We start from the raw sequence: 56,426 nt of genomic DNA on the forward strand, positions 1-56,426 counted from the left end.
GGGGTTTGTGGACGCAGGCGTTACCTGCAGGATGCCGTTTTCGGCGTAGACTTCAGCCGTCGGAATGGAAACCGACGAGTTGAAGTGGCCCACCACGAACTTCACGCCATCGGCGACAAACTTGTTGGCAACCGAGACGCCCTGCTTCGGGTCGGACACGTCATCGCCGAGAACGATCTTGATCTTCTCGCCGTTGATGCCGCCAGCAGCGTTGATGTCTGCCGCAGCCTGTTCAGCACCCTTCTGGATCTGTGCGCCGAAAGCGGCATTGGGACCGGTCAGAGGGGCACCCACGCCGACCATGACGTCGGCCCAGGCGGAGCCGCTCATCGCCACGATGGCAGAAAAAGCAATTCCAGATAGAAGAGGATACTTCATGAGTTTCTCCCAAAATATGCGTTGAATAAAACAGTTGCGGCGCGAGACCTGAGCCTCGCGCCGCAAAATCAATGCGCAACACAACTATGGGTAGAAATCAACCTGTCGTCAAGTCTTGGAACGCCAGGAGAACGGTGAACTTTTTTCATAGAGCCAGTAGTAATTTTGACTCATCTGTTCCGTGCGGCGATGGCGGAACCCGGCAAAGGCAAAAACCAGGAGAATGGCGACATCCAGCAGGTAGAAGCCAAGGCTCAGGAACGGACCCTGGAAGAGTGAGAAGTGCAGGAAGCGCATCATCACGCCCAGAAGGAACGTATAGCCAATCACCAGCGGCGGATTGCCCCATCCATCGGCCACGGCACGACCCGTGCGCCAGGCAGTCCAGAAACCAATGAGCAGAACCACGAAGCGAAGCGCATAGCGGGCGCCGGTATCGCTTTCAAAGAAAAGACCTTGCATTGTCAAACCCTCCTTGCCACGGCGCTCAATGACGTCCGCCTTCGAGATAGGCGGCGCGAACCTCCGGATTGGCGAGCAACTCCTTGCCGGAGCCGCTCATCGTCACCCGACCGTTCACCATAACATAGGCACGATGTGACAGCTTCAGTGCCGCAAACGCATTCTGTTCCACCAGGAAGACGGTCAGACCTTCCTTCTCATTCAGGATCTTGATGGCTTCGAAGATCTGCTTGACGATAAGCGGTGCCAGCCCAAGGGAAGGCTCGTCCAAAAGCAGAAGCTTGGGGCGTGCCATCAGGGCGCGACCGATGGAGAGCATCTGCTGCTCGCCACCGGACAAGGTGCCGCCACGCTGGCTCTGACGCTCCCGCAGGCGCGGAAACAGCGCGAAAATCTTTTCGACGTCCTCATGGAAGTATTTCAGATTGTCGAGCCCCGCGCCCATCTGCAGGTTTTCATGGACGGTCATGCGCGGGAAGATACGGCGGCCTTCCGGCGATTGCGCAATGCGCAGCCGCGCAATCTCATGCGTCGGCATACGGGTGATATCGCGACCGTCGAATTCAACGCTGCCGTGACGTGCCTGCGGACTGCCGCAGATCGTCATCATCAGCGTCGACTTGCCGGCACCGTTGGCACCGATCAGGCTGACGATTTCGCCCTTTTTCACATCGATATCAACACCGGCCAGCGCGCGAATGTTGCCGTAATAGGTCTCGACGCCGGAGACCTTTAGAAGAGGTTCGCCAGACATCACTGCGCACTCCCGTCGAGTTCTTCATGAATGATTTCTTCCACCTCGTCGTCCTCGACGCCGAGATAGGCGGCAATCACCTTCGGATCATTTTTGACGTGATCCGGCGTGCCGTCGCAAATCTTCTGACCATATTCCAGCACCACAACGTGGTCCGAAATTTCCATGACCACCGACATGTCGTGCTCGATGAGCAGGATGGATGTGCCTGTCTCGTCGCGGATTCCGTTGAGAAGCACGTTGAGCGCCAGAGACTCCTTCGGGTTCAAGCCGGCAGCCGGCTCGTCCAGGCAGAGCAGTTCAGGCCCCGTGCACATGGCACGCGCTATTTCCAGACGACGCTGGGCGCCGTAGGAAAGATCGCCCGCCGGATCGTCGGCGCGGTCAATCAAATCTGCCCGCTCAAGCCACTGGCGCGCCGTCTCTATGGCGGCCTCGGCCTCGCGCTTGTAGGAGCCTAGGCCCAGAAGACCCATGACCGTGTAGCCGGAAGCCTTCATCAGCTTGTTATGCTGTGCCACGAGCAGGTTTTCGAGAACAGTCAGACCACCGAAGAGCCGGATGTTCTGGAAGGTACGCGCCACCTTGGCCTGCTTGGTTATATCGAAGTCCGACAACCGCTCGAGCAGGAACTTGTCACCGCCACGCTGGGACATCGTAATCATGCCCATGGTCGGCTTGTAGAAGCCGGTGATGCAGTTGAACACGGTCGTCTTGCCTGCGCCGTTTGGACCAATCAGGGCAGTGATATCGCCCCGCTTTACCTGAAAGGACAGGTCGTTGATCGCCATCAACCCGCCAAAGCGCATCGACAGATGCTCGACATTCAGAATGGTGTCTTGATTCATCGTCTGAGTTCCGGAGGTCATCAGCCGTGTCCCTCCTTGGTGAAGCTTCCGGAAACGGCCTTGCGTTCCTTGAGGAAGGCCGTCGGTTCACGCGAGCCTACAAAACCGCGCGGCTTGAAGAGCATGACCACAACCATGGCCAGACCGAAGATCAGCATGCGATAAAGTTCAGGCGTGAAATCATCGCCGAAAACGTGCTTCAGGAATTCCATTTCACGCAGCAACTCCGTGCCGCCGACCATAACGATCGCCGCAACGGCAATCCCTATCAGCGAGCCCATGCCGCCAAGAACCACGACCGCAAGAATGACCGCCGATTCCAGGAAGACGAAACTTTCCGGCGATACGAAGCCCTGGCGGGCCGCAAAGAACGACCCGGCAAAGCCGCCGAACATCGCCCCGATGGCGAAGGCTGTCAGCTTGGTCTTCACCGTATCGATGCCGAGAGACCGGCAGGCGATTTCATCCTCGCGCAACGCTTCCCACGCACGACCGATGGGCATGCGGCGCAGCTTCATGGTCACATAGGCCGTCAGCATGCAGAGGCCAAGAATGACGTAGAACAGGAAGATCTTGTAATAGGCCGAAGACATTGGCAGGCCGAACGCCTTGGCAAAGTTGTTCGATGCACCGACATCGAACGAATAGATGCCGAATACGGATGCCTTGGCGATACCGGAGATACCAGCCGTACCGCCCGTGACTTCGGTCCAGTTCATCAGCACGAGGCGGATGATTTCACCAAAAGCCAGCGTCACAATAGCAAGGTAATCGCCGCGCAGCCTCAAGACCGGGAAGCCGAGAATTATGCCCCAGAAAGCAGCCAGAATACCGGCCAGCGGCAGAAGGATCCAGAAGGACAGGCCAAACTGGTCTGAAAGCAGGGCGTAGGAATAGGCGCCCACCGCATAGAAGGCCACATAGCCAAGGTCCAATAGACCGGCGAGACCGACGACGACGTTCAGACCCCAGGCCAGCATCACGTAGATAAGGATCTGGATACCGAAGTTGTCGACGAATTTCAGCGAGCCCTGCACGCCATTCAGCATGACAGCCATTGGCGGATAGAGAACGAGGGCCACAAGTGCGATCTTGAGGAAGTGGGTCTGGAAAAAGCTCTTATGATCGGAGACTTCCGGAATACCGGCTTTCGCATTGGCCAGCTTACGCTGATCGATATGAGGCCTGATGAAGCCGACGACAAGAAAGCGACCCACTGCAGAGGCGATCACGAAGATAGCCAGCAGGCCCCAGCGAGTGCGCCAGACAAGCTTGTTGTCGATGTTTTGATAGGTCTCGATCCCCACATAGAGGAGAAACATTCCCAGAGCCAGCAGGCCCGCAAAGAGGCCTTCCTTGATGGCCTTTGCCATCAGGCCGGACGAGTCTTCACTCGTCGTGACAGGAGAGTTTGCCATATTCTTACACCTTCTCCACTTCAGGTCGGCCCAGAATGCCGGTCGGCTTGAAAATCAGCACGAAGGCGAGAATGGCAAAAGTCGCCACGTCCTTGTAGGCAATGGAGAAATAGGCAGACCAGAGGGACTCGATCAAGCCGATCAGAAGACCACCCAGGACTGCACCAGGAAGCGAGCCGATACCGCCCAATACCGCCGCCGTGAATGCCTTCACACCAGGAATGAAGCCATCAGCGAACGAAGCCACACCGTAATACATGAGGTACATCGAGCCTGCGACTGCCGCCAGCGCGGCACCCATGATGAAGGTAATGGAGATCGTCCGATCAACATCCACACCCAGCAGAGCCGCCATCTTTCGATCCTGCTCGGTCGCGCGCTGCGCACGGCCAAGCGGCGTCTTGTTGACGATGTACCAGAATACGAAAAGCAGGACGGATGTAACCAGAACGATCAGGATCTGCTTCAACGAAACCGTTACATCGCCAAAGTGGAATACATCATCCACCAGCGGCGGAATGGGCTTGTTGCGTGGACCCTGCGTGACCTGAATGAAGTTTTGCAGAACGATTGACATGCCAATGGCGGTGATGAGCGGCGCCAGACGGAAGGATCCGCGCAGAGGCCGATAGGCAACACGTTCGATTGTCCAGTTCCACAGGCTCGTCACAAGCATCGCGACGACGAGCATGACCAGAAGCGCCAGCGCGACCGGAACGCCTGCAACGAATGTTGTAAGAATAAGAAAGACGATCAGAGCAGCGAAGCCGCCAAGCATGAAGATATCGCCATGGGCGAAGTTGATCATGCCGATAATACCATAGACCATCGTATAGCCGATTGCGACAAGGCCATAGATCGATCCAAGAGTCAGCCCGTTCAGGAGCTGCTGGATGAAGTACTCCATTAATTTTCCCCCGCGGCGCAACCTGGCGGAGCCGTTGCGCCTCTGTATGTTTGGCCCTTATGGGTTCTTAACATTGGCCCGATTGATAACGTTTTCGTCCGAAATGTGAAGCAAAAAAGACTGCTGCGGCAAATCTTCCAACAACCTCGTCTTGAACTGATGCTAGAAAGAACAAAGGCATCAGGAAATCGGCAGCCGCTGCTGAAATTCTGGCCGTCTGCCAGCGGAGGCACAGGGCATGCTCGCCACACCGGCAAGCAGCACACGCAGGGCCTCCGCCGTAGAGCCGCAGCGAAACTCATGACAAGTCTTCGCTTTTTGCTTTCGCCATGAAGTATAGAGAAGCATGGAAGCTGGGCCGGTATCGGCGCAAAAAGCGCCCGTCCCACCGATCGCTCTGCTTTGCTCTGACGAAGCGGAGCGATCGGCAGGTTTGTCCGTGTGCGCGTTTGCCAAAGGCAAACGGCGCGGCGGGGTTTCCGATTGGCGGATGCCCGATGGCGAACCGGTCTTGCCCGATGCGGGAGCATCGAACTTCACCCGTTTCACCACCGGATCGCACGCGCCAATCGAGAAACAGAACTGACCCTGAGTTTACCGGAAGTGCTCTAGAACGCCACCCTGCTGACCTGCACCTATCATCGTTCCGTTCGGTGACACCCTGCTGCAGGAAGGCTGCATCAGTGTCGCCGATCGTCTTTGACTTCAGGAGATCGATGAAAATGGATAAGAGCCCTCGACTTTCATTACCATATATATTGCCGTCTCAGGCGCAGAAGCACCTGCCCCATAACGAGGCCCTGGACCTGCTGGATTGCCTGGTTCAACTCACCGTCGAGATGGAGGCGCAATCCCCCCCGGCTGAGGCCCGGAATGGGGAGTGCTACGTGGTGATCCCCGGGGCGACGGGTGCGTGGTCCGGCTATCATGGCATGATTGCGACGCTGAGAGATGGGGCCTGGAGCTTCTGGCAGCCATTGCCCGGGTATCGGGCATGGTTTCGCGCCGAAGCCGCCCTCAAGGTTTTCGATGGCGTGAACTGGATAAGGCCAGCGCTGCCGCAGGTGCTGACCCCGCAGAGGCTCGGCATCGGCGCAACTCCGGATGATTATAATAGGCTTCTGGTCTCCTCCCCCGCCACTCTGCTGAACCATGCCGGCAACTCGCACCGGGTTACCATCAACAAGGCAGCCACCGGCGAGACGGCCTCCATCCTGTTCCAGAGCAACTGGTCCGGCCGCGCTGAGATGGGCCTTGCCGGTTCGGACAGCTTTTCGTTCAAGGTGTCTTCCGATGGCGGGAACTGGAACACCGCACTGCACATCCGCCCTGACGGCGCTGTCGATCAGACTATGCGGCCTCTTGGACGGGTGCGCAATGAGGCAGGCTCGACCCTGGTGACCTCCGGATCCATCACCGGTTTTTCGACAGTCAGCCTGGAACAGGGGGGCATTTCGCTTGGCAGCATGCTTGCGGGCGGCGGCAAACCGGTGATCATTCCGATTGAGGGGCTCTACCAACTCCACCTCAAGGTCACGGTTTCTGCGTCCAGCACCTATCATGTGAGCCTGAACAGGGAAACCGGAGAAACTTTGACGACACTTCGCTTCCCCTCGTCCGCTCCCGTCAGCCTGTCCGGCTCGACCGTCGCCTCTCTCGCTGCAGGCGAAAAGCTGGTTCTCGCGCATCAGGGAACAGCGACCGTAACGGAAGGTCCAGCAGAAACAGAGCTGACGCTAATACGCCTCTGATTTCGACACCTTAACAACCTGGATCGGTCTTCGGCTGTCGTAGGTCCACCGGCAGCCGGCTTCATTCAGTAGCTCCAATTATATTAGAATTCATTAATTATAAACGACAGCGCAAGACTCCGCGCAATAAGTTTCGTCAAGGACAGTGATTCGGACAATTTGCGTTTTCGATTTAGTCAATTGTTAAAGCTGCGGCGCTACGGTCGCTCTCGTGGTCTTGTGTAATGTAGAGAGTCCAATGACCGAAATGATCCGTCCACGAGTAAAATATGTCATCGGCCCCGATGGCAGCCCCCTGACGATTGCTGACCTGCCCCCGGCAAATACGCGCCGCTGGGTCATCCGTCGTAAGGCAGAGGTGGTTGCAGCGGTGCGTGGTGGCCTTTTGAGCCTCGAGGAAGCCTGCGCACGCTATACTTTAACTGTCGAAGAATTCCTGTCCTGGCAGTCCTCTATCAACGATCATGGTCTGGCCGGCCTGCGGACGACGCGGATCCAGCAATATCGCCACTAGACAGGCATAACGCGCGCCTGTGCGCCTTAATATCCCCTGGCATTCCAGGGGTTTTCGCATGCGCCTATTCAAGGTGCCCGCCATCTTCCGCGCTCGCTATTCGCATCACGTCAGCCATAGACCACTTCGACAGATGCGTTAGCGCCCGCTCGGAATAAAACCTCCCCCCCTCTTTCAGTTCCGCTGGGTGCAACTGCACTGCATGGCTACTGGGTCTTGATCATTCCATTGCAAAGACACACGTCTCTGCTGAGATGCGCATCAGGCGCGGCACTGGCAATGCGTCCATGAACTGCATGGGCCCAGGCACTGCGTGGTGAGCGATGTGCTGCCTGCCTGAATTGACCAGGCTTCCGCCAATGGAGACGATCATGAATATCACACAGGGCGAAACGGGTTCGGGCGGCTTTTACAAGGCGCAACTGGAAGGCCACTACGGCGAGATGACCTATTCGAGAACATCCCCTCGCCTCATCATCATCGATCACACACAGGTAGACGATGCACTGCGCGGCAAGGGGGTCGGTCAGGCACTGGCCGAGTTCGCAGTCACGCAAGCGCGCACGAATGGCTGGAAGATCATTCCACTCTGCCCCTTCTTCAAGGCGCAGGTGGAAAGACATCCGGACTGGCAGGACATCATTCAGAAATAGATCATCAGCCCGGCACGGGCCCCGCTCCTGATTGTGCGGATAACAAGCAAGAAGCCCACGCCAGGTTTACCCTCGCGTGGCTTTCGTTTGTCGTTGAAACGGCGCGAACGATATCAGGCGCGGGCCCGAACCGTCGCATCCCTTTCTTCAAGTGCCGTTGCTTTTGCATGCTCGGCCTGGGCTTCTTCAAGCGCCAGTTCGGCTGCGTCCTGCTGCACCTTCAGTTCCTTAATGGAAACCTGAAGGTTATCGGCCCGCTGGCGAGCCGCCTTTGCAAAAGTTGGATATGCAAAGTGATTCGGATCGGAAATTCCCGATTTCTTCTCTTCCAGCGAAATCTGGTGCTCCAGTTCCTTCGCCATCCGTTCGAATTCGGCCATCATCATCTGCAACTGTTGCAGCTGTCGGCGTTTCTCATTCACCTGAAATTCCTTCAGGCGTACAAGGCTGTCACGCGTCTTCATACGCAATACTCCCGTGGATAGCGAGACCCCGGCCATTTCACACTCTCAAACCCTGAGTCCACAGTGCAACACTTGGGACATAAAAATTGCCGCGCCGTTAATTATTTTTCCCGCGCGGTAACCTTTCATTTACGGGCATCATTAATGATAGGGACGATCATTTAAGGGTCCGTAAATGCCATGGCCGAATTCGGCCGACGACAATGATGAGTCGTATGAATCACTTAAGGGAATTTCCTCCCAAAAAGATTCAGGTATGGCGCTGGCAGATTCACGAGAGAAATCAGGCGAATACCAAGTTTGTTTAACGAATTCCTATGCCTTGCCAAAGGGAGTCAGAGTTTGTTAACCAATTGGTGTCAGCTTCCAAATCAGGCAACGTCTGGATCCGTTTCGCGTTAGGGGGCAATCCACACCTTCGCGGCGGTTAAGGGGAAAATTATGCGGGTTCTACTCATCGAAGATGACAGCGCGACTGCCCAGAGCATCGAGCTGATGCTTAAGTCCGAGAGCTTCAATGTTTATACGACCGACCTCGGGGAAGAGGGCGTCGACCTTGGCAAGCTGTACGACTACGATATCATTCTTTTGGATCTCAACCTGCCGGACATGTCCGGTTACGAGGTTCTTCGTACGCTTCGTCTTTCCAAGGTAAAGACACCTATCCTCATCCTGTCCGGCATGGCCGGCATCGAGGACAAGGTTCGTGGTCTCGGTTTCGGCGCCGACGACTACATGACCAAGCCATTCCACAAGGATGAGCTGGTCGCACGTATTCACGCCATCGTCCGCCGTTCGAAGGGCCATGCACAATCCATCATCGTGACCGGTGAGCTGATTGTGAACCTCGACGCCAAGACGGTTGAAGTGGGTGGACAGCGCGTCCATCTGACCGGCAAGGAATACCAGATGCTCGAGCTTCTTTCCTTGCGAAAGGGCACGACTCTGACGAAGGAAATGTTCCTGAACCATCTGTATGGCGGTATGGATGAGCCGGAACTGAAGATTATCGACGTCTTCATCTGCAAACTGCGCAAGAAGCTGGCCAATGCCGCCGGTGGGGCGAACTACATCGAAACCGTTTGGGGCCGTGGCTACGTGCTGCGCGAGCCGGACGGCAGCGAATACGCCGAAACCGCCTGATACGGTTGCCATCCCGCAGGTTTCATCAAGAAGCGCCCGTAGCTTACGCTGCGGGCGTTTTGTTGTTTGTTTCAAACATACCCGTTCCAACCCAGGTTCAGGCAGCAGGGCACGGCGCGCGACAGGCAATCCTTAGCGTCAAGGTCGCCGTGCCGCAGTCGCCGCTGTCTCGCGCTTCAATGATCTATCGGTTGGAAAAAAGTGCCGATCAGGCAACCTTGGGCAGGTTGGCAAAGACCGAAGAGAGGATCTTGCGGTCAAAGGGCTTCAGCAGGAAATCATCTGCACCAGCCCGCTTGCCCTGCATCATCTTCTTGAGATCAGCTTCGATTACGCAATAGTAGATGCGAACCGCCTTGCCCTGCGGCAGGCCACGGACACCGGCAATCAGGTCCAGCGCACCATCCAGTGCGGCATCCACAATGAGGATAGAAGGGGTCTCCGCCTGACACCGCATCATTGCCTCGCGGCCGGACGTTGCTTCGACGACCAGAAAATCGAGTTCGGTCAGAATACGCTTGGCAACCGTCCGAACGATGTCTGAACTGTCGGCGATCATCAGGCGCTGCATCGAACCCTCCATTGGACCAAATGGACCAAACCCCGCGTACGTTTTCGCACGCGGGTTGAGGTTATAGAGTTCACGCTAATGAAAGGTTACCACCGTTCAGGCAACTGCACCTTCTGCGATAAAGGTGATGCGGTCTTCGTAGGAAACGTGTTTCAGTTCCATCCCGCACTCCTCGGCCAGAAGCACCGTGTAATAGGGCTGGATGGTGTGACCGTCGACAGCCTCTTCCAGCGTGCCAGAGTTGATTTCCACATACTTGGCAGGAACGCGCAGCATGCGGCCTTTCACGGTGATGGAGAATTTGGGGTCGGTCTCCACATCCTCCAGAACGATGTCCATGGAGCCGCCGCGCGGGATGGCGCTGTAGGCCACGAGGAAGAGGTTAAGCAGAAGCTTCACACGGTTCTTCGGAATGATGGCGCGCGGACCACTCCACGTGACCTCGGTCTTCTTTTCCGCCGCGGCAAAGTCTTTTGCCGCCTTTTCCGCTTCACCCGTATCGATGGAAGCGCCAACGGAACCGGAGGCCCCGAACGCCAGACGGGCAAACTTCAGCCGAACCGAAGCATTGAGGGCGGAGGTGCGGATCAGGTCCAGCGCATCGGCATCGGTGCCTCCTTCGTCCAACAGTTCGAGACCGTTGTTGATGGCGCCGACCGGCGAAATGACATCGTGGCAGACACGGCTGCACAGGAGCGCCGCCAGATCGGGACCGCTCAGAGTGAGGTTCGGATTCTTCGGCATGGATTTCGGTTCCTGTTCCGGTGGCTCTCGCAGGCGCGGCTTCGCGCATCACGAGGGACTGACATTGCAAGATTGCCCGGACCTGTTCTTCTCGACTTGGGTCCAGTGCTTCGCCGCCATAATGACACCATTTTTGGTAAACCGGTTGTTAACAGGATGGCAGCAGAATAGTGCAGCCGTGACCTAGGCATACGATTTTCGAACAAACGGACAGGCCCATGATCATCAGAAGACTTTCCGCTGTTGCCCGGCTCGTAGTCGCCACACTCGGCGCAACGCTGGCTTCAGTCATGTCCACGCCCGCACAGGCCCAATCGGGATCGCAATATTCGGTGCAGGAAATTGTCGATGCCGGACATGGCTTCTTCGGCTCCACCAGCGGCGGGCTGGCCAAGGTGGTGGAGAAAGCCTTCTCTCAATATGGTTTGCCGAACGGTTACATCCTCGGCCAGGAAGGGTCCGGTGCATTCATTGCCGGTCTGACCTATGGCGAAGGCGAGCTTTACACCAAGAATGCAGGTAAGCACCCGGCCTTCTGGCAGGGACCATCTCTGGGCCTGGACTATGGCGGCCAGGGCGCCCGCACCATGATGCTGGTCTATAATCTGCCGGATATCCAGAGCCTGTATGCGCGCTTTGGCGGTGTCAGCGGCTCTGCCTTCGTTGTGGCAGGGGTCGGGATGACGGCCCTTCGCAACGACCAGATTGTCCTCGTTCCAATCCGCACCGGGCTTGGCGCACGCCTTGGCGTCAATGTCGGTTATCTGAAGTTCACGCAGCAGCCGACATGGAATCCCTTCTGATTCCGCCAACCGGCAGCAGTCCATGCTGCCTTGCCGCGCCATCCTGCCTGTCAACGCAGTTGCACATATTGCTGTCCGGCACGCGATCGGTTAGCACTATCGGAAATTGCCAGCCTGCTGTGGATCTTCCGTGATACAATTCGCGCTACTCTTCGGGTTCGGCTTTCTGAGCGCCGTCCTGCTGGTCATGATCCTGGCACCGGCGGTCCATCGCCGCGTCGTCGTCTATACCGAGAACCGTCTCAAGGCCACAATGCCCATCAGCCCCTCGGAAGTGCGGGCGCAGCGGGATATGGCGCGCGCCGTCTACGCCGCCGAAAACGCACGCACCAAGCAGGAACTGCTGCAGGAGCGCGACAAGGCCGTCGGCATGCAGATCCGGTTCGACAAGCTGGCGGCTGAGGCGTCCGAACTGCATTCCAGCAACCACGAACTGCAGATGCAGGTTCAGGACATGAGCGCCGAGGCCGCCGATCTGCGCTCGCGCCTGCGTCGCGAAGAAGGCTTCATCCGGCAGTTGAAGGAATCGCTCCATCTGGTCGAAACCAACGTCTCCGCGCGGAACGAAACGATCGAGGCGCTGGAGCGGCGCATCACCCGGCTGACGGCGGAAATCGATGATCTACGCCTCGACCTGTCTGCGCGTGAGACCGAGATTGAAAGCAGCCGGTTGCGCGCGACGGCACTGCGCGAAGAACGCGATACTCTTCGGATCGACACGAAACTTCTGACGACGCGGGCAAAAGACGCCGAAATGCGTTTTCAGGAAGCAGAGCGCAAACTGGCACGGCTGGAAAAGAAGCTGGCAAGGGAAACCGCAGCGAAGGCGGATCTCGAAACGCGGCTTCAGTGGCGCGAGCAGGAACTGGATCGCATGCGCACCGCCCGCAGTGCCGGAGCGGAGGTGGTCCAGCCGGTCACCGGCAACTACCCCTTGCCGCGCAAGAAGCTCCCCGCCAATGCGAAGAAGGCAGCGGCGGCGGCACTTCTCGAAACCACGGATGATGACGAAGACCACATGTTGCCCGTACAAACGCTCGAAAGCGATCTTCGAAGCCGTTCCTCGGCACTCACGGCTCAATTGACGAAGGCGAAGACGAAGAAGGCCCAGGATGCTGTTCGCGCAGAACTTGCCGCCATCGCCGCCGACATGGTTGCCCTGACGGCTGTGAAGGATGGCAACGCAGAAGAGCTGAAAGCTTCGTTGCTCGCTGCCGCCAGGGAAAAGCCGGAAGACAGCGACCATATGAGCCTCGCCGAACGTGCAGCCATGGCGATCGACCGAGTTTCGCCAACACCGACAGCAGAATAGAAGATCAGCGGAGCAAATCCTGGCCGCGCGCCATCTCATAAAGCGCTATGCCGGTCGCGGTTGCCGCATTGAGGCTGTCCAGCTGTGGCATTTGCGGAATACGGGCCGTCTGGAAGCGTTGCATAATGTGGGCAGGCAATCCCTCGCCTTCCGTCCCCGTCACCAGTGCGACACGGGTTGCCTTCGCAACATCCCGGATATCGATCTCGCCACGTGGCGAAAGCCCGAAGATGGCAAAGCCCGCTCGATCCACGGTTTCCAGCAGCGAAAGCGCCGCGCCACCGCGCGCGAAAGGCACGGATAGAACAGAACCGACCGAGACCCGAAGAGCCTTGCGATAGAGCGGATCACAGGAGGTTTCGTCCAGCAGAAGCGCACTCACCCCAAAGGCCGCAGCGTTGCGGAAGATCGATCCTATATTGTCATGGTTGGAAATGCCACAGCAAACACCGATCAGGGCCTTTTCCGGCAGCGCGTTCAAAAGCGCATCCGCACCCTGCTCCAGCGCGCGGAAACCCAGAGCCAGGACGCCACGGTGAAGGTGAAAGCCCGCGATCTGATCGAGAACCGCAGCGGAGGCGACGTAGACCGGGACTTCGGCGGGAAACGCCGCCACAATGTCTGCTACCCCCTCCACCCGATTTTCCAACAGCAGCAGCTTTTCCGCACGAAACCGCGCCGCCGCCGACGCGTGGGCCGCAGCCAGCATGCGCAGCACGACCGTACCTTCCGCGATAAACTGCCCGTGACGGCCCACCAGATCCCGCTCCCGAATATCGCGAAACTCAGCGATACGTGGATCATGCGGATCGTTTATGCGGATGATCTGGCGGACAGTGTCACGCATGGTCAGTTGGTGACCGTCACATCCGCCACGATCCGGCCGACGGACAGATCGAAGATCAGCACCTTGCGCTCACCCTTCAGGCTGCCCCAGAACAGGATCTGGCTGCCGGAACTGGAGACGGACTGGATCTCGAAACCCTGCGGCAAGGCGGCGCGTGCGGAAAGCGGCTGGTCGGCGGGCACGGCAAACCCCACAGGGGCTGCTACCTTTTCGGCTTCCGGGCGGTTCTTCACCTTATAGACAACCGCGAACAACACGGCCATAAGGCTGACGATTATGATGCCGCTTGAGACGATCTGCAGACGAACCATCTTCCGCCGAACGTTTTCCATTACCGGATCGAGCGGCTCGTCGTCTTGCTGGTGCTCGGTATCATGATTGGCCATCAGTCAGGCGCCCTTGTTGTCAATGTCATCGGATCAGAAGAAATGAACGACCCCTTTAATCAAGGCGAGACGCCAAGGAAAGTGCTGACTGCCGGAGAAGATGCCGAAGGGCGGCTGGATTCATGGCTGACCGGCGTTCTGGAAGGGGAGTTTTCCCGCAATCGCATCAAGTCGCTGATCGAGCAAGGTGCGGTATACATTGATGGCAAACCCTGCCTTGAGGCGAAAAAGAAGGTTCATCCGGGCATGGTCGTCGAAATCGAGGCCCCCGAACCGGAAGATCCGGAGCCGAAGGGTGAGGACATTCCGCTGGAGGTTCTCTACGAAGACGATGACCTGATCGTGATCGCAAAGCCTGCGGGACTGGTGGTGCATCCGGGTGCAGGAAACTGGACCGGCACACTGGTCAACGCACTGATCCACCATTGCGGCGATAGTCTTTCGGGCATCGGCGGCGTCAAGCGACCGGGCATCGTGCATCGCCTCGACAAGGATACAAGCGGCGTCATGGTCGTTGCGAAGAACGATATGGCGCATCGCCATCTGGCGGACCAGTTTGCCGATCACGGCCGCACGGGCGATCTGGAGCGCGCCTATCTTGCCCTCGTCTGGGGGCGTCCGCAGCAACTGCGCGGCACGATCGATGCGCCACTGGGCCGCTCGACGGCAGACCGTACCAAGCGCAGCGTGAAGCGCGAGGAAAGCATGGATGCCCGTGAGGCGATCACCCATTACGAAGTCGTCGAACGCTTTCATGAGCTGCCGGATGCCACGGCCCTCGCCGCTCTCGTCGAATGCCGGCTGGAGACAGGGCGAACCCATCAGATTCGCGTTCACATGGCCCATATCGGTCATCCACTGATTGGCGATCCGGATTATGGCGCTGCGTTCAAAACCAAAGCCAACCGGCTGCCGGATGAGGCAAAGCACGCGGTCAATGGCTTCCACCGTCAGGCTTTGCATGCCTATCTTCTAGCCTTCGAACATCCACGGACTGGCGAGATCATGGAATTCGAGGCGCCCATCCCGGAAGATTTCGAGGAACTTCTCGAAGCACTTCGTGGATAGCCGACGCGAGCTGCAACATTTTACTTCCTTCTGCGTTTTAAGATGTCCGCCGGGTCGATTGTGCGCGTGAGACATTCGTCAGCCCTTCTGCGCGGGTAAATCTGCACTGCTCATCGACATGTCATGATCCAGCCAGATTCCACAGCGTATCTAGCCATGGACAGGCTTGAACGGTGTAAATTCAATACTTATCTGTCACGTGGCTTGGTGCGAGGTCGCCTAGACTCGCGCCGCACAGGCTCGCCAGCGGCAGACGCTTCCAGGGAGCCGGAAACGAAGAAAGGGGTGCTCTATGGCCCGCAACACACTTCCGTCCATCACAGCCGGCGAAGCCGGTCTGAACCGCTATCTGGACGAAATCCGCAAATTCCCGATGCTGGAACCGCAGCAGGAATACATGCTTGCAAAGCGGTATAATGAACATGGGGATCGCGACGCCGCACATCAACTGGTGACTTCGCATTTGAGACTCGTGGCAAAGATTGCCATGGGCTATCGCGGCTACGGCCTGCCGATCGGCGAAGTCGTCTCTGAAGGCAATGTCGGCCTGATGCAGGCGGTCAAGAAATTCGATCCCGAGCGCGGTTTCCGTCTGGCGACTTACGCGATGTGGTGGATCAAGGCCTCCATTCAGGAATACATCCTGCGCTCCTGGTCACTCGTCAAAATGGGTACGACCGCTAATCAAAAGCGTCTGTTCTTCAACCTGCGCCGCCTGAAGGGTCGCATTCAGGCCATCGACGAGGGTGATCTGAAGCCGGAGCAGGTCCGCGAGATTGCGACCAAGCTGAATGTCTCCGAAGAGGAAGTGGTTTCGATGAACCGTCGCCTGACGGGCGACGCCTCGCTGAACGCGCCCATTCGCGCCACAGAAGGTGAATCCGGTCAGTGGCAGGATTGGCTGGTCGACGACCACGACAGCCAGGAAGATGTTCTGATCGAGCAGGACGAGCTGGAAACACGACGCCGCATGCTGGAACGGGCGCTCAGCGTGCTCAATGAGCGCGAACGCCGGATTTTCGAAGCGCGCCGGCTGTCCGAAGACCCGGTAACGCTGGAAGAACTTTCCGCTGAATTCGATATTAGTCGCGAACGCGTGCGGCAGATCGAAGTCCGCGCCTTTGAAAAGGTACAGGAAGCCGTCCAGAAGGAAGCTCTGGCTGCGGCGAAGGCCTTGCGCGTCGTTGACGCGTAAGACGTACCTTGGAATGGCAGCACAACCCGCCGCCGGCGTGCCGCATTTTTCGGTCGAAAGCGCAAGTTTTCGGCATAGGCTATACTTTGTTACCGGGTGGCGAATGCATTGGCATTGCGGTTTCGTTCATGCACAGGTCCAGCTTCCCGTTGATTTAACGATAAAAAATTAGAGAATAATAATCTATTACATTAAACATGAAGAACTTAACCCCTAATTGTTGTGGAGAGACATTAAGCTTTCGGTTACCTCGCAGGCACATATCTGCATGAAACGTCAGGATGTAACTGGCTGCGCGCCCTCTTGAGGGTTGTCGCACGGCCGATCCTGACGGTTGTTCCTGTGGGCATAGATCGGGGTCAAGCATGTTTCCATTCGCATCCGGTACTGACAGCGCAAAATTGACAGCCATCGACATGCTCACCGCAAATGTCATGATTGCGGATGCCAAGCTGAACATTATCTACATGAACGGTGCGGTACGCGAACTCCTGCAGGAAGCGGAAAGCGAGTTGAAGCAGGAGCTTCCCCGTTTCGACATGCGCACGCTTCTCGGCAGCAACATCGACATCTTCCACAAAAACCCGTCCCATCAGCGCAAGATGCTGGCAGGTCTCACCAAGCAGCACAGAGCTACCATTCATGTCGGCAACCGCGCATTTGACCTGATCGTAAACCCGATCAAGCGCGGCAGCACCATCACCGGTTTCGTGGTCGAATGGGCAAATGCCAGGGAGCGCATAGAGAACACGGATTTCCGCAAGCAATTGCAAGCGATCAGCCGCGCGCAGGCCGTGGTCGAGTTTTCACCGACCGGCGAAATCATGAGTGCCAACGAGAACTTCCTGAAGGTTGCGGGATACACCCTGGGTGAGCTCAAGGGCAAAAACCACAGAATTCTTGTTCCAGTTGGAGCAGCAGGCGACGAAGAATACAAATCGCTCTGGGCGGCATTGAACGCAAATGAGCCGTTCGTGGGCGATGTCGTCCGCACCGGTAAAAATGGTAAGCCCATTTTCCTGAATGCCTCCTACAATCCAATTACCGACGAAAACGGCAAGGTTGTGAAAGTGGTCAAGTTTGCCACCGATGTCGGCGGCCGCGTCCACGCCGTCAATACCATCGGGGATTGTCTCGCGAAGCTTGCAGATGGTGATCTTTCCTTCAGATTGGATGAAGCCTTCAACAAGGATTTCGAGAACCTTCGTCAGAACCTGAACGACGCAGTTTCGCGACTTGGCGAAACCCTCTCGGTGGTATCGCGCACGGCGGAAATGATCGATAGTGGCTCGCGTGAGATCAGCGGAAGCGCTCAGGATCTTTCCAAGCGCACGGAACAACAGGCAGCCTCACTGGAAGAGACCGCAGCAGCTCTCGACGAAATCACAGTGAACGTCCGTAACGCGTCGGCCCGCACGGACGAGGCACGCGAAGCCAGCGAGACGGCGGACAAAAGCGCCAACCATTCCGGCAAGATCGTATCGCAGGCCGTTGGAGCCATGGCACGCATCGAACAGTCGTCGCAGCAGATTTCCAACATCATCGGCGTCATCGACGAGATTGCTTTCCAGACCAACCTGTTGGCGCTGAATGCCGGCGTTGAGGCCGCACGCGCTGGCGAGGCAGGCAAGGGCTTTGCCGTGGTGGCGCAGGAAGTGCGTGAACTGGCACAGCGTTCCGCCCAGGCTGCCAAAGAGATCAAGGAGCTCATCCGAAATTCGACAGAAGAGGTCAATAACGGGGTCAAGCTTGTCAGCGAAACCGGCGAAGCTTTGAAAACCATCCAGCAGAACATCGCAGCCGTGAATGAACACATGCAGTCCATTGCAAGTTCCGCGCGTGAACAGTCGACAGGTCTCTCCGAGGTGAACACCGCCGTCAACCAGATGGACCAGATGACCCAGCAGAATGCCGCGATGGTGGAAGAAACCACGGCGGCCAGCGCATCTCTGGCACAGGAGGCCGAACAGCTTCGCAATCTGATCAGCGGCTTCGTGCTACCACAGGCAAAACAGCGTCCGGTTCAGGCCTCCGCCAGCCGACCCCCAGTCCAACGGCCAGCAACCAGCCATCAGGCACCGGCACAACCGCGCGCTCCGGCATCTGCTCCACGTCGCCCCGCCGCTCCGGCAGCAGTCGGCAACACCGCCTTGAAGACAGACGACTGGGAAGAATTCTGAGAACCGACACCACTTGATCGTCTAGATGTCTAGATGTCTAGACATCTATCTCAGGAGCGGCATAACGCTTCAGCCGTTCCTCGAGAGTACCGCTGTGCAATTCGAAGAGATGATTGTCGTCGTCGTAGAAATAGATCGACTGACCCTCTCCTTCGACGCGTGATCTCGGATCTTTCAATTCCAGCCCGAGATCTTCTATTGCCTTGAGGCGCTCATCCATGTCCGACGCCTCGATCCGGAAGGCCACATGGTTGTAGCTGCGGTGAGAAAGCCCCTCGCCTTCCATGATCGCGATCCAGACCGCCGAAGGCTCCTCACCAATCAGGAAAAACCGCTCTCGCGACAGCGAGAAGCTCGTCTCGCCGCTATCATAGACCTTCCGACCTTTGAAAACCTGCCTGACGATCTTTTCCATGCGGTCGAGATCGCGAACGACAAAAGTAATGTGGCTCAGCGCTTGCATCCCTGGCTCCAACTCCGGTTGATGAAACCAGCCTGACCGACGGAAAAGGCAGCATGATGTTGGCTTGAATGAAATAGAAAATCCCGGTCACCTTTGGCAACCGGGATCTCGAAAATCCTACTGAATGCGGAAACTTATTGCCCCTGCGGGGCCGCTGCCTGCCAGACGCGGGTGGCTTCGTCGAAAGCCTTGCGCCCGTCATCGCCCTTCTGCATCGTCAAAAGCGCGCGACGACCATTGCTGTAGATGAGAGGAACATCGATCCAGTCTCTGCTTCTGATCAGGTCGAGGTTACGCGCACGCGCATCCGGAAAGTCGTTCAGGGCGATCATGTGGAAGTCCGGCGTGATCTTGGCTGGTACCGCCACCAGCGGATCGCCGCGATCCTGCTCCGTCTGTTTCATGGAAATCCGCTGGACGCTATCGATCGAGCCTCCCTCGAAGTTCGGCGGCAGCGAGAAGACGAACTCCACAAGATGGCTTGCCGGAAGCGAAGGATCCGTATTGCGCTTGAACGTGACAAGCGCCGTGAGGCCCCGTCCCGGAATGCTGATGCGTCCCTGGACAGCGGGCTCGGTCTTGCCATTCTCGACGGCTTCCTTCTGCAACGACCAGGAGACAGAACCTTCAACCGCGGTCGGTGAAGACTGCCCGACCCGCTCCTCATAAAGGAAGATCTTGTTGCCAGCGACAGCAACCGTATTGGCGGGCGGACTGGATGGCGGAACGCCGGGCGCTGTTGCACCGGCTGCAGCGCCTGGTGTGGACGCACCATTAGCGGGTGCGGCATTGCCAGCGGGCGGCTGGGTTGCAGCGGCTGGCGGCGAAACCTGCGCGACGGACTGATTGCCCGCCGCACCGGCTGGACCGCCAGAACCGGTATCCTTCTCGGTGCCATCCGGCATCAGGCGCTGGGTGAACTTTTGCGGCTCGCCGGGTTTGCCCGAAGCGGGAGATTGCGTCGCCGGCGTCGTGGCCGCCGCTTGTTTCGCAGGCGGTGTCTGGGTCGCAGGTGTCCCCGTCTGTGCGGGCTGGCCCGCCGGCTGCGATGTCTGCTGAACTGCAGGTGTGGCACTGTCAGCACCACCGATCAGACCACTCAGCGCATCTCTATTGAGCCAGATTGCATAGCCACCGCCTGCAAGAATCGCCAGACCAACCACGCCGAGCAAAATGCCGACATAATTGCGCTTGGGCTTTGGCGCGACCCGGTAAGGACGCGCAACCGGTTGAGCCATGAGCTCTTCCAGTTCCTGATTTTCAGCCAGTTGGTCCCTTGGTTTGACATCGGACGTTGTCGCTGCCCGTGCTGCTGCAATGCCCGCAGCACCGGCGGCAACGCCCGTGGCAGCCGCAGCGGCCTTGGTCTTGTCATAGCCGATCAGTTCTTCGAGATCGTTCCAGGGATCAGCCTCGGCAGGTTCAGGCTTTGCCGTTGCCACAGGCTCCGGCTTGGCACTGATGAACTCGGCGAAAGGATCATGCGGCTCGAGTTCCGGCCCTCTGGATTGCGATGGGGCGGGGTCCAGATCCGGAAAATCGGAAACCGGCGGCATACGCGCGTCCGTCGCCACATGGGTCGGCTCTTCGAAATGGGCAGAGAAAAGCTCGGCGGCAGCGGCGTCGTCAAAGGTTTTGGCAGACGGCTCGGCATCCCTGTAATCGGCCTCGTCTGCCCAGGCGTGCTCTTCCATAGGCCGGGTTGCACGCACTGGAACCTCGTCCGGCGTCCAATCGACAACGGGCTCAGGCTGACTGTACCCCCCCACGACCGGCGCCGTGGACGGCGCATCGGGCCAGGCGGGTGCGACACTGACCGGCCGTTCCGGCACCGGTGCCTCATACGCATCGACAGGCGCATCGGCTTCCGGTGTTTCATCTGGATGCTTGGTTTCGGTTTCCGGCTGCATCCAGGCATTGCGATCGATCACGGCTTCGTCCGTAGTGATAGACGCCTGATCGAAATGGCCGTGATGCACAGCAGGAATGGGACGCTCAGTCTCGACGTCGTCCTCATCGGCGAAGGGATCATTGGAACTTGTTTGTGGCTCCGCTTCCACGGAGACCAGCGCGTCCTCAGAATGATCCGGCTGATAGGGTTCTGAGGAAGTGTCTGCGACCGGCTGGTTCACCCATTCCGGCTCAACCTGGCTGGCATAGTGCCCTTCAGAGACATCATAGGGCTGAACCGGAAGAGGTTCCGGCTCGGCCTGCTGATGATCGTCGCCATAGGCGGGGTCCGCTTCGCGCTCGCCCTGCGGCTGATGAAATGCCTCAGTCTGAGCTTCCTCGGCAGCAGCGGCCTCGGAAGGCTCCTCATAGGCCTGCACTGGCTCCGCAGGAGCTTCGGTAATGAGCTCATCCGGTTGTGCAGCAGCCAAAGATGCGTCGTCATCGGGCGGCGCGGCCTCCCGATGTTCAGCTTCGACATCCCGGATGGCAGCTTCCAGCTTCTCCATCTGTCGACGCAGCATGTCTTCCGAGGGCTGCGGCTTCATGCTTTCCAGCTGTCGCTGAACGGCACCGCGCGCCTTCTCGTAAACCCGGATGCGCATCTCGGGCGTATTGTTCGCCAAGCCATCCACGGCTCGGCGAATAACTGCTACAAAATCAGCCATTGATACTTTCTCTTGCTCACCAGCATTCACGCCGAGTGAAAAGGCAGATAGCGCTGAAGATTAATCTTCAAACGGATCGGTCACAAGTATTGTGTCGTCCCGCTCCGGACTGGTTGACAGAAGTGCGACCGGCGCACCGATCAGCTCTTCCACCTGACGAACATATTTGATGGCCTGAGCCGGAAGATCCGCCCATCTGCGCGCACCAACCGTCGACTCTTTCCAGCCTTCCAGCGTTATATAGATTGGCTCCACACGGGCCTGGGCTGCCTGTGCCGCCGGCAGATAATCGATCTCCTGACCATCGAGCTTGTAGCCGACGCAGATCTTCAATTCATCCAGACCGTCCAGCACATCCAGCTTGGTCAGCGCGATGCCAGTAATACCGTTCGTGGCGACCGACTGGCGCACAAGCGCCGCATCGAACCAGCCACAGCGACGCTTACGCCCGGTAACTGTGCCAAATTCATGACCACGCTCGCCCAGGAACTGCCCGACTTCATCGTGAAGCTCTGTCGGGAACGGCCCTTCACCGACGCGCGTTGTGTAAGCCTTGGTGATCCCGAGGATGTAGCCAAGCGATCCCGGACCCATGCCGGAACCCGCAGCCGCCTGCCCTGCAACCGTATTGGAAGAGGTCACGAAGGGATAGGTGCCGTGATCGATATCGAGCAGCGACCCTTGGGCACCTTCGAACAGAATACGCGAACCCTTGCGGCGCTCCTTGTCCAGCAGACGCCAGACCGAATCCATGAAAGGAAGCACGCGCTCTGCAATCGAAGTCAGTTCTTCCATGATGGCGGAATGTTCGACTTCCGGCGCACCGAAACCACGGCGCAGCGCATTGTGATGCGTGAGGATGCGGTCGACCTTGGCGTCCAGCGCATCGAGATCGGCGAGATCCATCACACGGATGGCACGGCGACCGACCTTGTCTTCATAGGCCGGACCAATGCCGCGGCGGGTGGTGCCGATCTTCGTGCCGCTGTTGGAGGCCGCATCTTCGCGCATGCCGTCCAGTTCACGGTGAATGGAAAGAATAAGCGTTGCGTTCTCGGCAATGCGCAGGTTCTCCGGGGTCACTTCGACGCCCTGATCCTTGAGGCGGCCCATTTCCGCGATCAGCGCATGCGGATCAACGACAACGCCATTACCAATGACAGCCATCTTGCCCGGACGCACGACGCCCGAAGGCAGCAGTGAAAGTTTATAGCTGACACCGTCGATGACGAGCGTATGCCCGGCATTGTGGCCGCCCTGGAAGCGCACGACGATATCTGCACGTTCGGAAAGCCAGTCGACAATCTTGCCCTTGCCTTCGTCACCCCATTGCGAACCGATTACCACGACATTCGTCATTTCTGAGCTTTCCTGCTGTGCCGCGGGCCTTTCACCCGCTCAAACCGGCGCATCTATACTGCGTCATTTATCGGAAAGCGACCCGTTTATGCGTTGATAGACCGTTTTTGCGTGACATATCACAAACTGAAAGGCTATCTCCCCTGCCAGAGGAGCGGGCAATCGCGCATTGTTCGCATCTATTCGGGAGCGCGAATTGCATATCAGGGCCTATTTCTTCCTCACAGTCGCAGCACTCTGTTGGGGAGGCAATGCTGTCGTTGGCAAGCTTGCCATTGGTCATGTAAGCCCGATGATGCTGACCTTGTGGCGCTGGATATTTGCCTGCGCCATCATATTCGCGATCTCAATTCCGCAGTTGAAAAAGGATTGGCCGGTTGCCCGCCAGCATCTGCCGCTTCTGTTTACGCTGGGCGCCATTGGCTATACGCTCTTCAACGTGCTCCTGTACTCTGCTGTACACTATACGACTGCCATCAATGCAACGATCGAACAGGCGGCCATTCCCTTTCTGATCTTCCTGGCCAACCTGATTCTCTTTCGGATTCGCATCTCCGTTGCCCAGGTGCTGGGTTTTTCGCTGACACTTGTCGGCGTTGCCCTGACGGCATCGCACGGCGATATGAAAAGCCTGCTGGCTCTGGAAATGAATTTTGGCGACGTGCTGATGCTGGGCGCAATCGTTGGCTACGCAGCCTATACGATCCTGCTCCGCTGGCGCCCGCCCATCGACTGGCGCACGCTAATGGCCATACCAGCGCTTGCTGCCCTCATCTGCACCATTCCGCTGGTCGGTTGGGAAATTTCACGCGGCACGGCGATCTGGCCGGATGCATCGGGCTGGCTGGCTGTGCTTTACACGGCCCTCTTCGCCTCACTCGTCGCGCAGATCTTTTACGTGCAGGGCGTTGTACAGATCGGCGCAAACAGGGCCGGTCTATTCATCAATCTGGTGCCGGTCTTCGGCACCCTTCTCTCCGTCATCATTCTGGGTGAGGAACTTGCAGCCTTTCACGTAATTGCCTTGGTACTCGCCTTGAGCGGCATCGCGATTGCAGAACGCTGGAAACCGAAGCAAACCTGACAAACAAGGTATCAGCGCACACAAAAAAGCATCAAGCCGCGCGGAATTTGGCGCTTTTCGTGCGCGGTGCCTTTGGCTTAAGCCATGGCTATTCGGATACGAGGAGCCGCGCCATGGCCAAGCCATTTTACTGGAATGAGTTGAACACCCGCGACTTCGCAAAGCTAGATGCGGAAAAGACAATCGCGATCCTGCCGCTTGCTTCAACCGAACAGCACGGACCTCACCTGCCCATCGCCACCGATGTCGCCATCGCCAACGGCATGCTGGCAGAACTGAAGCGCCAACGCCCTGACGATCTCGATATTCTCGTTCTACCCACGCAGGAAATCGGCAAGGCCAACGAGCATATCTATGGCCCCGGCACACTGTCCTACGGCGCGGATCTGCTGATCCCCATGTGGACGGCGATCGGTGAAAAGGTTTCGCAAGCTGGCGTGAAGAAGCTGGTCATGGTCAATTCGCATGGCGGCAATCTGGACATCATGAGCATCGTCTCGCGCGAGATGCGCGTGCGCTTCGGCATGGCGGCGGTTGCCACCCAATGGGGCCGCTTCGGCCACCCGGAAGGTATGATCAGCGCGCACGAACAGGCTTTCGGCATCCATGGCGGTGATGTGGAAACCTCGCTGATGCTCTACTTCCGTCCGGAGCTGGTGCGCATGGAGCACGCCCAGAACTTCGAGTCGAAAGCCGAATGGATGAAGAGCCAGTCACGCTTCCTTCAGCCGCTGCCGCCCCACGCACTGGCCTGGATCGCCCATGATCTGAACCCGCATGGCGTGGTGGGCAACGCCGCCAATGGCACCGCCGAGAAGGGCGAAGCCATTTGCAAACATCAGGTGGCGGGCTTCATCGAGCTGCTGCGGGATCTCGAAAAATACCCGCTCTCCAACCTCTACAAGCCATGAATCGGGTTTGCAAAACACAGCTCTTATCTTTGATTACCCCCCCTCTGCCCTGCCGGGCATCTCCCCCTCAAGGGGGGAGATCGGCAAGAAGCACAAACTCCGCCCCATTGCCCAGCAGAACTTGCCTCATCCTCTAAGTGTTAGCGATGATTGAAAGGACGCCACGATTCGATCTCCCCCCTTGAGGGGGAGATGTCCGGCAGGACAGAGGGGGGTAGAACAGATTTGCATTCTCAATCCCGCTGGGTCAGCGCGCTGCTGCCCTGTTTCGGTACATGGCCCTTGGCCTCAAGGTCGGCGACGATCTGCGTCAACTCGGCCAGCAGAAACTCGATGAACAGGCTGGTTGCCGTATCCAGCGTGGCGCGTGAACGGGCAAACAGCTTCATCGGCTGGTGACGGCGATAGCTTTCCGTGAGCGGTCTGAACACAAGCTCGCCGCGCTTGCACTCCATGATCACATCGAGCGGGTTGAGGAATGTCAGTCCTACGCCCTTCTTCACCAGATACCGCAGGGTTTCAGGCCCTGCCGATTCCACCACCGGCTCCACAGGTACGGGCAGCGGTGCCAGAATGAGATTGATCATATTGCGCAGGCTCATGCCCGGCTGCGCCAGCACCAGCGGCTCCTGCACCACCTTGGCCAGATCGATCGGCCCTGTCTCCTTCGCCAGCCGATGATCCGGCGGCAATACAACGCCAATCGGAATATCGAAACTGGCAAGTGTTCTGAGCCCAGGAATCGCGGGAATGTTAAAGCCAATGCCGATGTCCACCTCGCCTGAGAGAACCGGATTGGCCGTGGTGGTTGCACCATCAATCGCCAGCTGAATGCGCATGCGCGGATGGCCCTCGATGAACTTCGCCACGATTTCCGGCAGGGGTCCCGCCGCAAGGCCGACGGTCGAGATCAGCGAAACGCGTCCGGCCTGCGGCATCTTCAAACCGCGCACGCGCGTTTCCAGCTTGTCATAGGCCTTCAACACATCGCGAATATGTTCGATGCACAATTCACCGGCAGCCGTGAGTTTCAGGCCGCGTGGCAGGCGCTCGAAAATCGGCACGCCAAGCTCCTCCTCCAGCGCCAGAATCTGGCGGTTGATGGCGGAAGAGGCCACATTCAAGTGAGCTGCAGCCTTTCGGATGGACCCGCAACGGGCAATTTCATCAATGTATTGGAGCTTTCGTGAATGTAACATGGCTTCAACCCGCTGCTTAAGCTTTCATCACCGACCCGCACTTGGGCAAACATTTGGCGAGCGATGCCGGAAAGGCATCAATCCGAGCGAATTTTGATGCTTTTCAAAGCGCAATTGCAATGGCTGAAATGCAGAAAAGGAAGCCGTTAACGGTTGACCTCACCAAAAAAGGGAACAGACGGATGGATCAGCACATGATGTCGAAGACAGGCCTTGCCGCACTGGCCATGGGATTGATGCTGGCGGGCACGGGCCCCGCGCTTGCTCTGGATGAAGTTTCCTACGGCACCAACTGGCTGGCGCAGGCAGAGCACGGCGGTTTCTATCAGGCCGTTGCCGATGGCACCTATGAAAAGCACGGCCTCAAGGTAAAGATCATCCAGGGCGGGCCTAACGCTGCCAACCGCTCGCTGCTGATTGCAGGCAAGGTGGATTTCTACATGGGCGGTCCGCTGGGCGACATGGATGCCGTGAAGGAAGGTATTCCGATGATCTCGGTTGCCTCGATCTTCCAGAAGGACCCGCAGGTTCTGCTGGCCCATCCCAATGCAGGCGTGGAGAAATTTGAGGATCTCGCCAAGCTCGACACCATCTTCATGGGCAAGGATGGCTACGTCACCTACTTCGAATGGATGAAGAAGAACTTCAAGGGCTTCAAGGAAGAGCAGTACAAGCCCTATACCTTCAACCCCGCGCCCTTTATCGCCGACAAGAAATCCGCCCAGCAAGGCTATCTGACCTCGGAACCCTACGAGATCGAGAAGCAGGCCGGCTGGGCACCGAAGGTGTTTCTGCTGGCCGATGCTGGCTATAGCCCCTATTCCACCATGATTACCACCACTCAAGGCATGATCGACAAGAAGCCGGACGTGGTGCAGCGCTTCGTCGATGCCTCCATCGAAGGCTGGTACAATTACATCTACGGCGACAACAAAAAGGCCAACGAACTGATCAAGAAGGACAATCCGGAAATGACGGATGGCCAGATCGCCTATTCCATCAAGAAGATGAAGGAATACGGCATTCTGGAATCCGGCGAGGCTTTGACAAAGGGCATCGGCTGCATGACGGATGCCCGCTATAAGCAGTTCTTTGATGAGATGGTGCAGATCGGCGCTCTGCCTAAGGATCTGGATTACAAGAAAGCCTACAGCACCAAGTTCGTCTGCAAGGGCGTTGGCATGGCGCTGAAGAAGTAAGACGTACGGGATCGCATTTCCCCTTCGCCTGCCCGGCAGGCGAAGGAACTCCATGCCAACCGATCGCGTGACGGAATGACAGATTTACAATCGCCTGAAGCCTCGCCACCCAGCACCTCCGCGAAGCGCCCGCTCGTGGTGATGACGAATGTGTCAAAGAGCTTCTCCAGCGGTACGCTGGCGCTATCGGACATGTCGCTGACCGTCGCAGGCGGCGAGTTCGTCAGCCTGCTCGGCCCCTCCGGCTGCGGCAAATCCACCGCGCTGCGCATCATTTCCGGCCTTGGCGATGTGACGACCGGAACCATCGACTGGCCAAGTTCCCGCATCAACGCCAAGGGCCTGCCAGAGGGCGACATATCGTTCGTGTTTCAGGAACCGACACTGATGCCCTGGCAGACGGTTTTCGGCAATGTCTATCTGCCGCTGCGCCTGAAGGGTGTTTCCAAAGTTCAGGCGAGTGATGAAATCATGGCGGCGCTCGAAACCGTTGGCCTCAAGGATTTCGCGAAGGCCTATCCGCGGGAACTGTCCGGCGGCATGAAAATGCGTGTCTCCATTGCCCGCGCACTGGTGACCAAGCCGAAGCTTCTGCTGATGGATGAGCCCTTTGCAGCTCTCGATGAAATCACCCGCCAGAAGCTGAATGATGATGTGCTGCGGCTCTGGCGTGATACAGGCATCACCGTCGTTTTCGTGACCCATTCTGTCTTCGAAAGCGCCTATCTCTCCAACCGCATCGTGGTGATGAAGGCCCGGCCGGGCCGCGTGCATGCGGATTTCCCACTGGTAACCAGCCATGAACGCGGTCCGCTCTACCGCACATCGGAAGACTATCGCGCCGCCTGCGAGAAAGTCTCGGCCTCGCTTCTCGAAGCAATGGGACCGGGTGCCGCCATGGAGATGCACTGATGAACGCCGCGTCACCCTCCCTCACCCGCCAGCATCGCGAAACAGTTCTCCGCGTCTTGATCCCCGTCGGCGTCGTCGTGGCCTTGATCCTCATCTGGCACCTGACGGTGACGATTTCAGGCGTGCCGCAATATATTCTGCCAAGCCCGGGCGCCGTGGCCGGGGCCATGGTGAAAGATTGGGGCACGCTCGCCCCGGCGCTCTGGGTCACGACGCAGATCACCATGGCGGCACTCGCGCTGGCGCTGATCGGCGGCGTGGGGATCGCCGTCTTTCTCATCCAGTCGAAATGGATCGAGACGGCCTTCTACCCCATCGCGGTCATCCTGCAGGTCACGCCGATCGTGGCGATTGCACCGCTGATCCTGATCTATGCACCGACGACACAGGTTGCACTGCTCATCTGCGCCTTTCTTGTCGCCTTCTTTCCCATTCTCTCCAACATGGTGCAGGGATTGAAGAGCGTCGATCATAACCTCTTGAACCTGTTCGATCTTTACGGCGCATCGCGCTGGCAGACGCTGATCTATCTGAAGCTCCCGGCATCGCTTCCTTACTTTATGACCGGCCTTCGCATCGGCGGCGGGTTGTCGCTGATTGCCGCCGTGGTGGCGGAATTTGCAGCCGGTTCCGCCGGTGCCGGTTCCGGCCTCGCCTTCCGCCTGCTGGAAGCACAATATCGCCTCAACATTCCACGCCTGTTCGCGGCACTGATCCTCTTGTCCATCCTTGGCGTTGTGATCTTCGGTGTCACCTCTTTCATCGCCTGGCTCAGTCTTCACCGCTGGCATGAAAGCAGCCTGAAAAGAGAAAACTGATGAGCTTCTGCGAACTGCCCGACGCCACCCATTTCGTGCTGGCCAATGCCACACTGCCCGCCGTAACCGTGGAAGGCTTCTCCGGCCCCGCCCGCGAAGGGCTTGTGACTGCCGATCTGGTGATCGGCGATGGCAAGGTGGAAAGCGTGCTTTCCCCCGGCACAGCACCTGCCGCTTTGCCAAGCCTGGACATGCGCGATGGCATGGTCTGGCCCTGCCTGGTGGACATGCACACGCATCTGGACAAGGGCCACATCTGGGAGCGTCGCCGCAACCCGGATGGTTCGTTCATGGGCGCGCTCGAAAACGTGGGCGCGGACCGCGCTGCCAACTGGTCCGCCGAGGATGTGCGCGCTCGCATGGAGTTCTCACTAAAGACGGCCTATGCCCACGGCACGAAACTGATCCGCACGCATCTGGACAGCATTCCGCCGCAGCACGGAATTTCCTTCGAAGTCTTTTCGGAACTGAAGGAAGACTGGAAAGACAGGATTGCCCTGCAAGCCGTGGCGCTGCTGCCGCTGGAATCCGTACTCGACGAGAAGATTTTCGGCGATATCGTTGCTGTCACCAAACGCCATGGCGGTTTGCTGGGTGGGGCCACTCGTATTCTGCCGGATTTCGAAAAGATCCTTGAAACCCTGTTCCGGGCGGCGGCCGACAATGGTCTCGATATCGACCTGCATGTGGACGAGACGGAGGACAAACAGGTTCTGACGCTGAAGACCATCGCCGAGATAAAGCTGAAAACGGGCTTTGAAGGCGCTGTCACCGTCGGCCATTGCTGCTCGCTGGCGCGTCAGGATGATGATCTTGCCAAGCAAACGATAGACCTCGTCGCGAAGGCCGGACTTTCGGTCGTCTCGCTGCCCATGTGCAACATGTATCTGCAGGACCGCCATGCAGGCAGAACCCCGCGCTGGCGGGGCGTGACGCTGTTTCATGAACTGGCGGCAGCGGGCGTGAAGACCGCTGTTGCCTCCGACAATACCCGAGACCCGTTTTATGCCTATGGCGATCTGGATGGCGTGGAAGTGTTCCGCGAAGCCGTGCGCATTCTCCACCTCGATCACCCGCTGGATACCGCTGCGCGCGTGGTGACCACCACCCCCGCCGATATTCTGGGCCGTCCCGATATTGGCCGCATCAAAGCTGGAGCACCGGCAGACCTCATTCTGTTCAGCGCGCGTCGCTGGAGCGAATTCCTATCCCGTCCGCAGGCGGACCGCATTGTTATGCGGAATGGCATGGGCATCGACCGCCGCCTGCCGGATTATCGTGACCTTGACCCAATCCTGATGAAGTGAGCGCCATGGCCGATTACGCAAAGATCAAGCAGGAACTGGAAGGCATCGCGGTAGAAGACAATCCCGCTCTGGTGCGCCAGAAAAGCCGCGATTTCTACTGGTACTCACCCATTCTGAAAGAAGAACTGGACAGCGTGACGGGTGATCTGGTGGTTTCCCCCACCACGGAAGAAGAGGTCATCCGCACGCTGAAAGTGGCCTTTGCCCATGGCGTGCCGGTAACGCCACGCGGTGCAGGAACCGGCAATTATGGCCAGGCCATGCCGCTGTCGGGCGGCATTGTTCTCAACCTCATCAACATGAACAAGGTGAAGGAGATTCACCCCGGTCGCGTGATCTGCGAACCCGGCATCATCATTGCAGAACTGGATCGACAGACGAAAGCGCATTCCGGGCAGGAGCTTCGCTTCCACCCCTCGACAGCGCAAACGGCCACCATTGGCGGCTTCATCGCGGGCGGTTCCGGCGGTGTCGGCTCCATCCACTGGGGAGGCTTACGCGATCTCGGCAATATCCTGCGCCTTCGCGTCGTGACCATGGAGGCAGAACCGCGCGTGCTGGAACTGACCGCCTGGGACCTGCAAAAGGTCAGCCACGCCTATGGCACCAACGGCATCATCACCGAAGTGGAGATGCCGCTCGCACCGGCCTATGACTGGGTGGATGTGCTCGTCGGCTATGACGATTTCATGGATGCCGTGCGCTTTGCCGATACGCTTGCCCACAAGAACGGGCTGCTGCTGAAGGAAATTGCCCCTATCGCGGCACCGATCCCCTACGATTACTTTCCGCGCCACAAGCCCTTCATCCGCCATCGCGGCCAGTCCATCGTCGTGGTGATGATTGCGCCGCATGCCATTGATGCCTTTACGGCCCTCACACAGCGCATGAAGGGCGAAATCCTTTTCCGCTCTGACAAGGTGGAAAGCATGAAGGGCATTCCGCATGCCTATGAGCTTGGCTGGAACCACACGACGCTGCGCGCTCTGAAGGTTGATCCGAGCTTTACTTATCTGCAGGTGCAGTATCCAAGTCCCGACCATGTGGCGAAAGTCGGCAAGATGGTGGAGATCTTCGGTGATGAAGTTCCGGGCCATCTGGAATTCATCAAATTCGATGGCAACATCCAGTGTGCCGGTCTGCCTCTGGTGCGCTACACCACGAAGGAACGGCTGGAAGAAATCATCAGGATCCACGAGGATCATGGCTGCCCGATCTTCAACCCGCATCGCTACACGCTGGAAGAAGGCGGCATGAAGCAGACCGATGAGGTGCAGCTTGCCTTCAAGAAGGAGACCGATCCGAAGGGCCTGCTGAACCCCGGCAAGATGATTGCCTGGGAAAACCCGGATTTCGATTTCAAGGCGGGCAAGAACTACCTCTTTCCTGGCCTTCAAGCATTCGCTGAAGCGGGGGAGTAGGACCTACACGAACGTTCGAGCATTCACCCCCCTCTGCCCTGCCGGGCATCTCCCCCTCAAGGGGGAGATCGGCAAGGAGCGATGGCTCGTCCACCTTGCCAACTGTCTTTGCCGCGCCCAACCAGCCTGACGGAGAGCGGTCGGGAGCCGCAAATCGATCTCCCCCGCTTCAAGGGGGAGATGTCCGGCAGGACAGAGGGGGGCATTTACAAAGGAACTCGAAACCCAAAATATCTATCCGCCACCACAACACCATTCCGAAGGTACTCCCGGCCGGAGCAGATCCGGTTCATGCAAAATGGCGGTTTCAATGCCTCGGCTGGGCGGCGAGGCAGGGAGCCGCTGGGACAAACGGCGCGGAAGTTTTTGATCTGGCCTGCGGCAGCAAGCCAAGCATTGGAGCTTTTTTGATATGCGCGTACTCGTTCTGCACTCTCACCCTGTCGAAGAAAGTTTCGGCAAATCCCTGTTTCGCCTGACCTGCGACAGCCTGACAAAGGCCGGACATGAGGTGGACGCTTGCGATCTCTATGCGGAAGGGTTCGATCCGGTACTGAGTGCCGAAGGCCGGCGCATCTACCACGACTATCCGCAAAACATGACAGGGCTTGAGACCTATGTGGAACGTTTGCTGAAGGCGGAGGGTCTCGTCATCTGCACACCCATCTGGAACTTCGGTTTTCCGGCCATGCTGAAAGGCTATTTTGACCGTGTCTGGCTGCCGGGTGTTTCCTTCGATCTGAAGGACGGAAAACTGATCCCGACGCTGCGCCATATTCGCAAACTTTCCGCCGTCGTGACCTATGGCGCCACACCCATGCGTGCCTTTTTGGCGGGCAACCCGCCAAAGAAAATCATCACTCGGGTCATGCGTGTGCAAATCAAGCCGGGAGCCCCCGTTTCCTACCTTGCGCATTACGACATGAACAACTGCACGGATGAAACCCGCGCCGCCTTCATGGCAAAGGTCAAGGCGCATATGGAAACCTTCTGAACACGAGTTCGGGAGAACTTAATCCGTAAAGGTTTAGTTAAATTTTCGCTGTCATGGTTTTCTCATCTTGAGAGGACCAGCGATGCGTTATGCGTTTTTCATCGCCCTTCTCTTTCTTGTCGGCTGCGGAACAGCGCCGAGCAGGATTGATAATGCGTGTGCAATCTTCAAGCAGCGCGACGGGCTCTTCAACAACTGGGCACGAGAGGCAAGACATGCTTCCCGCCAATATGGCGTGCCTGTACCGGTCTTGATGGCCACGATTTACACCGAATCCGGCTTCCGCGCCTATGCGCGTCCGCAGCGAACCTATCTGCTTGGCTTCATTCCGTGGAGCAGGCCGTCGACGGCTTACGGCTACGCTCAGGCGCTGGATGGAACATGGGCAGTCTACAAGCGCGAAACCGGCAGCTGGGGCGCAAGCCGCAGTAATTTCGGCGATAGCATTCACTTCGTTGGCTGGTATCACAACAAGAGCAACAAGCGGAACGGCATCGCGCTCAACGATACCTATCGCCTTTACCTTGCCTATTATGCCGGACACAAGGGCTATGAGCGCGGCCAGTTTACCTCGGCCATTCGTGCAGCAGCCCAACGCTCCGCTGGAATTGCGGAGCGCTATGAGCGGCAGCTCAGGGCTTGTGGCTACTGATAGATCAGCTTTGCCGCCGTGACTTCCACCTCCACCAGAAATTCCGGCCTCGTGAAACCGCTGACGATGATCAGCGTCGAGACCGGTTTCGGATCCAGCGTATAGCGGTCGCGCACTGCCATATAGGGTGCGAAATCCTCACGCTTCGTCACGAAGCCCGATATGCGGATGACATCGGCAAATGTCATGTCCGCCTCTTCCAGAATGGCCTTGATCGCCTCGAAGCACAGTTCGGCCTGCGCTGTCACATCCGGCGGAATGCTGTCATCCGGGGCGATGCCGAGCTGGCCAGACGTGACCAGCAGCGAAGCGCCGGGCGGCACCAGAAGTCCATGATTGTAGGCTCCGAAGGGCTTGCGGACCGATGGCGGGTTGAAGACCTGTTTTACACTGGCTGGCATGCATGGCCTCCCCGAATCTGGATGGTGCGGAGAGACCATAGCACCGCCGGATGCCGATCACACGTACCAGATGCCATCCTTCACGGCTGCCGAAACGCGCGCCTGGTTTTCCGGGCTTTCCGAGAACTGGACAAGAAGATCGGCGCGGTCATTCGTGCCTGTGTCCAAGCGGGAAACCCAGAAGTTCAGGCCGCCCTGATCAAAGGCTCGGCCAAGCGTATGCTGGTACAGAAGCTCAACATATTTGGTGTTGGTAACGGTGGCAGCCGTGCCATAGGTCTGTACGAATTCTCGCGATGCCAGAAAGTTTTCTGCGACATTCTTCAGGCGGACGCCCTTGTCCATTTCCTTGATCCAGAAAGACAGCCCGCCTGTATCCGGCGCGCGCTCGAAGGCTGCCTGATACAGGCGATAGGCCGAACCGGCAATTTCGCTCGCGCCTCTATCGAAGGCCAGCGTGCCATCGGAAAACTGGATGCGCTCGATGGAAATTAGCGTATCAGTGCCGCCACCAAGCTTGTCGATCTTGACGGTCGACGTCGTATCCAGCCGATAATCCGAGCGCTTGCCGGTATAGACAGCCGTATCTACGCCATTGCCGCCGTCCATGGTATCAGAGCCGCCGCTTTGGTTGAGACGGTCATTGCCGCCAAAGCCCTGCAGCACATTATTCTGGTCGTTGCCGGAAAGGATGTCGTTCCCCTCGCCGCCGGTCATGGGTCCGGTGACAACGGGCGCCCCTGCCGGGTCCGCGGCCTTCCCGAACCAGACATGCGCAACACCCTTGTAGATGCCGACGCCGATGGCGTTCCAGGTCATGGTCGACCAGGTGTTCTTGTTGGTGATGACATCGTTGTGCGGTGCCGAACCCTGCCAGCTTTTCAACGCATCGGCCGGCGTCATCTCTCCGCCGTTATTGGGAATGCCGGTGCTGATTTCGTATCCGTAGAAGTCGATGCCGGTGGAAGCCTTGTAGCTCGTGTTCAAGCGCTGCGGGGCCAACCACATGTTGGTCCAGGTCGCATTGTTGTTGCTGTCGTAAGGCGCATCGCTCCAGCTATGGCCGTTATAGCCGCCCATGTTTTCGCTTTGGTCCAGCGCGTGGCGACCAGCCGTGATCGTCAGACCGACGGAGAGCGGAATAGACGGCAGACCCAATGTCGCCCGATAGTTCATGATGAGATTGTAGAGCTCAAGTTCGGCAGCAGACAGCCCGTCCTGCGAGCTGTCGGTATAGTAGTTGGTTGGCATGTGTCCCCTCAACAAACATGAATATATGTCATGTATTCACGCTGAAGTTGAGATTAACATATGTCAAATTTAAACAAAATAGTGTATGCAGTTTTTCTCTACTCGAAAGCAATATTCGTCAGCGAAAGCAACTTCTGGTCAGGCCACGAAAACTTGCAACCTTGACGATGATGGCATGACGATAACCATGCGTCATGCCAACATTTTTTATGCATTGTAGGGCTCGAGAAACGCTTTTACTGCCTCGATCTCGTTGCCACGGATCTCGTGCCCGCCCGGATGCCAATCGACCTGGACATCCTCGCCTTGCGCCGTGAAGTAATCGGCAAGTCCCTTGGTCAAAGGCACCGGACAGATCGGATCCCGCTCTCCCGCCGTAATCAGGATCTTCCCTTGTCCTGCTCTCGCCTTGGGCTGGAACGGGATGAGCGGGTGCATCAGCACCGAGGCGTCGAAAAGATCCGGCTTTTCAATCACCACATTGGCAAGGATGTTGGCGCCATTGGAGAACCCGAGCCCAAGCACAGGACCGGCCTGATAGTGCTCCTTGCAGGCAGACACGAATTCCGCCATCCGCTTCGTGGCGCGGGCCAGATCATCGAGATCGTAGACGCCTTCCGCCTTGCGACGGAAGAACCGCGCAGCGCCCCGTTCTGCCACATCGCCACGCGGTGAAATCACCGTCGCATTCGGAAGCAATCGGCTGGCAAAATCGAAGAACTGGTTCTCGTCTCCGCCCGTGCCATGAAACACGAAGAGAATCGGCGCCCCTGCCGCACCGGGCCGCGCCCGGTGCACATAGCTTTCCATAGTCATGATCTGATCCTCACGGTTCAAAGCTTTTCCAAGTGCTCTTCGAGGTAGGAGCGAAGATGCGCATGCTGAGTGGGAAGCTTCAACGCCTCGCCAAGATACGCTGTATCTTCGTCACGATCGAAGCCCGGTTCGTTGGTCGCGATCTCGAACAGCACGCCACCCGGCGTTCGGAAATAGATGGCCCAGAAGTAATCGCGGTCTATCACCGGCGTCACCTGATAGCCTGTGTCCATCAGAGCCTTGCGAACCTCAAGCTGCTTTTCACGGTTTTCGACGGCAAAGGCGATGTGGTGAACCGAGCCGGCACCGAGATTGGCGCGGGCAATGTTCGGCATGGTTTCGAGATCGATGAAGTCAGCGCCATTGCCGCCGGGAATGCCCAGACGCACCACGCCATCGGCGCGATCCACTTCCTCATAACCCATAAACTTCAGAAGCTCTGCCGTCGCACCCTCATCCCGCAACCGCATGGTAGCAGAATGAAAGCCACGTATGGCGTGGTCGGCATCAACCCCGTTGCCTGTCCAGGCAGCGCGGTCGTCGTCCTTTACTTCGACAAGTGCGAAGCCATCGCCATCCGGACCAAAGAAGTTGAGACGCTTTTCCCCGAATGCTTCATCTACCTTGAGCTCCAGATTGCCCTTGGCGGCCAGACGATTGCCCCAATAGGTCAGCGACCCTTGCGGAACGGAAAAGACAGTGGTGCCAACTTCGCCCGTACCGGGACGCCCCCTGGCGATGTGCGGGAACGGAAAATAGGTCATCACCGATCCTGGCGTGCCCACCTCATCGCCGTAATAGAGGTGATAGACATCCGGCGCATCGAAGTTGACGGTCTTCTTCACCCGGCGGAGCCCGAGCGTATCGGTGAAGAAGTTGTTATTGGTCTTGGCATTGGCTGCCATCGACGTAACGTGATGCAGTCCCTTGATCTGGTTCAACATGGCAGAACTCTTTCGATCCCTGCGGCTGCGGTTATTCGCGCCGCTTGTCTGGACCGGAAGATGGCGCGAGACACGCCGGTTTCATAGACTGAACAATCAGAACGCATTGTTCACAAATTGGAGTGAACTGATTTAAGCTGGTCGTTCCGGCAATTGCCAATCCACCGGGTCCCGTCCATTGGAGATGAGATAGGCGTTGGCCTTGGAAAAATGGCCCGAGCCGAAGAAGCCGTTATGGGCGGAAAGCGGCGACGGATGCGGTGCCTTCAGCACCAGATGGCGGCGCTGATCGACGAAGGCTGCCTTCTTCTGGGCGTAAGAACCCCACAGCATGAAGACCACATGGTTGCACTCCTCGTTGACGGTGCGGATCACTGCATCGGTAAAGCGTTCCCAACCCTTGCCCTGATGAGCGGCAGCCCTGCCCTCTTCCACCGTCAGCACACTGTTCAGCAGCAGAACGCCCTGACGCGCCCAGTGTTCGAGAAACCCGTGCCTTGCCGGGGGAATACCCAGATCGCTTTGCATTTCCTTATAGATGTTGACGAGCGACGGCGGTATGCGAATGCCGGGCTGCACGCTGAAGCATAGGCCATGGGCCTGGCCTGCGCCATGATAGGGATCCTGTCCCAGGATCACCACCTTCACCTCATCGAGCGGCGTCAGGTCCAGTGCACGAAAATATTCGGAGCCTTTGGGGAAAATGTGCTTTCCCGCTTCCTTTTCCTTGAGCAGAAACGCCCGCAGATCGGACATGTAGGTGCTGGCGAATTCGCCGGAGAGAGCGGCCTTCCAGCTCTCCTCCAGTTTGACAGTCGGCTCCGTCATGTCTGTCTGCTCCGCTTCAGGTAATCGGATGGTTGCTGCGCGAATGCCAGTTCCAGGCAGAGCGAATGATATCGTCCAGACTGTAACGTGGCTCCCAGCCAAGCACGGCCTTTGCCTTGTCGTTGTTGGCAACCAGAGATGTGGAGTCGCCCTCGCGCCGGTCAACATACTCCACCGGGAAAGGCTTGCCGGATACGGTGGAGATGGCCGCCAGCAGTTCCTTCACTGTCGTGCCAGTGCCTGTGCCGAGGTTGAGTTCCACTGTCTCACCGCCTGCCAGCAGATAATCCACGGCCCGCACATGGGCATCCGCCAGATCCAGCACATGGATGTAATCGCGCACGCAGGTTCCATCACGCGTATCGTAGTTCGAGCCGAACACCTTGAAGCCCTGACGGCGACCGAGGGCGGCATCAATGGCGAGCGGTATCGCATGCGTTTCCGGCTGGTGCCATTCGCCGATGCGACCTTCAAAATCGGCACCAGCGGCATTGAAATAGCGCAGCATGACAGAGCGAAGGCCCTTGTACTGCCCGTAATCCTTCAAAGCCTGCTCAATGATGAACTTCGTCCGCCCATAGGGGTTGATGGGTGCCTGCCCGTGGCTTTCATCCATCGGCACCTGCTGCGGCAGACCATAGGTGGCGCAGGTAGAGGAAAAGACGAAATTCTGCACGCCCGCATCCATGGCGGCTGACAGAAGGGTAAGCGCCCCGATCACATTGTTATCGTAGAAGGCGACCGGATTCTTGACGGACTCACCCACCTCGATCAGCGCCGCAAAGTGAAGCACCGCATCCGGCTTGTGGGTGGCAAACACCTCATCCAGCCGGGCGCGGTGGCGAATATCACCCTCTTCCAGCGGTCCCCAGCGAACGAATTCGGAATGCCCGTTGGAAAGATTATCGAAGACAATGGGCTGGTAACCGCGCTCATTCAGCACGAGGCAGGTGTGAGAGCCGATATACCCCGCGCCGCCGACGACAAGCACCTTCTTTTGTACCATGAATGATTCGAAGCTCCCCAAAATCCTCGGCGCGACTATATAGCCGACTGTGACAATTGCCAGCATCGCGCGATGTCATGGAACTTGAGATACGAAGAAAAGATTTCCGCAGCGCTTTCGCCTCGGCTATCGTGCCAGCAAGCAAACAGGATGCGGCATTTCTCATGCGATTGGTGTACTTGGCTCTCGGCTGGTTCTTCGTAGGTCTGGGCCTGCTGGGTGCATTTCTGCCGCTGCTTCCCACAACTCCCTTCCTGCTTCTGGCCATTGCCTGCTTCACCCGCTCGTCACCGCGTCTGGAAGCCTGGCTTCTCAACCACCCCCGCTTCGGCCCGCCCCTCATCGCCTGGCGGGAAAAAGGGGCGATACCGCGCCGCGCAAAGATACTGGCGGTTGGAATGATGGCCGTCAGTTACGGAGTTTTCCTGTTCGGCACCTCGCCGACGTTATGGCGAGCATTGCTGGTGCTCACCATTCTGGCTGGCTCCTCGATCTTTATCGTGACGAGACCGGACAGCACCTGAGTCACAGGAAAAATCCTGACTGACCGCGTGCAGCCAGCAATTCGGTTGCAGCGCGGGAACTGCTTGCCCTGACTGGCGTTTCGATGGCTCGGCATTCGCTAAAGTCTTTTTGTTTGACGCATTTCCGGACGGAAAACCGCAATGACACTTTTCCTTGAAATGCTCTGATACCCGCGTCGGAGGCGCACCAAGCTTGACGATCCCTACATCCACCTACCGGATCCAGTTCCGCAATGGCATGACCTTCGACAAGGCGGTCGAGCTTGTTCCCTATCTGCGCGACCTTGGCATCAGCCACCTTTATGCCTCTCCCGTATTTACCGCTGCCAAAGGCTCCACCCACGGCTATGATGTTGCTGACTGCAACGAGATCGAGCCCGAAATCGGCGGGCGCGAAGGGTTTGACCGGCTAAGCGCCGCCTTGAAAGAGGCGGGCCTTGGCCTCATCATCGACATCGTCCCGAACCACATGGCATCCGCTCTCGAAAACCCTTGGTGGCGCAGCATTGTGGAATGGGGCAGGGAAAGCCGCTACGGCCACTTCTTCGACGTCAACTGGATGCGCAGGCTGACGCTGCCCTTCCTGGGCGATGACTTCGACAAGGTTCTTGAGGCCGGTGACATCACCCTGCTTTATGATGCAGAACACGGCTGCCTAGCGCTGGGTTACTTCGAAAGTCATTACCCGATTGCACCCTCCACCTATGTCCTTTCGCTCGGCCGTATCGACCACCCACAGGCGGGCGCACTGATTGCACTTGGCCGTGAAGCAAAGCCCGAAGAGAAAAAGGCATTTCACCAGTCGGTTCGTAACCTTTTAGGTGTCGACCACGCCGAAAGCCTGAACGCGTCTCTGGCGCAAATGGCGTCGAACAAGGATTTCCTTGCCAGCCTGCATGAGGCGCAGCCCTATCGCCTGATGTCCTGGCGTGATGCGCCGCGCGACCTCAGCTATCGGCGGTTCTTCGAGATTACCGGGCTCGCAGGCCTGCGTGTGGAAGACGAGGAGGTTTTCCTCGAAAGCCACCGCCTGACGCTGGAACTGGTCAAAAATGGGCAGGTGGACGGTCTGCGTATCGACCATGTGGACGGTCTGGCGGATCCCGGTCGCTATCTCGCGCGGCTTCGGGATGAAGTCGGTCCCAAATGCACGCTGCTGGTGGAGAAGATCCTGGCTCACGGAGAAAGTCTTCCGGCGAACTGGCCTATCTCAGGCACTACCGGCTATGAATTCATCTCCTCCCTGTCTGATGTCCTGATCGAGCCGTCCGGCTTGGAGACCATGCGGCAGAGCTATGCTCAGCTTGCCGGTCAGTCGATCGACGTGGAGCAGGAAATCCGCAAGGCCAAGGGGCTGATGGCGGATGTCAATTTCGAAGGTGAGTTCCGCACGCTGGTCACCACGGGGCTGGAGATCGCGCAGGGGCATCAGGGACAGGGAAGCGCCGCACTCGATGACGCGGCATTTTCACATGCGCTCCGCGAGCTGCTGATCGCTTTCCCGGTCTACAGAACCTATGGGAACGCGATTGGTCTGGAGCCCGCAGATCGCCAGCGACTGAGCGAGGTTCTGACCAAGGTTCGGGACGGCAAAGAGCCACCGGATGCTGAGGCTCTGTCGATGATTGCCCGCATTCTGATCGGAGATGTCGACCAGACATCCGATGCAAGAGCTGCTGTCTTCCGGACACGCTTCCAGCAACTCACAGGTCCGCTGATGGCAAAGTCCATTGAGGACACCTTGTTCTTCCGCCTCAACCCGGTGCTCGCTCTGAATGAAGTGGGGGCCGAACCCCTGCCCCGCAGCTTCAGCCTGCAGAACTTTCATACGGACATGAAACTGCGTCAGGCCCAACAGCCGGAAGGACTTTCCGCCAGCACGACACACGACACGAAACGCGGCGAGGATGCCCGCGCGCGCCTCTACGCCCTGACGGAACAACCGGACAGCTTCGCCAAAGCGATCAGCGACTGGCGGGAGAAGAATGCCGTTGGCCTCGTTCAACTGAACGACGGACCCGCTCCAGAGCCGGAGGTGGAGTGGCTTTTGCTACAGGCCCTCGTCTGTGTCTGGCCGCATGACCTTGATCCGGGAGACGCCGAGAGGCTGAAAGCACTCGAAGCGCGGTTCCTGCCTTACGTCGAGAAATCATTGCGGGAAGCAAAGCTCAAAACCAGCTGGAACAACCAGAATGCAGGCTACGAGAAGGCAGTGCTCGCCTATGCCGCCCGCCTGCTTGCTCCGGAGACGCTGGCCTTTCGCGAGGATTTTCTCAACCGCATGCGTCCCGTCATGCTGGCAGGGGCCGTTAACTCGGTCACGCAAACCTTGATCAAGCTCACCGCTCCGGGAGTTCCTGACATCTATCAGGGCAGCGAAACAATGGATCTCAGCCTTGTCGATCCCGATAATCGGCGCATGCCCGACTATGACCGATTGCAGGAGATGCTCGATCATACGCCAGACGCTGCCGATCCTGAAGCATGGTTAGCCGGGCATCTGAAGCAGCATCTCATTGCAACATTGCTGAAGTTGCGCCAGCAGCATCCGGATCTCTTCTGGCACGGCGAATATCTGCCGCTGACCATTGCCGGAGAAAAGCGGGATCACGCCGTGGCATTCGCTCGAAAGCTTGGCAAACAGACACTCCTTGTCATCGCCCCGCGCTTTGTGCTGTCAGGCATCCAGGGAATGAACACCCTGCCTTCAGCCGATTTCTGGTACGGAACCGGCGTTTCCCTGCGGGATCTGCCATCGGGCGAAAGGCTGACCGACATCTTCTCAGGCCGCACCTATGAGCACGGCGAGCGCCTGATGCTGGACGACATATTTGCCGAGCGTCCCTACGCTGTCCTGCTGAGCTGAATTGTAAAAGCCCCTTCGTCCGACCGGATGAAGGGGCTTCTCGATGCAAAGCAAAAAAATGCCTGATGTTACCAACCGGCGCTTTTGATCAGATCAGTTGCATTGCTCAGGCGATACCGACGAACGACAAAACGGCAAGAACGATAACAACGGCTCCAACGAGCCAGACGATGCTGTTCATGTTTTTCCCTCCAGTATTAATGGGGTCGAATGTGTGCCCAATGGGGCCGATACGATCAGGACAGACCGATAAGGTTCAGGATCGCGATCACGATGACAACAGCTCCCACGAGCCAAACGATGCTGTTCATTTTCCCAAGCTCCCTTTCGTTTCGCTGCATCAACGGCACGCATCGCAAATGGTTCCACAACGAAAGGGGGAGCGTTCCGGACGGCAACCGGTTCGGAAAACGCGCTCGAGCAGTTTTCCATATTTAGCTCTGACAAGCCCATTCCAGAATTTGCGGCAAGGCACCCAGAAGCGTCGCGCCGTGCACATGCCCCTCCAGCACATGGGAGGAAACGGAAAGAACAGGCACTGTCGACAACCGCTTGATAAGCTCCATGGTTTCCGGCGCAGGTCCCGTGGGCGGCGGGCCTATATCGTTTGAGCGCTGCTCCTTGTCACCGAGAGAAATAAACAGACGTTTGCGGCTCGTCAGGTTCCAGTCGGCCTGCCGCTCCAGCCGCTCCATCGGCTCCATGGCCCACCAGAGCGAGGGGCTGACTGGCGCATAGGAGGAAAAGGCATCCGGTTGGCGGAAAAGCGTAATCAACGTCATCAATCCGCCGAAAGAATGACCGCCAAGGGCGCGGCGCGCTGGATCGATTGCCAATCCCTCTTCAGCCATTAAACGCAGGTCACCGGTCAGAAGCGGCAGAAACTCGAAGGCTCCGCCAATCCGCCGCTCTGGCCGCATGGGGTCTGCCTGCGGGCTCTCCCCCGTTCGCGGCGGCGTATAATCCAGCGTGCGCTCCACCATGGCGAACTTGCGCGGCGTATCATAGCCAAGGCCGATCACGATGAGGTCTGGCGCGCGGGCCAGAAGCTCTACCGTCAAGTCATCGAAGATGGCGTTTCCATCCAGCAGGTAGAGAATGGGAAAGCCCGAAGGAGGCGCTGCTGTTTTGGGTATCGCCCGGAAAATGCGAAACCTGCGCCCGTTCGAAAGCGTCACGGCACGATTGTCGAGCCGATGCGTCGGCACATCTTGCCTGAAGATATCCAGCGTCGTTTCCGCGACCCGCATCTGGGCATAGGTCAGGCTTGGCTTTGTCACAGTCGACATGATCAGCAATGGCAATCCGGTGAGAACAGAACGGCGGGCGAACGCGACGGGGAGCATGGTTCCTCGCTTTTTCAACAGGCATCAGGGACAGTGCATGGCGATTTCCCGGCGTTGTGATCGGTTGCGGCATATAATTCTTGACGAAGTTACACTGCTTTAAATAAGTGAACCCAGCTTCTCAACTTATAAACGCCGGTAGATGGCCTTTTTTCGGGCCCAACCGGATGGGTGCCAAGGATCAATCCCCATGTTGCTCTCGACGGTTCGCACACTTGCTCTCTCCGCTGCGCTGGCATTCAGTGCCTCTCACGCCCTGGCGGCGGACATCACCATCCGCCACGCGCAGGGCGAAACGAAGCTTACTGAGACGCCGAAGAAAGTGGTCACCTTCGACCTTGCAGCCCTCGATACGATGGATGCGCTGGGCGTTCCCGTGGCAGGCGTGCCCAAGGCCCTGATGCCTGACTACCTTCAGAAATACGTGTCAGGTCCTGTTCCCAAAGTCGGCACGCTGTTCGAACCGGATTACGAGGCAATTGCCGAACTTCAGCCGGACCTGATTATCGTGACCGCTCGTTCCGCCAGCAAATTGAAGGAGTTGTCAGCCATTGCTCCCACCGTGGATCTCTCTGTCGATGGCGACACCTTCCTGAAGCAATCGGAAGAGAACATCCGCACACTTGCGAAAGTGTTCAATAAGGAAAGCGAAGCTAACAGACTCATCGAAAAGCTGAATTCGTCGACAGCCGAGTTGAAGCAGAAGACAAAGAATGCCGGCAAGGGCCTGCTGGTCCTGACAACCGGCGGTAAAATGAGCACCTATGGTCCCGGCTCCCGTTTCGGTGTCCTGTTTTCCGACTACGGCATGACTCCCGCCGATGCAGCGATCAAGGCGGATAATCACGGCCAGCCGATTTCCTACGAGTACATTCTGGAAAAGAACCCGGACTGGCTGTTCGTCATCGACCGCGATGCCTCGATCGGCAACAAGGGCGAAGCAGCCTCCAAGCTTTTGGACAATGACATCGTACGGCGTACCACCGCCTGGCAGAAGAACCATGTCGTCTATCTCGACGGCCTGTCGCTCTATGTGGTAGGTGGCGGTTTGACTGCGCTTCAGAACACGGTGGACCAGTTGAACACCGCGCTCGCAAAGCCCTGAGCCGATAGGCGGCGCGCGCCCGGTTGCCGCTTAGCCTGAAATCAGCCCATGCGTCTGACACTTGCCCTCATCGCACTTCTCTGTCTCGGTGTCACCAGCCTGTTCTTCGGCGTGAGTGACATCTCCCCGCTTGCCCTGTTGAGCGGTGAGGCAGACGAGAAGGCCGTGCTGGTGCTTTTGGCAAGCCGCCTGCCCCGCACGCTGGCGCTCGTTCTTGCAGGCTCGGGGCTCGCCGTCTGCGGCACGCTGATGCAAATGTTGGCGCGAAACCGGTTCGTCGAACCCTCCACCGCAGGCACGGTGGAATCTGCCAGCCTTGGCATGCTGATTGCGCTGATCATCTCGCCCAACATGCCGGTGATGGGGAAGATGGCCTTTGCGGCAGGGTTCGCACTTCTCGGAACCGCCCTCTTCCTTGCTATCCTACGTCGCATTCCATTGCGCTCGGTCGTCATGGTGCCGCTGGTGGGGCTGATGCTGGGAGGCGTCATCTATTCGGTTGCCGCCTTCATCGCCTACCGGCTGAACCTCATGCAATCGCTCGCCGCCTTCGAAAGTGGCGACTTCTCCTCTGTGCTTCGCGGGCGCTACGAAATCCTCTGGCTTTCGCTCGTCATGACGATTGCCGCCTATGTTGCCGCAGACCGCTTCACGCTTGCCGGATTGGGCGAGGAGTTCGCCACCAATCTGGGGCTGAATTATCGCCGCATCATGATGCTGGGGCTCATCATCGTTTCCATGGTCACGGCCTGCGTCGTCGTCACTGCGGGTGTTATTCCGTTCCTGGGCCTCATCGTGCCGAACGTCATCAGCATGATCATGGGCGACAGCCTGCGCCGCACCCTGCCATGGACGGCAATCCTTGGCGCGGGGCTTGTGCTGGCCTGCGATATCATTGGCCGCATCGTTGTCTGGCCCTTTGAGGTGCCGGTGGGCGCGGTGCTGGGCGTGCTGGGTAGCGCCTTCTTCCTCTTCCTCCTTTTCAGGAGGCAGAGCCGTGCGGCGTAACCCCTTCCCGATCCTTGCTATTCTGGGTCTGATTGCCGTAGTCGCGGCAATCGGTTTCATGACGATCGGAGCCCGCGGCAGCTGGAGCTTTATCCTTACTTTCCGAGGTACGAAGCTTCTGGGCATGGTGCTGGTCGCCTATGCGATTGCGCTGTCCACTGTGTTGTTTCAAACCATCACCAACAACCGCATCCTGACACCATCCATCATGGGTTTCGATGCGCTTTACGGCCTGTTGCAAACACTTCTGGTGCTGGTCTTCGGGGCAACCTTCATCTCAGGGCTCGATCCGCGCCTGCTTTTCGTCATCGAAGTCACGGTCATGATGGGCTTTTCGCTCATCCTGTTTCGCCTGCTGTTTTCCGGGGCGCTGAAGAGCCTGCATCTGTTGATGCTGGCAGGTGTCGTGCTGGGCATCATGTTTCGCAGCCTGTCCGGCTTTCTGCAGCGGATCATCGATCCGAACGATTTCCTCGTTCTTCAGGATCGTCTGTTTGCCAGCTTCAATTCCATCGACAGCCAGTTGCTGGGTATCTCCTTCGTGCTGGTTGGGCTTGTCTCGACTGTTGCCTGGCGGATGGGCCACAGTTTCGATGTCATGGCGCTGGGGCGCGAGACCGCCATTTCGCTGGGCGTGGACCACCAACGGCAGACCCTCATCATCCTGCTTCTGGTGTCTGTCCTCGTCTGTGTTTCGACTGCACTGGTCGGCCCCGCAACCTTCTTCGGCCTGCTGGTCGCAAACCTCGCTTACATCATCATGCCGTCCGCCAAACATCGCCATGTCATTCCGGCGGCCTGCCTGCTGGCCATCATCACGCTGGTGGGCGGACAGACACTGCTGGAACGTGTTTTTGCCTTCAATACTGCGCTCTCCATCATCATCGAGTTTGCCGGCGGCCTGTTCTTCATTCTCTTCCTGCTCAGAGGAGCGATCCGATGATCGACATCCGTGATGTCAGCAAAACCTATGGCTCGACCGTGGTTGTCGATGGCGTTACACTGACCCTGCCGAAGGGTGGGCTGACCGCCATCATCGGTCCGAACGGCGCTGGCAAATCGACGCTGCTATCCATGGTGGCCCGCCTTCTGCCCATGGATTCCGGACAGGTGATGGTGGACGGACTGGATGTCGCCCGCACGCCGGGCGATGCGCTGGCGCGTCGTCTGGCCTTTCTGCGGCAGGATAACCACATGGTCGCCCGCCTGACGGTGCGCGATCTCGTGACCTTCGGCCGCTACCCCTATTCCAGGGGCCGCCCGACGCGGGAGGACCTAGGCCATGTCGAGCGGGCGCTCGGCTATCTGGGCCTGAGTGATCTCTCCGAACGCTATCTGGATGAGCTGTCCGGTGGCCAGCGCCAGCGTGCTTTCGTCGCCATGGTGCTGTGCCAGGATACGGACTACATGCTGTTCGACGAGCCGCTGAACAATCTCGATATCCGTCACGCTGTCGGTATGATGAAGCTCCTGAAGGGCGCCGCGCAGGATTTCGCCAAGACAGTGGTCGTCGTGTTGCACGATATCAACTTCGCCTCCTGCTACGCGGATCACATCGTCGTCATGCGCGATGGCAAACTGTTTCTTCAGGGAACGCCGGACGATATCGTGAGACCGGAGATCCTGACATCGATCTATGCTACGGACTTTGCTGTCCACGAACTCGATGGTCACCGGATCGCCACCTATTTCACCTGATTTCTTCTGATGGAACCCGCCATGCCAAATGCTAGGCCCGGTCTCGACATCGTCCACGATGGGCACCGCATACGGCTGAAATGGCATCGCCTGCGGCTTTCGCTGGATTGCCCGCTGTTTTCCGCCGAAACCATGGCGGAGGGTTTTCGCTTTGGCGCCTCCATGGAACTGGACCTGCGGGTGCGCGGCGATGGCGGCTTTGTCGTTCTGCACGACAGTGACCTCGAAGGCGAAACCACGGGTTACGGGCCGGTTTGCAAGGCTGATGCGGCGACGATCCGAACACTGTCCATGAAGTCCAGCGGAACCACGCCCATTCTTTCGGAAGATCTGGCAGGGCTCATGCAGACAGCTCACCCGGAAGCGCTTCTCCAATTCGACATGAAGGACGACCTGAAGACGATTGGCGAAAAGGGTCTGGATCATCTGGCTCGAACCTTTGCGGGCCTTGGCCGGTTCATGATCGTCAGCGGCGCTGACCTCGATCTGATTGAAGCGATGAAGACACGCTTGCCCGACGCACAGCGCGGCATCGACCCGACCAACAAACTGCTGGCACTGCTGCGCCAGAAAGGCCCTTCTGCGGTCGAGGAAGTATTGCGCGCCGATTGTCTGGGACCAACCGAGCCGCAGATGATCTACCTCTCCTGGCCGCTGATCCTTGAAGCCCATGCGGCGGGTCTTGATCTCATCGGACTTTGTCACTCTCTCGACAAGACAGTCGATGCCTGGACCTTCAACATGGTGGATCGCAACAAGGGTTTCTCGCAGGACGAATGGCTGCGGTTCTCGATGCTGATGAGCCTGAGGCCAGACCAGATCACCACGGATGAAGCTCCGGCAACGGAACACGCATGGCTTGCCCGCTACGGACCATAAACGCAAAGAACCCGCCGGGTGGCGGGCTCTTGCAGATAGGTTTGGGATCTGTCAGATCAGATTTCCGGGCAGCCGCGCTCGTTGGCGAAGGTAATGCGCTCCAGTCCACGGCGCGTATAGCCTTCGACGATGACACGACCGGGGGTGACACGCACCACTTCCGGGTCACGCAGACCTGCTTCACGAGCGGCAGCACGGGCCTCGCGCTCATCGCAACCACGCGGAGGCGGACGGCGGCGATCGGGCTCCGGGCCGCGCGGATCGCGAATGACGGGGCGAACGCCATCCGGGCCAATTCGCAATTCCAGATCTTGCGCTCCTGCCGGGACTGAACTGACGACGGCTGCTGCTGCCATGGTGAGCGCCACTCCGGCTGCCTGGATCGCCTTAAACATCTTTCCTCCTTGTGCGCCTTTCGAGCACATCAATCGAATATCATCCCGGCAAGAACGCCGAACGCGCCAACCGGTTCCAAGAGGATAACCGCTTCGGATGGAACACAACAGTCCAGCCTTCGCCCGATTCTTGGTAAATCGATTTATTCGCATCATCAGTAATAATTACACCATCACTTAACCATTTCCACTGCACAACTTCTTGAGGCATAACGAGGAGATGAAGCGTCTTCTGTTTTAGTGCTTTTTCATATGTGTGGCGTATTTAACGTCTCGTCCTGAACATAAAGGTTTACCATGCTGAGCAGCCTTTCAATCCGAACCAAGATCGTCTCACTTATCCTCTTCTTCGGCTTGTTTGCGCTTGCAGGTATGCTCTACCTCAGCAGCCGGTTCGACGACGTGAACGACCGCTATGCGGATTTCATCGCACAAAAGGCGTCGTCGGCCGTCCTGGGCGCGCGCTCCTCGGCAGGCATGTGGACGGCAGTCAATGCGATTTCCCGAGTGGCGCTCAATGAGCCAGGCACCCCGTCCTATGATGAGGCAAAGGCCGCTTTCGTGCGCAACCTGAACGGCGCTCGTCAAAAGCTGGTCGACATTTCGAAATCCGTCCCCGCGACCCAGCCAGCGGTGGCCGAACTTCAGGGGCTGATGGACCAGTTCAACGCTCAATATGACAAGGTTGTTGCGGCGAAGGAAGCAGGCAAGACGGATGAGGCATTGGCCGTGGTCCGCGGACTGGACAAGCTTTCGCAAACCTTCTCCGAGAAGTCCGGCGCCAACAACACGAACCTGACCAATCTTGTTGAGACGGGTGGCAAGCAGATTTCGCAGGAAACCGACAGTGTGATCCACACCAGCATGATCGTCATGTCGCTCGGAATTCTGGCCATCATCGGTGCCGCTGTCTATGTCTGCCACGCAGGCATCACACAACCGATGGAAAAGCTTCGCAACCGCATGTCGTCGCTGGCAGACGGTGAGGCAGCCGCACCCATCGACGGCATTGATCGTGGTGACGAGATCGGCGCCATGGCAAAAACTGTCGAAGTGTTCCGCATGAATTCGCTGGAGCGCATCCAGCTTGAACAGCGTGCAGAAGAAGCCCGCAGCCAGACGGAAGCGGAGCGTGTAGCCAACGAAGCCATCAGGGCTGAGGAAGCTGGCGTGCTGGCGGATGTCGTGCAGTCGCTCGCATCCGGCTTGAAGGCCTTGGCCGAAGGCGACCTTTCTTTCCGCATCACGCGTCCCTTCTCCCCGAAACTCGATGGCCTGCGAACCGATTTCAACCATTCGCTGGAAAAAATGGCTGAAGCCATGCAACTGGTCGGCGGCAATGCCAATGCCATCACGGCCGGCGCCAACGAGATCCGCTCCTCCAGCGATGATCTTGCGCGCCGCACGGAACAGCAGGCAGCTTCCATCGAGCAAACGGCTGCCGCGCTTGAGGAAATCACGACGACGGTTCGCGATGGTGCAAAGCGTGCTGAGGAAACACGTCGCCTCGTGACGGCAACCGGCGAAGATGCACGCAAGTCCGGCAGCGTGGTCCGCTCCGCCGTGGACGCGATGCAGGCCATCGAAACTTCGTCCGGCGAGATTTCCAACATTATCGGCGTGATCGACGAGATCGCATTCCAGACCAACCTTCTGGCCCTGAACGCTGGCGTTGAAGCCGCCCGCGCTGGTGAAGCAGGCAAGGGCTTTGCCGTCGTCGCTCAGGAAGTGCGCGAACTGGCGCAGCGCTCTGCAAAGGCAGCAAAGGAAATCAAGGATCTGATCCAGGCCTCCAGCGGACATGTTGCGCGCGGGGTTTCACTGGTCGGCGATACCGGCAAGGCGCTGGAAGGCATCGTCAACCAGGTTCAGCAGATCACATCCAATGTACAGGCGATTGCTGAAGCCTATCGCGAACAGTCGCTCGGTCTGCAGGAAGTCAACACCGCCGTTAACTCCATCGATCAGGGCACCCAGCAGAATGCGGCCATGGTGGAAGAGGCAACGGCAACCTCGCATAACCTCTCGGTAGATGCGAACGCGCTTATCCAGCTGCTCGGACAGTTCCGCCTGCCCCAGGCTGGACAGCAGAGACAAGGCTTCAGCCGCGCGGCTTGAGTATCTTTCCGCATGAAGTTGCAAAAGGGCTTCCTCACGGAGGCCCTTTTCTTTTGACGCTCAGATGTCCAGCGCATCCTTCAACGCCAGGCCATCGCGCACGCGCAGATCCAGATCCGCTTCGATATGGTCTATGTGATGCAGCATGATGGCGCTCGCCCGTGCCGCATCGCGCGCTTCCAGCGCCTGCAGAATATCGGCATGCTCATTGTGGCCGCACCGCGAAACGCCTGTGTTTCCATAGAGCGCGATGACGAGTGATGAGCGCGCCACCAGTTCGTCCATGAACCGTTGGAGAATGGCATTGCCGGAAACCTCTGCCAGCATCAGGTGAAAATCGCCCGACGCCTTGATCTCTGCTCGCCGCGCCGCCGGTCCGCGCTGGCTCATGTAGCGCGTTTCTTCCTCCAGATGCCGCCGAAAGCGCTCCAGATCACTAGAGGTTATGCGCTCCACCGCAGCAAGCACGATGCCGGGCTCCAGCAGGCGCCTTGAGGCGAAGACCTGACGCGCCTCATCGGGCGTCGGATTGGATACAAAAGCACCCCTGTTTCGTTCCGTCTTTACCAGGCCCTCAAAGGCGAGCATCTGAAGCGAAGCGCGAACGACGGTGCGGCTGGCCTCGAATAGCGTGCCGACTTCACTTTCCGAAAGCTTGGTCCCCGGCGCCAGACGGCGGTCGACAATCGCATTGCGGAGCGCATCCCGAATGGCCAAGGCCCGATCGTCTGGAGCAATATCAAAAGGAGAAATCTTGTCACTGATCTGCATGGCGGGATCCGGTTTCCGGCAGATTGTACCCTGAGATTCGGCACAAAGGAAAGCGCGTTCAGTTTGAATGACGCATCGAATACAATAATCCTACAGTATCGTATACGATCGCAAAAATTTTGAGCAAGTCGTGCCCCTTCATTGTGCGTGCAGTGCACAAATTAACAGGGCCTTGCATTCCGACCTCCGGAAATGCCGCAGGAATGAACTTGGCACGAACCATGCATTAACAGTCTCATCTTGAAGGAGACGTGCATGAGCAAAGCAGCCGAGATAGAAATTGCGTCGGTTTCCAAGATCTACGGAAACACAACCGCAGTTCATGCCATTAGCCTGAAGATTCCGGCGGGAAGCTACTGCTGCCTTCTTGGCCCCTCCGGCTGCGGCAAGACGTCAACCTTGCGCATGATTGCGGGCCACGAAAGCGTATCAGGCGGCGATATTCTTCTCGGCAACAAGAATGTCACGGATCTGGCCCCTGCCGAGCGAGGGACTGCCATGATGTTCCAGTCCTATGCGCTGTTTCCACACCTCGATTTGGTGGAAAATGTTGCCTTCTCGATGAAGATGAAGGGCGTCGACAAGGAGACGCGCCGTGCCAAGGCGCTCGACATGCTGAAGCTGATGCAGCTTGAGCCCTATGCCAGCCGCCGCCCGGCACAGCTTTCCGGCGGGCAGCAGCAACGTGTGGCGCTTGCCCGTGCGCTGATCACCGATCCTGAAGCTCTCTTGCTGGACGAGCCGCTGTCTGCACTCGATCCCTTCCTCAAGATACGCATGCGCGCGGAACTGAAGAAGCTGCAAACCTCGCTTGGCATCACCTTCGTGCACGTGACCCACAGCCAGGAAGAGGCCATGGCGCTGGCGGATATCATCGTCGTCATGAACGATGGCCGCATCGAGCAGGCGGCCGCGCCGCGCACTGTGTTCGAAAGACCGGCGACGGCCTTCGTAGCCCGCTTCATGGGCGATCATAATGTGATCTCCGGGCGCGCCACCTCGTCGACGCCATCGGGTCTTTCTCTCACGGTTCCGGCAGGCGGTACATTCAGCGCCCCGGCTTGCGGCATGCCGGAAGGCGACCCGGTCGACATCGCCATCCGCACCGACCGCGTGCAGATCGGCAAGGCCGCGCAGGATGGGCTGGGCTTCACCGGCAGCGTTTCCAACATCGAATATCGCGGCTCCTCCGTAAAGCTCACCGCCACCGGCGCGGGGATCGAGGAGTTCACCGCAATCATCAGCGACAGAGAGTTCTTCGAACAACCGATCAAGGTTGGCGAAGCCATTCAGCTGTCCTGGCATGCCGGGGACGTGATCGTCCTCGGAAAGGCTCAATAACAAGCAGCGCAACAAAAACCAGCACAATAAAAACCAGAGAGGAACATGGCATGACCGACAAGACGAACAAGCCTTCGGGCCTTACACGCCGCAGCCTGTTGAAGACTGCATCTGCCGCAGCTGGCCTTGCCGCCGGTTCCGGCGCTATTACCGGCTTTCCCACCATCTGGGCGCAGTCGAAGATCACACTTCGCCAGTTCGGCACCGGCGTTTCCAACATCAATGCCATAGCAGAGCAGTGCAAGAAGGATCTCGGCATCACGCTGGAAATGACGGCAACCGATTCTGACGCCGCCGCCCAGCGCGCCGTGACCCAGCCGAATTCCTACGATATCGCCGATATCGAATACTGGATCCTGAAGAAGGTCTATCCGGCAGGTGTCATCCAGCCCATGGATGTCAAGAAACTGAAATACTATGACAAGGTCGTTCCGCTGTTCAAGAACGGCAAACTGAAGCCGGATAGCGTGATTGCGCAGGGCACCGCCCCGCACACGGTCGGTTATGTTGAAAAGCCCGGCACCAAGACTTTCGCCAAGAGCGAAACCGAGTGGTTCACCATGATGCCGACGATCTACAATGCCGATACACTGGGCATTCGTCCGGATCTCGTCGGCCGCGAAATCACCACCTGGGCGGATATTCTCGATCCGGCCTTCAAGGGCAAGACCTCCATCCTCAACATACCCTCCATCGGCATCATGGATGCGGCGATGATCATGGAAGCCTCCGGCAAGATCAAATATGCCGACAAGGGCAACATGACCAAGGAAGAAATCGACAAGACGATCGAGTTCCTGATTGGCCTCAAGAAACAGGGCCAGTTCCGCGCCTTCTGGAAGAGCTTCGATGAATCTGTGAACCTGATGGCGTCCGGCGAAGTGGTCATCCAGTCCATGTGGTCGCCTGCTGTTGCCGCCGTTCGTTCCAAGGGCATTGCCTGCAAATATCAGCCGCTGAAGGAAGGCTACCGCTCGTGGGGCGGCGGCCTGGGACTTGCTGCCCACCTCAAGGGGGCACAGCTCGACGCGGCTTATGAATACATCAACTGGTACACATCCGGCTGGGTGGGCGGCTATCTCAACCGTCAGGGCTACTATTCCGCCTGCATGGATACGGCCAAGAAGTTCATGACCGAAGACGAGTGGGGCTACTGGATCGAAGGCAAGGCTGCCAAGGGAGAGATCCTCTCGCCGGAAGGCAAGGTCATGGAAAAGGCTGGCGCCGTGCGCGATGGCGGCTCCTTCGAAGACCGCATGGGCAAGGTCGCCTGCTGGAACTCCGTCATGGACGAAGACCGCTACATGGTTCGCCGCTGGAACGAATTCATCGCGGCGTAAATCTCATGCGAAACCGCCTTTCCCCTCTTGGGGAAAGGCATTCAGCCCGACGAGCAGCAAGAGGACCGAATGGCAACAGTACGTTTCATAGGTGTTGGAGAGCCGAAGCCGAAGCGGAACATCCGTATTTCGCCGAAGCTTGCCGCCTATCTGCAGGCCGCGCCGCTCACGCTCATTCTCGGCGTCTTCCTTGCGCTTCCGCTTCTGATGATCCTCGTCGTCAGCTTCTGGGATTATGACTTCGCCCAGATGTACCCGGATTTTCTCACCATGAACTATGTGGAGACGCTTGGTTCCTGGGTGACCTGGAAGACCTATCTCAACACATTGAAATTCGCGGTGCTGGTCTGGGCCATCACGCTGTTCATCGGCTTCTGGGTCGCCTACTTCCTGGCATTCCACATCAGAACCATGGCCATGCAGATGGTGCTGTTTCTGGTCTGCACGGTGCCGTTTCTCACCTCGAACATCATCCGCATGATTTCCTGGATCCCGGTTCTGGGGCGAAACGGGTTGATCAATTCTGGCCTCGTCAATTCCGGCCTCGTGTCCGAACCAGTCGAATGGCTGCTCTATTCGGATTTCGCCGTGGTGCTGGCCATGGTGCATCTCTACACACTCTTCATGGTGACGCCGATTTTCAATACGCTGATGCGTATCGATAAATCGCTGGTGGAAGCCGCCCGCGATGCAGGCGCCACGAGTTGGCAGGTCCTGACGAATGTCATCATACCCTTGGCCAAACCCGGCATGGCCATCGGCACCATTTTCGTGGTCACGCTTGTGATGGCGGATTTCTCCACCGTGCAGGTCATGTCCGGCGGGCAAAGCGCATCCGTCGCGCTGATGATGAAGAACCAGATGTCGCTACTGCAATATCCGGCGGCTGCGGCCAATGCCGTTGTGCTTCTGATCCTCGTTCTTTCCATGGTCGCAGGCATTCTGCGCATCGTCGATATTCGCAAGGAGCTTTGAGATGTACGCAGATAAACGCTCCCGCGAATTCTACATCCTCGCCTTCTTCTTCGCGATTTTCGTCCTGTTTCTCTATGGGCCGCTGTCGGCCATCGTCATCCTCTCGTTTCAGGGCGAAAACGGCGGGCTTACCTTTCCGTTGAACGGGGTCTCGCTGCACTGGTTCGCCAACTTGCTGGAAACCCAGGCGGTGGGCGATTTCGGCGGCTCCTTCCGGCGCTCTTTGACGCTTGGCCTCATGGTCATGGCCGTCACAGTTTTGGTGTCGCTTCTGGCGGGCCTTGCCTTTCGCCGCAAGTTCATCGGCGCAACGGCGCTCTTCTATCTCTCCATCGCCAGCCTCGTGGTCCCATCGATCATCATCTCGCTCGGGATCGGCGTCATGTTCCAGCAGGCAGGCGTACAGCCAGCATGGTTCTCCTCGGCCTTCGGCGCGCACCTGACCTGGACCCTGCCATTCGGCGTGCTGATCATGTTTGCCGTGTTCAATCGTTTCTCACCCTCCTATGAGGAAGCGGCGCGCGATCTCGGTGCAACCGCCTGGCAGACATTCCGCTACGTGGTGCTGCCGATGATTGCTCCATCGCTGGTCGGCGTCGGCCTGTTCGGCTTCACGCTTTCCTATGACGAGTTCGCGCGGACTCTGATGACGTCAGGCACCTACAACACGCTACCGCTGGAGATCTATGGCATGACGACCAACGTCACCACACCGGTGCTCTATGCGCTCGGCACCGTGACCACCGTCTTTTCTTTCCTTGTGATTGCCGGAACGCTCGGTCTGATCGCTGTTCTCAACCGCAGCAGGACACCCGGCTGATGAAGATCCTGCTCGTCAATCCAAACACCACCGCCAGCATGACCGCAACGGCGGCGCATGCCGCGAGGCTGGTTGCAGCCCACGGCACCGACGTCGTAGCCGTCACATCGTCCATGGGGCCGGTATCGATCGAAGGCTATTACGACGAAGCCTTTGCCGTTCCCGGCCTGCTTCTTGAAATCGCAGCCGGGGAGAAGGCGGGCGCGCAAGCGGCCATCATCGCCTGTTTCGACGATACGGGGCTGGATGCTGCCCGCGCGATGGCCAACATTCCCGTCATCGGCCTATGCGAGGCGGCACTCTGTGCTGCCTCCTTCATTGCCCAAAGGATCACCATCGTTACGACAATGGAGCGCTCGCGGCTACCACTCGAACGCCTTGTCTATCGCTACGGCATGTCGGGACGCACAAAGGTGCGGGCAGCCGATATTCCGGTGCTTTCCCTTGAAGATCCCTCCTCCAATGCCCGCGCCAGACTGTGCCAGCAGATGGAGCTGGCCTTGAGAGAGGACCGAGCCGAAGCCATCGTTCTGGGTTGCGCAGGCATGGCGGACCTGACAGCGGATCTGCGCAAGGAATTTGGCGTTCCCGTGATTGACGGCGTGGCCGCAGCCGTGAAGCAGGCGGAATGTCTTGTTGCGCTTGGCCTCACCACATCG

The 56,426-nt window shown here is 58.2% G+C and carries 56 protein-coding genes (1 of these 56 cut by a window edge); 31 read left to right on the top strand and 25 right to left on the bottom strand.

What is annotated here, in order from left to right; translation table 11 throughout:
• The 7 genes from E8M78_RS23890 to E8M78_RS23370 form a co-directional block, all read right to left on the bottom strand.
• On the bottom strand, positions 1-378 hold a 378-nt coding region (locus E8M78_RS23890; RefSeq protein ID WP_246658372.1), incomplete at its 3' end, for an ABC transporter substrate-binding protein.
• Positions 379-486: 108 nt separating this feature from the next.
• Positions 487-840 carry a DUF6867 family protein gene (locus E8M78_RS17400; RefSeq protein WP_137136238.1) on the bottom strand — a complete coding sequence of 118 codons (354 nt, stop codon included), beginning with the start codon at positions 838-840 and terminating at the stop codon, positions 487-489.
• Between the two features lie 25 nt (positions 841-865).
• Entirely contained in the window at positions 866-1,594 is a 729-nt protein-coding gene (locus E8M78_RS17405; RefSeq protein ID WP_137136239.1) for an ABC transporter ATP-binding protein, read from the bottom strand.
• On the bottom strand, positions 1,594-2,463 hold the full coding sequence (locus E8M78_RS17410; protein WP_137136240.1) for an ABC transporter ATP-binding protein: 870 nt from the start codon (positions 2,461-2,463) through the stop codon (positions 1,594-1,596). The genes E8M78_RS17405 and E8M78_RS17410 overlap by 1 nt, the downstream gene beginning before the upstream one ends.
• Positions 2,463-3,860, bottom strand: a complete 1,398-nt coding sequence (gene livM / locus E8M78_RS17415; protein WP_137136241.1) for a high-affinity branched-chain amino acid ABC transporter permease LivM — start codon at positions 3,858-3,860, stop codon at positions 2,463-2,465. The genes E8M78_RS17410 and livM overlap by 1 nt, the downstream gene beginning before the upstream one ends.
• A 4-nt stretch (positions 3,861-3,864) precedes the next feature.
• The gene (locus E8M78_RS17420; protein ID WP_137136242.1) at positions 3,865-4,767 is read right to left on the bottom strand and encodes a branched-chain amino acid ABC transporter permease; all 903 of its coding nucleotides are present in this window, start codon (positions 4,765-4,767) and stop codon (positions 3,865-3,867) included.
• 180 nt (positions 4,768-4,947) lie between these two features.
• Complete coding sequence (locus E8M78_RS23370) at positions 4,948-5,307, bottom strand: hypothetical protein (protein ID WP_170973458.1); 360 nt, start codon at positions 5,305-5,307, stop codon at positions 4,948-4,950.
• Positions 5,308-5,489: 182 nt separating this feature from the next.
• Between E8M78_RS23370 and E8M78_RS17425 the strand changes: the two genes are divergently transcribed.
• The 3 genes from E8M78_RS17425 (at position 5,490) to E8M78_RS17435 (ending at position 7,685) form a co-directional block, all read left to right on the top strand.
• Entirely contained in the window at positions 5,490-6,518 is a 1,029-nt protein-coding gene (locus E8M78_RS17425) for a DUF2793 domain-containing protein (RefSeq protein WP_170973459.1), read from the top strand.
• A 238-nt stretch (positions 6,519-6,756) separates the two neighbouring features.
• Complete coding sequence (locus E8M78_RS17430; RefSeq protein WP_062555519.1) at positions 6,757-7,032, top strand: DUF1153 domain-containing protein; 276 nt, start codon at positions 6,757-6,759, stop codon at positions 7,030-7,032.
• Between the two features lie 371 nt (positions 7,033-7,403).
• The gene (locus E8M78_RS17435; RefSeq protein WP_137136244.1) at positions 7,404-7,685 is read left to right on the top strand and encodes a GNAT family N-acetyltransferase; all 282 of its coding nucleotides are present in this window, start codon (positions 7,404-7,406) and stop codon (positions 7,683-7,685) included.
• 113 nt (positions 7,686-7,798) lie between these two features.
• Here the strand turns inward: E8M78_RS17435 and E8M78_RS17440 are convergent, their stop codons facing one another.
• Positions 7,799-8,149 (bottom strand): flagellar export protein FliJ, encoded by a 351-nt coding sequence (locus tag E8M78_RS17440; protein WP_062555520.1) that lies wholly within the window; start codon positions 8,147-8,149, stop codon positions 7,799-7,801.
• Positions 8,150-8,590: 441 nt separating this feature from the next.
• On the opposite strand from E8M78_RS17440, the gene ctrA reads away from it, so the two are divergent.
• Positions 8,591-9,292 (top strand): cell cycle two-component system response regulator CtrA, encoded by a 702-nt coding sequence (gene ctrA, locus E8M78_RS17445; RefSeq protein ID WP_062555521.1) that lies wholly within the window; start codon positions 8,591-8,593, stop codon positions 9,290-9,292.
• Positions 9,293-9,500: 208 nt separating this feature from the next.
• On the opposite strand, the gene E8M78_RS17450 is transcribed toward ctrA, so the two are convergent.
• On the bottom strand, positions 9,501-9,863 hold the full coding sequence (locus tag E8M78_RS17450; RefSeq protein WP_137136245.1) for a response regulator: 363 nt from the start codon (positions 9,861-9,863) through the stop codon (positions 9,501-9,503).
• A 96-nt stretch (positions 9,864-9,959) separates the two neighbouring features.
• Positions 9,960-10,607, bottom strand: a complete 648-nt coding sequence (locus tag E8M78_RS17455) for a histidine phosphotransferase family protein (protein ID WP_137136246.1) — start codon at positions 10,605-10,607, stop codon at positions 9,960-9,962.
• A 218-nt stretch (positions 10,608-10,825) separates the two neighbouring features.
• Here E8M78_RS17455 and E8M78_RS17460 point away from each other — a divergent pair, with 218 nt between their 5' ends.
• Together E8M78_RS17460 and E8M78_RS17465 are read left to right on the top strand one after the other, a co-directional pair.
• On the top strand, positions 10,826-11,410 hold the full coding sequence (locus E8M78_RS17460) for an EipA family protein (protein WP_137136247.1): 585 nt from the start codon (positions 10,826-10,828) through the stop codon (positions 11,408-11,410).
• A 130-nt stretch (positions 11,411-11,540) separates the two neighbouring features.
• On the top strand, positions 11,541-12,722 hold the full coding sequence (locus tag E8M78_RS17465; RefSeq protein ID WP_137136248.1) for a hypothetical protein: 1,182 nt from the start codon (positions 11,541-11,543) through the stop codon (positions 12,720-12,722).
• Between the two features lie 4 nt (positions 12,723-12,726).
• Here the strand turns inward: E8M78_RS17465 and E8M78_RS17470 are convergent, their stop codons facing one another.
• Together E8M78_RS17470 and E8M78_RS17475 are read right to left on the bottom strand one after the other, a co-directional pair.
• Entirely contained in the window at positions 12,727-13,569 is an 843-nt protein-coding gene (locus tag E8M78_RS17470; RefSeq protein WP_137136249.1) for an RNA methyltransferase, read from the bottom strand.
• A 2-nt stretch (positions 13,570-13,571) separates the two neighbouring features.
• Positions 13,572-13,955, bottom strand: a complete 384-nt coding sequence (locus E8M78_RS17475) for a hypothetical protein (RefSeq protein ID WP_137136250.1) — start codon at positions 13,953-13,955, stop codon at positions 13,572-13,574.
• A gap of 42 nt (positions 13,956-13,997) precedes the next feature.
• On the opposite strand from E8M78_RS17475, the gene E8M78_RS17480 reads away from it, so the two are divergent.
• From E8M78_RS17480 to E8M78_RS17490, 3 genes are all read left to right on the top strand, one after another.
• Positions 13,998-15,023, top strand: coding sequence for an RluA family pseudouridine synthase (locus E8M78_RS17480; RefSeq protein WP_137136251.1), 1,026 nt, complete (start codon positions 13,998-14,000; stop codon positions 15,021-15,023).
• Between the two features lie 292 nt (positions 15,024-15,315).
• Entirely contained in the window at positions 15,316-16,218 is a 903-nt protein-coding gene (gene rpoH, locus E8M78_RS17485) for an RNA polymerase sigma factor RpoH (protein WP_137136252.1), read from the top strand.
• 365 nt (positions 16,219-16,583) lie between these two features.
• Complete coding sequence (locus E8M78_RS17490; protein WP_137136253.1) at positions 16,584-18,398, top strand: methyl-accepting chemotaxis protein; 1,815 nt, start codon at positions 16,584-16,586, stop codon at positions 18,396-18,398.
• Positions 18,399-18,435: 37 nt separating this feature from the next.
• Here the strand turns inward: E8M78_RS17490 and fosX are convergent, their stop codons facing one another.
• The 3 genes from fosX to E8M78_RS17505 all read right to left on the bottom strand — a co-directional run bounded on the left by fosX (position 18,436) and on the right by E8M78_RS17505 (position 22,838).
• The gene (fosX, locus tag E8M78_RS17495; RefSeq protein WP_137136254.1) at positions 18,436-18,861 is read right to left on the bottom strand and encodes a FosX/FosE/FosI family fosfomycin resistance hydrolase; all 426 of its coding nucleotides are present in this window, start codon (positions 18,859-18,861) and stop codon (positions 18,436-18,438) included.
• A 134-nt stretch (positions 18,862-18,995) separates the two neighbouring features.
• Positions 18,996-21,479: a hypothetical protein gene (locus E8M78_RS17500; protein WP_137136255.1), complete on the bottom strand. Its 2,484-nt coding sequence runs from the start codon at positions 21,477-21,479 to the stop codon at positions 18,996-18,998.
• A gap of 60 nt (positions 21,480-21,539) precedes the next feature.
• Positions 21,540-22,838 (bottom strand): adenylosuccinate synthase, encoded by a 1,299-nt coding sequence (locus tag E8M78_RS17505; protein ID WP_137136256.1) that lies wholly within the window; start codon positions 22,836-22,838, stop codon positions 21,540-21,542.
• 196 nt (positions 22,839-23,034) lie between these two features.
• Between E8M78_RS17505 and E8M78_RS17510 the strand changes: the two genes are divergently transcribed.
• Both E8M78_RS17510 and E8M78_RS17515 read left to right on the top strand, forming a co-directional pair.
• Positions 23,035-23,922, top strand: coding sequence for a DMT family transporter (locus E8M78_RS17510; RefSeq protein WP_137136257.1), 888 nt, complete (start codon positions 23,035-23,037; stop codon positions 23,920-23,922).
• Between the two features lie 113 nt (positions 23,923-24,035).
• The gene (locus E8M78_RS17515) at positions 24,036-24,833 is read left to right on the top strand and encodes a creatininase family protein (RefSeq protein WP_137136258.1); all 798 of its coding nucleotides are present in this window, start codon (positions 24,036-24,038) and stop codon (positions 24,831-24,833) included.
• A gap of 233 nt (positions 24,834-25,066) precedes the next feature.
• Here E8M78_RS17515 and E8M78_RS17525 read toward each other — a convergent pair whose 3' ends face one another.
• Complete coding sequence (locus tag E8M78_RS17525) at positions 25,067-26,032, bottom strand: LysR family transcriptional regulator (RefSeq protein WP_137136259.1); 966 nt, start codon at positions 26,030-26,032, stop codon at positions 25,067-25,069.
• A 194-nt stretch (positions 26,033-26,226) separates the two neighbouring features.
• On the opposite strand from E8M78_RS17525, the gene E8M78_RS17530 reads away from it, so the two are divergent.
• The 7 genes from E8M78_RS17530 to E8M78_RS17565 all read left to right on the top strand — a co-directional run bounded on the left by E8M78_RS17530 (position 26,227) and on the right by E8M78_RS17565 (position 33,335).
• Positions 26,227-27,231: an ABC transporter substrate-binding protein gene (locus E8M78_RS17530; RefSeq protein WP_246658373.1), complete on the top strand. Its 1,005-nt coding sequence runs from the start codon at positions 26,227-26,229 to the stop codon at positions 27,229-27,231.
• Between the two features lie 75 nt (positions 27,232-27,306).
• Positions 27,307-28,143 (top strand): ABC transporter ATP-binding protein, encoded by an 837-nt coding sequence (locus tag E8M78_RS17535; RefSeq protein WP_137136261.1) that lies wholly within the window; start codon positions 27,307-27,309, stop codon positions 28,141-28,143.
• Positions 28,143-28,961: an ABC transporter permease gene (locus E8M78_RS17540; protein WP_137136262.1), complete on the top strand. Its 819-nt coding sequence runs from the start codon at positions 28,143-28,145 to the stop codon at positions 28,959-28,961. The genes E8M78_RS17535 and E8M78_RS17540 overlap by 1 nt, the downstream gene beginning before the upstream one ends.
• On the top strand, positions 28,961-30,268 hold the full coding sequence (locus tag E8M78_RS17545; protein WP_137136263.1) for a cytosine deaminase: 1,308 nt from the start codon (positions 28,961-28,963) through the stop codon (positions 30,266-30,268). Before E8M78_RS17540 ends, E8M78_RS17545 begins: the two co-directional genes overlap by 1 nt.
• A gap of 5 nt (positions 30,269-30,273) precedes the next feature.
• Entirely contained in the window at positions 30,274-31,689 is a 1,416-nt protein-coding gene (locus E8M78_RS17550) for an FAD-binding oxidoreductase (RefSeq protein WP_137136264.1), read from the top strand.
• Positions 31,690-32,101: 412 nt separating this feature from the next.
• Complete coding sequence (locus tag E8M78_RS17560) at positions 32,102-32,683, top strand: NAD(P)H-dependent oxidoreductase (RefSeq protein ID WP_137136265.1); 582 nt, start codon at positions 32,102-32,104, stop codon at positions 32,681-32,683.
• Positions 32,684-32,765: 82 nt separating this feature from the next.
• Positions 32,766-33,335, top strand: a complete 570-nt coding sequence (locus tag E8M78_RS17565) for a transglycosylase SLT domain-containing protein (protein WP_137136266.1) — start codon at positions 32,766-32,768, stop codon at positions 33,333-33,335.
• On the opposite strand, the gene E8M78_RS17570 is transcribed toward E8M78_RS17565, so the two are convergent.
• The 6 genes from E8M78_RS17570 to galE all read right to left on the bottom strand — a co-directional run bounded on the left by E8M78_RS17570 (position 33,329) and on the right by galE (position 38,581).
• Positions 33,329-33,736, bottom strand: a complete 408-nt coding sequence (locus E8M78_RS17570) for a RidA family protein (protein ID WP_137136267.1) — start codon at positions 33,734-33,736, stop codon at positions 33,329-33,331. The genes E8M78_RS17565 and E8M78_RS17570 overlap by 7 nt on opposite strands.
• Positions 33,737-33,793: 57 nt before the next feature.
• Entirely contained in the window at positions 33,794-34,987 is a 1,194-nt protein-coding gene (locus E8M78_RS17575) for a DUF4214 domain-containing protein (RefSeq protein ID WP_137136268.1), read from the bottom strand.
• A gap of 207 nt (positions 34,988-35,194) precedes the next feature.
• Complete coding sequence (locus E8M78_RS17580) at positions 35,195-35,803, bottom strand: alpha/beta hydrolase (RefSeq protein WP_137136269.1); 609 nt, start codon at positions 35,801-35,803, stop codon at positions 35,195-35,197.
• A gap of 17 nt (positions 35,804-35,820) precedes the next feature.
• On the bottom strand, positions 35,821-36,747 hold the full coding sequence (locus tag E8M78_RS17585; protein WP_137136270.1) for a VOC family protein: 927 nt from the start codon (positions 36,745-36,747) through the stop codon (positions 35,821-35,823).
• A gap of 132 nt (positions 36,748-36,879) precedes the next feature.
• On the bottom strand, positions 36,880-37,575 hold the full coding sequence (gene ung, locus E8M78_RS17590; RefSeq protein ID WP_137136271.1) for a uracil-DNA glycosylase: 696 nt from the start codon (positions 37,573-37,575) through the stop codon (positions 36,880-36,882).
• Positions 37,576-37,591: 16 nt separating this feature from the next.
• The gene (galE, locus tag E8M78_RS17595; RefSeq protein WP_137136272.1) at positions 37,592-38,581 is read right to left on the bottom strand and encodes a UDP-glucose 4-epimerase GalE; all 990 of its coding nucleotides are present in this window, start codon (positions 38,579-38,581) and stop codon (positions 37,592-37,594) included.
• Between the two features lie 164 nt (positions 38,582-38,745).
• Here galE and E8M78_RS17600 point away from each other — a divergent pair, with 164 nt between their 5' ends.
• Entirely contained in the window at positions 38,746-39,105 is a 360-nt protein-coding gene (locus E8M78_RS17600) for a YbaN family protein (RefSeq protein ID WP_137136273.1), read from the top strand.
• Between the two features lie 193 nt (positions 39,106-39,298).
• Positions 39,299-41,971 (top strand): malto-oligosyltrehalose synthase, encoded by a 2,673-nt coding sequence (gene treY / locus E8M78_RS17605; protein WP_137136274.1) that lies wholly within the window; start codon positions 39,299-39,301, stop codon positions 41,969-41,971.
• Between the two features lie 434 nt (positions 41,972-42,405).
• On the opposite strand, the gene E8M78_RS17610 is transcribed toward treY, so the two are convergent.
• Positions 42,406-43,317, bottom strand: coding sequence for an alpha/beta hydrolase-fold protein (locus E8M78_RS17610; RefSeq protein WP_137136275.1), 912 nt, complete (start codon positions 43,315-43,317; stop codon positions 42,406-42,408).
• Between the two features lie 190 nt (positions 43,318-43,507).
• Between E8M78_RS17610 and E8M78_RS17615 the strand changes: the two genes are divergently transcribed.
• From E8M78_RS17615 to E8M78_RS17635, 5 genes are read left to right on the top strand one after another with little or no spacing between them, the layout of a single operon-like run.
• On the top strand, positions 43,508-44,422 hold the full coding sequence (locus E8M78_RS17615; protein ID WP_137136276.1) for a siderophore ABC transporter substrate-binding protein: 915 nt from the start codon (positions 43,508-43,510) through the stop codon (positions 44,420-44,422).
• Positions 44,423-44,470: 48 nt separating this feature from the next.
• Positions 44,471-45,430 carry an ABC transporter permease gene (locus E8M78_RS17620; protein ID WP_137136277.1) on the top strand — a complete coding sequence of 320 codons (960 nt, stop codon included), beginning with the start codon at positions 44,471-44,473 and terminating at the stop codon, positions 45,428-45,430.
• Between the two features lie 10 nt (positions 45,431-45,440).
• Positions 45,441-46,373, top strand: a complete 933-nt coding sequence (locus E8M78_RS17625) for an iron chelate uptake ABC transporter family permease subunit (protein WP_246658379.1) — start codon at positions 45,441-45,443, stop codon at positions 46,371-46,373.
• Complete coding sequence (locus tag E8M78_RS17630; RefSeq protein ID WP_137136278.1) at positions 46,370-47,128, top strand: ABC transporter ATP-binding protein; 759 nt, start codon at positions 46,370-46,372, stop codon at positions 47,126-47,128. Before E8M78_RS17625 ends, E8M78_RS17630 begins: the two co-directional genes overlap by 4 nt.
• Positions 47,129-47,149: 21 nt before the next feature.
• The gene (locus tag E8M78_RS17635; protein WP_137136279.1) at positions 47,150-48,007 is read left to right on the top strand and encodes a glycerophosphodiester phosphodiesterase; all 858 of its coding nucleotides are present in this window, start codon (positions 47,150-47,152) and stop codon (positions 48,005-48,007) included.
• A 56-nt stretch (positions 48,008-48,063) separates the two neighbouring features.
• On the opposite strand, the gene E8M78_RS17640 is transcribed toward E8M78_RS17635, so the two are convergent.
• Positions 48,064-48,402 (bottom strand): hypothetical protein, encoded by a 339-nt coding sequence (locus E8M78_RS17640; RefSeq protein WP_137136280.1) that lies wholly within the window; start codon positions 48,400-48,402, stop codon positions 48,064-48,066.
• A 297-nt stretch (positions 48,403-48,699) separates the two neighbouring features.
• Here E8M78_RS17640 and E8M78_RS24075 point away from each other — a divergent pair, with 297 nt between their 5' ends.
• A complete protein-coding gene (locus tag E8M78_RS24075; RefSeq protein ID WP_137136281.1) occupies positions 48,700-50,520 on the top strand; it encodes a methyl-accepting chemotaxis protein in 1,821 nt (606 codons plus the stop codon).
• A gap of 60 nt (positions 50,521-50,580) precedes the next feature.
• Here the strand turns inward: E8M78_RS24075 and E8M78_RS17650 are convergent, their stop codons facing one another.
• On the bottom strand, positions 50,581-51,291 hold the full coding sequence (locus E8M78_RS17650) for a GntR family transcriptional regulator (RefSeq protein WP_137136282.1): 711 nt from the start codon (positions 51,289-51,291) through the stop codon (positions 50,581-50,583).
• A 255-nt stretch (positions 51,292-51,546) separates the two neighbouring features.
• Here E8M78_RS17650 and E8M78_RS17655 point away from each other — a divergent pair, with 255 nt between their 5' ends.
• The 5 genes from E8M78_RS17655 to E8M78_RS17675 form a co-directional block, all read left to right on the top strand.
• Positions 51,547-52,632 carry an ABC transporter ATP-binding protein gene (locus E8M78_RS17655; protein WP_137136283.1) on the top strand — a complete coding sequence of 362 codons (1,086 nt, stop codon included), beginning with the start codon at positions 51,547-51,549 and terminating at the stop codon, positions 52,630-52,632.
• A 50-nt stretch (positions 52,633-52,682) separates the two neighbouring features.
• Positions 52,683-53,972, top strand: coding sequence for a PotD/PotF family extracellular solute-binding protein (locus E8M78_RS17660; protein WP_137136284.1), 1,290 nt, complete (start codon positions 52,683-52,685; stop codon positions 53,970-53,972).
• A 69-nt stretch (positions 53,973-54,041) separates the two neighbouring features.
• Complete coding sequence (locus tag E8M78_RS17665) at positions 54,042-54,947, top strand: ABC transporter permease (protein ID WP_137136285.1); 906 nt, start codon at positions 54,042-54,044, stop codon at positions 54,945-54,947.
• A gap of 1 nt (position 54,948) precedes the next feature.
• Positions 54,949-55,767 carry an ABC transporter permease gene (locus tag E8M78_RS17670; protein WP_137136286.1) on the top strand — a complete coding sequence of 273 codons (819 nt, stop codon included), beginning with the start codon at positions 54,949-54,951 and terminating at the stop codon, positions 55,765-55,767.
• Positions 55,767-56,426, top strand: partial view of an aspartate/glutamate racemase family protein gene (locus E8M78_RS17675; RefSeq protein WP_137136287.1) — the 5' portion only. 84 nt of this gene lie beyond the right edge of the window; 660 of the gene's 744 nt are visible here — the first part of the coding sequence; it begins with the start codon at positions 55,767-55,769; its stop codon lies off the right edge, out of view. The genes E8M78_RS17670 and E8M78_RS17675 overlap by 1 nt, the downstream gene beginning before the upstream one ends.

Origin of the sequence: Rhizobium sp. FKY42, assembly GCF_005222835.1 — a bacterium.
In the GTDB taxonomy this organism is placed as follows: Bacteria; Pseudomonadota; Alphaproteobacteria; order Rhizobiales; family Rhizobiaceae; genus Neorhizobium.

Excerpts from the sequence above, each read along its gene's own strand:
- E8M78_RS17400 (WP_137136238.1), bottom strand. The coding sequence starts at position 840 with ATGCAAGGTCTTTTCTTTGAAAGCGATACCGGCGCCCGCTATGCGCTT.
- E8M78_RS17405 (WP_137136239.1), bottom strand. The coding sequence starts at position 1,594 with ATGTCTGGCGAACCTCTTCTAAAGGTCTCCGGCGTCGAGACCTATTAC.
- E8M78_RS17410 (WP_137136240.1), bottom strand. The coding sequence starts at position 2,463 with ATGACCTCCGGAACTCAGACGATGAATCAAGACACCATTCTGAATGTC.
- livM (WP_137136241.1), bottom strand. The coding sequence starts at position 3,860 with ATGGCAAACTCTCCTGTCACGACGAGTGAAGACTCGTCCGGCCTGATG.
- E8M78_RS17420 (WP_137136242.1), bottom strand. The coding sequence starts at position 4,767 with ATGGAGTACTTCATCCAGCAGCTCCTGAACGGGCTGACTCTTGGATCG.
- E8M78_RS17425 (WP_170973459.1), top strand. The coding sequence starts at position 5,490 with ATGGATAAGAGCCCTCGACTTTCATTACCATATATATTGCCGTCTCAG.
- E8M78_RS17430 (WP_062555519.1), top strand. The coding sequence starts at position 6,757 with ATGACCGAAATGATCCGTCCACGAGTAAAATATGTCATCGGCCCCGAT.
- E8M78_RS17435 (WP_137136244.1), top strand. The coding sequence starts at position 7,404 with ATGAATATCACACAGGGCGAAACGGGTTCGGGCGGCTTTTACAAGGCG.
- E8M78_RS17440 (WP_062555520.1), bottom strand. The coding sequence starts at position 8,149 with ATGAAGACGCGTGACAGCCTTGTACGCCTGAAGGAATTTCAGGTGAAT.
- ctrA (WP_062555521.1), top strand. The coding sequence starts at position 8,591 with ATGCGGGTTCTACTCATCGAAGATGACAGCGCGACTGCCCAGAGCATC.
- E8M78_RS17450 (WP_137136245.1), bottom strand. The coding sequence starts at position 9,863 with ATGCAGCGCCTGATGATCGCCGACAGTTCAGACATCGTTCGGACGGTT.
- E8M78_RS17455 (WP_137136246.1), bottom strand. The coding sequence starts at position 10,607 with ATGCCGAAGAATCCGAACCTCACTCTGAGCGGTCCCGATCTGGCGGCG.
- E8M78_RS17460 (WP_137136247.1), top strand. The coding sequence starts at position 10,826 with ATGATCATCAGAAGACTTTCCGCTGTTGCCCGGCTCGTAGTCGCCACA.
- E8M78_RS17470 (WP_137136249.1), bottom strand. The coding sequence starts at position 13,569 with ATGCGTGACACTGTCCGCCAGATCATCCGCATAAACGATCCGCATGAT.
- E8M78_RS17475 (WP_137136250.1), bottom strand. The coding sequence starts at position 13,955 with ATGGCCAATCATGATACCGAGCACCAGCAAGACGACGAGCCGCTCGAT.
- E8M78_RS17480 (WP_137136251.1), top strand. The coding sequence starts at position 13,998 with ATGAACGACCCCTTTAATCAAGGCGAGACGCCAAGGAAAGTGCTGACT.
- rpoH (WP_137136252.1), top strand. The coding sequence starts at position 15,316 with ATGGCCCGCAACACACTTCCGTCCATCACAGCCGGCGAAGCCGGTCTG.
- E8M78_RS17490 (WP_137136253.1), top strand. The coding sequence starts at position 16,584 with ATGTTTCCATTCGCATCCGGTACTGACAGCGCAAAATTGACAGCCATC.
- fosX (WP_137136254.1), bottom strand. The coding sequence starts at position 18,861 with ATGCAAGCGCTGAGCCACATTACTTTTGTCGTTCGCGATCTCGACCGC.
- E8M78_RS17500 (WP_137136255.1), bottom strand. The coding sequence starts at position 21,479 with ATGGCTGATTTTGTAGCAGTTATTCGCCGAGCCGTGGATGGCTTGGCG.
- E8M78_RS17505 (WP_137136256.1), bottom strand. The coding sequence starts at position 22,838 with ATGACGAATGTCGTGGTAATCGGTTCGCAATGGGGTGACGAAGGCAAG.
- E8M78_RS17515 (WP_137136258.1), top strand. The coding sequence starts at position 24,036 with ATGGCCAAGCCATTTTACTGGAATGAGTTGAACACCCGCGACTTCGCA.
- E8M78_RS17525 (WP_137136259.1), bottom strand. The coding sequence starts at position 26,032 with ATGTTACATTCACGAAAGCTCCAATACATTGATGAAATTGCCCGTTGC.
- E8M78_RS17530 (WP_246658373.1), top strand. The coding sequence starts at position 26,227 with ATGATGTCGAAGACAGGCCTTGCCGCACTGGCCATGGGATTGATGCTG.
- E8M78_RS17535 (WP_137136261.1), top strand. The coding sequence starts at position 27,307 with ATGACAGATTTACAATCGCCTGAAGCCTCGCCACCCAGCACCTCCGCG.
- E8M78_RS17540 (WP_137136262.1), top strand. The coding sequence starts at position 28,143 with ATGAACGCCGCGTCACCCTCCCTCACCCGCCAGCATCGCGAAACAGTT.
- E8M78_RS17545 (WP_137136263.1), top strand. The coding sequence starts at position 28,961 with ATGAGCTTCTGCGAACTGCCCGACGCCACCCATTTCGTGCTGGCCAAT.
- E8M78_RS17550 (WP_137136264.1), top strand. The coding sequence starts at position 30,274 with ATGGCCGATTACGCAAAGATCAAGCAGGAACTGGAAGGCATCGCGGTA.
- E8M78_RS17560 (WP_137136265.1), top strand. The coding sequence starts at position 32,102 with ATGCGCGTACTCGTTCTGCACTCTCACCCTGTCGAAGAAAGTTTCGGC.
- E8M78_RS17565 (WP_137136266.1), top strand. The coding sequence starts at position 32,766 with ATGCGTTATGCGTTTTTCATCGCCCTTCTCTTTCTTGTCGGCTGCGGA.
- E8M78_RS17570 (WP_137136267.1), bottom strand. The coding sequence starts at position 33,736 with ATGCCAGCCAGTGTAAAACAGGTCTTCAACCCGCCATCGGTCCGCAAG.
- E8M78_RS17575 (WP_137136268.1), bottom strand. The coding sequence starts at position 34,987 with ATGCCAACCAACTACTATACCGACAGCTCGCAGGACGGGCTGTCTGCT.
- E8M78_RS17580 (WP_137136269.1), bottom strand. The coding sequence starts at position 35,803 with ATGACTATGGAAAGCTATGTGCACCGGGCGCGGCCCGGTGCGGCAGGG.
- E8M78_RS17585 (WP_137136270.1), bottom strand. The coding sequence starts at position 36,747 with ATGTTGAACCAGATCAAGGGACTGCATCACGTTACGTCGATGGCAGCC.
- ung (WP_137136271.1), bottom strand. The coding sequence starts at position 37,575 with ATGACGGAGCCGACTGTCAAACTGGAGGAGAGCTGGAAGGCCGCTCTC.
- galE (WP_137136272.1), bottom strand. The coding sequence starts at position 38,581 with ATGGTACAAAAGAAGGTGCTTGTCGTCGGCGGCGCGGGGTATATCGGC.
- E8M78_RS17600 (WP_137136273.1), top strand. The coding sequence starts at position 38,746 with ATGCGATTGGTGTACTTGGCTCTCGGCTGGTTCTTCGTAGGTCTGGGC.
- E8M78_RS17610 (WP_137136275.1), bottom strand. The coding sequence starts at position 43,317 with ATGCTCCCCGTCGCGTTCGCCCGCCGTTCTGTTCTCACCGGATTGCCA.
- E8M78_RS17615 (WP_137136276.1), top strand. The coding sequence starts at position 43,508 with ATGTTGCTCTCGACGGTTCGCACACTTGCTCTCTCCGCTGCGCTGGCA.
- E8M78_RS17620 (WP_137136277.1), top strand. The coding sequence starts at position 44,471 with ATGCGTCTGACACTTGCCCTCATCGCACTTCTCTGTCTCGGTGTCACC.
- E8M78_RS17630 (WP_137136278.1), top strand. The coding sequence starts at position 46,370 with ATGATCGACATCCGTGATGTCAGCAAAACCTATGGCTCGACCGTGGTT.
- E8M78_RS17635 (WP_137136279.1), top strand. The coding sequence starts at position 47,150 with ATGCCAAATGCTAGGCCCGGTCTCGACATCGTCCACGATGGGCACCGC.
- E8M78_RS17640 (WP_137136280.1), bottom strand. The coding sequence starts at position 48,402 with ATGTTTAAGGCGATCCAGGCAGCCGGAGTGGCGCTCACCATGGCAGCA.
- E8M78_RS24075 (WP_137136281.1), top strand. The coding sequence starts at position 48,700 with ATGCTGAGCAGCCTTTCAATCCGAACCAAGATCGTCTCACTTATCCTC.
- E8M78_RS17650 (WP_137136282.1), bottom strand. The coding sequence starts at position 51,291 with ATGCAGATCAGTGACAAGATTTCTCCTTTTGATATTGCTCCAGACGAT.
- E8M78_RS17655 (WP_137136283.1), top strand. The coding sequence starts at position 51,547 with ATGAGCAAAGCAGCCGAGATAGAAATTGCGTCGGTTTCCAAGATCTAC.
- E8M78_RS17660 (WP_137136284.1), top strand. The coding sequence starts at position 52,683 with ATGACCGACAAGACGAACAAGCCTTCGGGCCTTACACGCCGCAGCCTG.
- E8M78_RS17665 (WP_137136285.1), top strand. The coding sequence starts at position 54,042 with ATGGCAACAGTACGTTTCATAGGTGTTGGAGAGCCGAAGCCGAAGCGG.
- E8M78_RS17670 (WP_137136286.1), top strand. The coding sequence starts at position 54,949 with ATGTACGCAGATAAACGCTCCCGCGAATTCTACATCCTCGCCTTCTTC.